The sequence below is a fragment of the Micromonospora sp. NPDC051300 genome (assembly GCF_044455315.1).
Lineage (GTDB): Bacteria > Actinomycetota > Actinomycetes > Mycobacteriales > Micromonosporaceae > Micromonospora > Micromonospora robiginosa.
In genome coordinates, this window is the sequence record NZ_JBITEP010000030.1 from 1 (window position 1) to 54,147 (window position 54,147).

53 protein-coding genes, 3 tRNA genes and 3 pseudogenes (1 of these 59 only partly in view) are annotated in these 54,147 nt (G+C 73.5%); 28 read left to right on the forward strand and 31 right to left on the reverse strand.

Annotated elements, in window-relative coordinates; all coding sequences use genetic code 11:
- Nucleotides 1-87: 87 nt before the first annotated feature.
- From ACIA5A_RS25560 to ACIA5A_RS25590, 7 genes and pseudogenes are all read right to left on the reverse strand, one after another.
- Nucleotides 88-711 carry a DedA family protein gene (locus ACIA5A_RS25560; RefSeq protein WP_396766986.1) on the reverse strand — a complete coding sequence of 208 codons (624 nt, stop codon included), beginning with the start codon at nt 709-711 and terminating at the stop codon, nt 88-90.
- Nucleotides 712-735: 24 nt separating this feature from the next.
- Nucleotides 736-2,108: pseudogene (locus tag ACIA5A_RS25565) on the reverse strand (adenylosuccinate synthetase).
- On the reverse strand, nt 2,105-3,064 hold the full coding sequence (locus tag ACIA5A_RS25570; RefSeq protein WP_396766987.1) for a hypothetical protein: 960 nt from the start codon (nt 3,062-3,064) through the stop codon (nt 2,105-2,107). The pseudogene ACIA5A_RS25565 and the gene ACIA5A_RS25570 overlap by 4 nt, the downstream one beginning before the upstream one ends.
- Before the next feature lie 10 nt (nt 3,065-3,074).
- Entirely contained in the window at nt 3,075-3,761 is a 687-nt protein-coding gene (locus tag ACIA5A_RS25575; protein WP_396766988.1) for a serine/threonine protein kinase, read from the reverse strand.
- A 62-nt stretch (nt 3,762-3,823) separates the two neighbouring features.
- Nucleotides 3,824-4,561, reverse strand: a complete 738-nt coding sequence (locus ACIA5A_RS25580; protein ID WP_396766989.1) for an NUDIX domain-containing protein — start codon at nt 4,559-4,561, stop codon at nt 3,824-3,826.
- A gap of 84 nt (nt 4,562-4,645) precedes the next feature.
- On the reverse strand, nt 4,646-5,704 hold the full coding sequence (locus tag ACIA5A_RS25585) for a MaoC/PaaZ C-terminal domain-containing protein (protein WP_396766990.1): 1,059 nt from the start codon (nt 5,702-5,704) through the stop codon (nt 4,646-4,648).
- On the reverse strand, nt 5,704-7,059 hold the full coding sequence (locus ACIA5A_RS25590; RefSeq protein ID WP_396766991.1) for a 3-oxoacyl-ACP reductase: 1,356 nt from the start codon (nt 7,057-7,059) through the stop codon (nt 5,704-5,706). The genes ACIA5A_RS25585 and ACIA5A_RS25590 overlap by 1 nt, the downstream gene beginning before the upstream one ends.
- A 54-nt stretch (nt 7,060-7,113) precedes the next feature.
- Between ACIA5A_RS25590 and ACIA5A_RS25595 the strand changes: the two genes are divergently transcribed.
- The 6 genes from ACIA5A_RS25595 (at nt 7,114) to purB (ending at nt 13,601) form a co-directional block, all read left to right on the forward strand.
- Nucleotides 7,114-8,406 carry an acetyl-CoA C-acetyltransferase gene (locus tag ACIA5A_RS25595; protein WP_396766992.1) on the forward strand — a complete coding sequence of 431 codons (1,293 nt, stop codon included), beginning with the start codon at nt 7,114-7,116 and terminating at the stop codon, nt 8,404-8,406.
- Nucleotides 8,407-8,506: 100 nt separating this feature from the next.
- Nucleotides 8,507-9,334: a TNT domain-containing protein gene (locus tag ACIA5A_RS25600; RefSeq protein WP_396766993.1), complete on the forward strand. Its 828-nt coding sequence runs from the start codon at nt 8,507-8,509 to the stop codon at nt 9,332-9,334.
- A gap of 18 nt (nt 9,335-9,352) precedes the next feature.
- Nucleotides 9,353-9,598, forward strand: a complete 246-nt coding sequence (locus tag ACIA5A_RS25605; RefSeq protein ID WP_396766994.1) for a hypothetical protein — start codon at nt 9,353-9,355, stop codon at nt 9,596-9,598.
- A gap of 61 nt (nt 9,599-9,659) precedes the next feature.
- Entirely contained in the window at nt 9,660-10,175 is a 516-nt protein-coding gene (locus ACIA5A_RS25610) for a SigE family RNA polymerase sigma factor (RefSeq protein WP_396766995.1), read from the forward strand.
- Nucleotides 10,172-12,088, forward strand: coding sequence for a hypothetical protein (locus ACIA5A_RS25615; RefSeq protein WP_396766996.1), 1,917 nt, complete (start codon nt 10,172-10,174; stop codon nt 12,086-12,088). Before ACIA5A_RS25610 ends, ACIA5A_RS25615 begins: the two co-directional genes overlap by 4 nt.
- A gap of 79 nt (nt 12,089-12,167) precedes the next feature.
- Complete coding sequence (gene purB, locus ACIA5A_RS25620) at nt 12,168-13,601, forward strand: adenylosuccinate lyase (protein WP_396766997.1); 1,434 nt, start codon at nt 12,168-12,170, stop codon at nt 13,599-13,601.
- Between the two features lie 80 nt (nt 13,602-13,681).
- On the opposite strand, the pseudogene ACIA5A_RS25625 reads toward purB, so the two are convergent.
- Nucleotides 13,682-14,275: pseudogene (locus ACIA5A_RS25625) on the reverse strand (YbjQ family protein).
- Nucleotides 14,272-14,955, reverse strand: a complete 684-nt coding sequence (locus ACIA5A_RS25630; protein WP_396766998.1) for a S1 family peptidase — start codon at nt 14,953-14,955, stop codon at nt 14,272-14,274. The pseudogene ACIA5A_RS25625 and the gene ACIA5A_RS25630 overlap by 4 nt, the downstream one beginning before the upstream one ends.
- A gap of 467 nt (nt 14,956-15,422) precedes the next feature.
- On the opposite strand from ACIA5A_RS25630, the gene purS reads away from it, so the two are divergent.
- The 4 genes and pseudogenes from purS to ACIA5A_RS25650 all read left to right on the forward strand — a co-directional run bounded on the left by purS (nt 15,423) and on the right by ACIA5A_RS25650 (nt 20,058).
- Nucleotides 15,423-15,683, forward strand: a complete 261-nt coding sequence (gene purS / locus ACIA5A_RS25635) for a phosphoribosylformylglycinamidine synthase subunit PurS (protein ID WP_396766999.1) — start codon at nt 15,423-15,425, stop codon at nt 15,681-15,683.
- Nucleotides 15,680-16,363, forward strand: a complete 684-nt coding sequence (purQ, locus tag ACIA5A_RS25640; protein WP_396767000.1) for a phosphoribosylformylglycinamidine synthase subunit PurQ — start codon at nt 15,680-15,682, stop codon at nt 16,361-16,363. The genes purS and purQ overlap by 4 nt, the downstream gene beginning before the upstream one ends.
- 64 nt (nt 16,364-16,427) lie before the next feature.
- Nucleotides 16,428-18,947 (forward strand): annotated as a pseudogene (gene purL, locus ACIA5A_RS25645) (phosphoribosylformylglycinamidine synthase subunit PurL); the annotation flags it as partial.
- 313 nt (nt 18,948-19,260) lie between these two features.
- Complete coding sequence (locus ACIA5A_RS25650) at nt 19,261-20,058, forward strand: 2-phosphosulfolactate phosphatase (protein WP_396767001.1); 798 nt, start codon at nt 19,261-19,263, stop codon at nt 20,056-20,058.
- A gap of 94 nt (nt 20,059-20,152) precedes the next feature.
- Here the strand turns inward: ACIA5A_RS25650 and ACIA5A_RS25655 are convergent, their stop codons facing one another.
- Complete coding sequence (locus tag ACIA5A_RS25655; protein ID WP_396767002.1) at nt 20,153-22,465, reverse strand: carboxypeptidase regulatory-like domain-containing protein; 2,313 nt, start codon at nt 22,463-22,465, stop codon at nt 20,153-20,155.
- A 190-nt stretch (nt 22,466-22,655) separates the two neighbouring features.
- Between ACIA5A_RS25655 and ACIA5A_RS25660 the strand changes: the two genes are divergently transcribed.
- From ACIA5A_RS25660 to amcA, 5 genes are all read left to right on the forward strand, one after another.
- Nucleotides 22,656-22,979 carry a sterol carrier family protein gene (locus tag ACIA5A_RS25660; RefSeq protein WP_396767053.1) on the forward strand — a complete coding sequence of 108 codons (324 nt, stop codon included), beginning with the start codon at nt 22,656-22,658 and terminating at the stop codon, nt 22,977-22,979.
- Between the two features lie 167 nt (nt 22,980-23,146).
- Entirely contained in the window at nt 23,147-24,664 is a 1,518-nt protein-coding gene (purF, locus tag ACIA5A_RS25665) for an amidophosphoribosyltransferase (protein WP_396767003.1), read from the forward strand.
- A 56-nt stretch (nt 24,665-24,720) separates the two neighbouring features.
- Entirely contained in the window at nt 24,721-25,875 is a 1,155-nt protein-coding gene (gene purM, locus ACIA5A_RS25670; protein WP_396767004.1) for a phosphoribosylformylglycinamidine cyclo-ligase, read from the forward strand.
- Between the two features lie 124 nt (nt 25,876-25,999).
- Nucleotides 26,000-27,091 carry a cyclophane-forming radical SAM peptide maturase AmcB gene (gene amcB, locus ACIA5A_RS25675; RefSeq protein ID WP_396767054.1) on the forward strand — a complete coding sequence of 364 codons (1,092 nt, stop codon included), beginning with the start codon at nt 26,000-26,002 and terminating at the stop codon, nt 27,089-27,091.
- Nucleotides 27,072-27,284 carry a multiple cyclophane-containing RiPP AmcA gene (gene amcA, locus ACIA5A_RS25680; RefSeq protein WP_396767005.1) on the forward strand — a complete coding sequence of 71 codons (213 nt, stop codon included), beginning with the start codon at nt 27,072-27,074 and terminating at the stop codon, nt 27,282-27,284. The genes amcB and amcA overlap by 20 nt, the downstream gene beginning before the upstream one ends.
- A gap of 146 nt (nt 27,285-27,430) precedes the next feature.
- On the opposite strand, the gene ACIA5A_RS25685 is transcribed toward amcA, so the two are convergent.
- Together ACIA5A_RS25685 and ACIA5A_RS25690 are read right to left on the reverse strand one after the other, a co-directional pair.
- Nucleotides 27,431-27,646: a DUF3073 domain-containing protein gene (locus ACIA5A_RS25685; RefSeq protein WP_107157984.1), complete on the reverse strand. Its 216-nt coding sequence runs from the start codon at nt 27,644-27,646 to the stop codon at nt 27,431-27,433.
- A 298-nt stretch (nt 27,647-27,944) separates the two neighbouring features.
- The gene (locus ACIA5A_RS25690) at nt 27,945-29,027 is read right to left on the reverse strand and encodes a Glu/Leu/Phe/Val dehydrogenase (RefSeq protein ID WP_396767006.1); all 1,083 of its coding nucleotides are present in this window, start codon (nt 29,025-29,027) and stop codon (nt 27,945-27,947) included.
- Between the two features lie 176 nt (nt 29,028-29,203).
- On the opposite strand from ACIA5A_RS25690, the gene ACIA5A_RS25695 reads away from it, so the two are divergent.
- Together ACIA5A_RS25695 and ACIA5A_RS25700 are read left to right on the forward strand one after the other, a co-directional pair.
- Complete coding sequence (locus tag ACIA5A_RS25695; protein WP_396767007.1) at nt 29,204-30,043, forward strand: hypothetical protein; 840 nt, start codon at nt 29,204-29,206, stop codon at nt 30,041-30,043.
- Between the two features lie 256 nt (nt 30,044-30,299).
- Nucleotides 30,300-30,509: a BldC family transcriptional regulator gene (locus ACIA5A_RS25700; protein WP_007073996.1), complete on the forward strand. Its 210-nt coding sequence runs from the start codon at nt 30,300-30,302 to the stop codon at nt 30,507-30,509.
- 56 nt (nt 30,510-30,565) lie between these two features.
- Here ACIA5A_RS25700 and ACIA5A_RS25705 read toward each other — a convergent pair whose 3' ends face one another.
- Complete coding sequence (locus ACIA5A_RS25705; RefSeq protein WP_396767008.1) at nt 30,566-30,964, reverse strand: PPOX class F420-dependent oxidoreductase; 399 nt, start codon at nt 30,962-30,964, stop codon at nt 30,566-30,568.
- A gap of 53 nt (nt 30,965-31,017) precedes the next feature.
- Here ACIA5A_RS25705 and ACIA5A_RS25710 point away from each other — a divergent pair, with 53 nt between their 5' ends.
- The gene (locus tag ACIA5A_RS25710; protein WP_396767009.1) at nt 31,018-31,797 is read left to right on the forward strand and encodes a class I SAM-dependent methyltransferase; all 780 of its coding nucleotides are present in this window, start codon (nt 31,018-31,020) and stop codon (nt 31,795-31,797) included.
- 52 nt (nt 31,798-31,849) lie between these two features.
- Here ACIA5A_RS25710 and ACIA5A_RS25715 read toward each other — a convergent pair whose 3' ends face one another.
- The gene (locus tag ACIA5A_RS25715) at nt 31,850-32,137 is read right to left on the reverse strand and encodes a hypothetical protein (protein WP_091062231.1); all 288 of its coding nucleotides are present in this window, start codon (nt 32,135-32,137) and stop codon (nt 31,850-31,852) included.
- A gap of 164 nt (nt 32,138-32,301) precedes the next feature.
- Here ACIA5A_RS25715 and ACIA5A_RS25720 point away from each other — a divergent pair, with 164 nt between their 5' ends.
- The gene (locus tag ACIA5A_RS25720; protein WP_396767010.1) at nt 32,302-33,159 is read left to right on the forward strand and encodes a 3-hydroxyacyl-CoA dehydrogenase family protein; all 858 of its coding nucleotides are present in this window, start codon (nt 32,302-32,304) and stop codon (nt 33,157-33,159) included.
- Nucleotides 33,156-33,899, forward strand: coding sequence for an enoyl-CoA hydratase/isomerase family protein (locus tag ACIA5A_RS25725; protein ID WP_396767011.1), 744 nt, complete (start codon nt 33,156-33,158; stop codon nt 33,897-33,899). Before ACIA5A_RS25720 ends, ACIA5A_RS25725 begins: the two co-directional genes overlap by 4 nt.
- A gap of 57 nt (nt 33,900-33,956) precedes the next feature.
- On the opposite strand, the gene ACIA5A_RS25730 is transcribed toward ACIA5A_RS25725, so the two are convergent.
- Complete coding sequence (locus tag ACIA5A_RS25730; RefSeq protein WP_396767012.1) at nt 33,957-35,291, reverse strand: ABC transporter substrate-binding protein; 1,335 nt, start codon at nt 35,289-35,291, stop codon at nt 33,957-33,959.
- 166 nt (nt 35,292-35,457) lie between these two features.
- Between ACIA5A_RS25730 and ACIA5A_RS25735 the strand changes: the two genes are divergently transcribed.
- Nucleotides 35,458-35,847: a hypothetical protein gene (locus ACIA5A_RS25735; RefSeq protein ID WP_091062238.1), complete on the forward strand. Its 390-nt coding sequence runs from the start codon at nt 35,458-35,460 to the stop codon at nt 35,845-35,847.
- 34 nt (nt 35,848-35,881) lie between these two features.
- Nucleotides 35,882-36,586, forward strand: a complete 705-nt coding sequence (locus tag ACIA5A_RS25740) for a DUF2786 domain-containing protein (protein ID WP_396767013.1) — start codon at nt 35,882-35,884, stop codon at nt 36,584-36,586.
- 32 nt (nt 36,587-36,618) lie between these two features.
- Here the strand turns inward: ACIA5A_RS25740 and ACIA5A_RS25745 are convergent, their stop codons facing one another.
- Nucleotides 36,619-37,134 carry an SRPBCC family protein gene (locus ACIA5A_RS25745; RefSeq protein ID WP_396767014.1) on the reverse strand — a complete coding sequence of 172 codons (516 nt, stop codon included), beginning with the start codon at nt 37,132-37,134 and terminating at the stop codon, nt 36,619-36,621.
- A gap of 185 nt (nt 37,135-37,319) precedes the next feature.
- On the opposite strand from ACIA5A_RS25745, the gene ACIA5A_RS25750 reads away from it, so the two are divergent.
- Nucleotides 37,320-38,546, forward strand: coding sequence for a hypothetical protein (locus ACIA5A_RS25750; RefSeq protein WP_396767015.1), 1,227 nt, complete (start codon nt 37,320-37,322; stop codon nt 38,544-38,546).
- Nucleotides 38,547-38,723: 177 nt separating this feature from the next.
- On the opposite strand, the gene ACIA5A_RS25755 is transcribed toward ACIA5A_RS25750, so the two are convergent.
- From ACIA5A_RS25755 to ACIA5A_RS25765, 3 genes are read right to left on the reverse strand one after another with little or no spacing between them, the layout of a single operon-like run.
- Nucleotides 38,724-39,122 carry an arsenate reductase ArsC gene (locus ACIA5A_RS25755; protein WP_396767016.1) on the reverse strand — a complete coding sequence of 133 codons (399 nt, stop codon included), beginning with the start codon at nt 39,120-39,122 and terminating at the stop codon, nt 38,724-38,726.
- On the reverse strand, nt 39,119-39,856 hold the full coding sequence (locus ACIA5A_RS25760) for an aquaporin (protein ID WP_396767017.1): 738 nt from the start codon (nt 39,854-39,856) through the stop codon (nt 39,119-39,121). Before ACIA5A_RS25760 ends, ACIA5A_RS25755 begins: the two co-directional genes overlap by 4 nt.
- Nucleotides 39,853-40,206, reverse strand: a complete 354-nt coding sequence (locus ACIA5A_RS25765; RefSeq protein ID WP_396767018.1) for an ArsR/SmtB family transcription factor — start codon at nt 40,204-40,206, stop codon at nt 39,853-39,855. The genes ACIA5A_RS25760 and ACIA5A_RS25765 overlap by 4 nt, the downstream gene beginning before the upstream one ends.
- A gap of 76 nt (nt 40,207-40,282) precedes the next feature.
- Here ACIA5A_RS25765 and ACIA5A_RS25770 point away from each other — a divergent pair, with 76 nt between their 5' ends.
- A complete protein-coding gene (locus ACIA5A_RS25770) occupies nt 40,283-40,690 on the forward strand; it encodes an ArsI/CadI family heavy metal resistance metalloenzyme (RefSeq protein ID WP_181571174.1) in 408 nt (135 codons plus the stop codon).
- A 68-nt stretch (nt 40,691-40,758) separates the two neighbouring features.
- On the opposite strand, the gene ACIA5A_RS25775 is transcribed toward ACIA5A_RS25770, so the two are convergent.
- The 8 genes from ACIA5A_RS25775 to ACIA5A_RS25810 form a co-directional block, all read right to left on the reverse strand.
- A tRNA-Phe gene (locus tag ACIA5A_RS25775) sits at nt 40,759-40,832 on the reverse strand.
- A gap of 77 nt (nt 40,833-40,909) precedes the next feature.
- A tRNA-Asp gene (locus ACIA5A_RS25780) sits at nt 40,910-40,983 on the reverse strand.
- Nucleotides 40,984-41,016: 33 nt separating this feature from the next.
- Nucleotides 41,017-41,089, reverse strand: a tRNA-Glu gene (locus ACIA5A_RS25785).
- A 143-nt stretch (nt 41,090-41,232) separates the two neighbouring features.
- Nucleotides 41,233-42,024, reverse strand: a complete 792-nt coding sequence (locus ACIA5A_RS25790; protein WP_396767019.1) for a polysaccharide deacetylase family protein — start codon at nt 42,022-42,024, stop codon at nt 41,233-41,235.
- A 78-nt stretch (nt 42,025-42,102) separates the two neighbouring features.
- Entirely contained in the window at nt 42,103-43,050 is a 948-nt protein-coding gene (locus ACIA5A_RS25795; RefSeq protein WP_396767020.1) for a MerR family transcriptional regulator, read from the reverse strand.
- On the reverse strand, nt 43,040-43,660 hold the full coding sequence (gene idi / locus ACIA5A_RS25800; RefSeq protein ID WP_396767021.1) for an isopentenyl-diphosphate Delta-isomerase: 621 nt from the start codon (nt 43,658-43,660) through the stop codon (nt 43,040-43,042). The genes ACIA5A_RS25795 and idi overlap by 11 nt, the downstream gene beginning before the upstream one ends.
- Nucleotides 43,657-45,138 carry a phytoene desaturase family protein gene (gene crtI, locus ACIA5A_RS25805; protein WP_396767022.1) on the reverse strand — a complete coding sequence of 494 codons (1,482 nt, stop codon included), beginning with the start codon at nt 45,136-45,138 and terminating at the stop codon, nt 43,657-43,659. The genes idi and crtI overlap by 4 nt, the downstream gene beginning before the upstream one ends.
- A gap of 29 nt (nt 45,139-45,167) precedes the next feature.
- Entirely contained in the window at nt 45,168-46,322 is a 1,155-nt protein-coding gene (locus tag ACIA5A_RS25810) for a polyprenyl synthetase family protein (protein WP_396767023.1), read from the reverse strand.
- A gap of 66 nt (nt 46,323-46,388) precedes the next feature.
- Between ACIA5A_RS25810 and ACIA5A_RS25815 the strand changes: the two genes are divergently transcribed.
- Both ACIA5A_RS25815 and ACIA5A_RS25820 read left to right on the forward strand, forming a co-directional pair.
- Nucleotides 46,389-47,315, forward strand: a complete 927-nt coding sequence (locus tag ACIA5A_RS25815; RefSeq protein ID WP_396767024.1) for a phytoene/squalene synthase family protein — start codon at nt 46,389-46,391, stop codon at nt 47,313-47,315.
- Nucleotides 47,312-48,634 carry a cryptochrome/photolyase family protein gene (locus ACIA5A_RS25820; protein ID WP_396767025.1) on the forward strand — a complete coding sequence of 441 codons (1,323 nt, stop codon included), beginning with the start codon at nt 47,312-47,314 and terminating at the stop codon, nt 48,632-48,634. Before ACIA5A_RS25815 ends, ACIA5A_RS25820 begins: the two co-directional genes overlap by 4 nt.
- Nucleotides 48,635-48,644: 10 nt before the next feature.
- Here ACIA5A_RS25820 and ACIA5A_RS25825 read toward each other — a convergent pair whose 3' ends face one another.
- Nucleotides 48,645-49,745: a serine hydrolase domain-containing protein gene (locus tag ACIA5A_RS25825; protein ID WP_396767026.1), complete on the reverse strand. Its 1,101-nt coding sequence runs from the start codon at nt 49,743-49,745 to the stop codon at nt 48,645-48,647.
- A 92-nt stretch (nt 49,746-49,837) separates the two neighbouring features.
- On the opposite strand from ACIA5A_RS25825, the gene ACIA5A_RS25830 reads away from it, so the two are divergent.
- Nucleotides 49,838-51,322, forward strand: coding sequence for a dihydrolipoyl dehydrogenase family protein (locus ACIA5A_RS25830; protein ID WP_396767027.1), 1,485 nt, complete (start codon nt 49,838-49,840; stop codon nt 51,320-51,322).
- Between the two features lie 4 nt (nt 51,323-51,326).
- Here the strand turns inward: ACIA5A_RS25830 and ACIA5A_RS25835 are convergent, their stop codons facing one another.
- Nucleotides 51,327-52,091 (reverse strand): crotonase/enoyl-CoA hydratase family protein, encoded by a 765-nt coding sequence (locus ACIA5A_RS25835; protein ID WP_396767055.1) that lies wholly within the window; start codon nt 52,089-52,091, stop codon nt 51,327-51,329.
- Nucleotides 52,092-52,133: 42 nt separating this feature from the next.
- Nucleotides 52,134-52,331 carry a type II toxin-antitoxin system VapB family antitoxin gene (locus ACIA5A_RS25840; protein ID WP_396767028.1) on the reverse strand — a complete coding sequence of 66 codons (198 nt, stop codon included), beginning with the start codon at nt 52,329-52,331 and terminating at the stop codon, nt 52,134-52,136.
- A 102-nt stretch (nt 52,332-52,433) separates the two neighbouring features.
- On the opposite strand from ACIA5A_RS25840, the gene ACIA5A_RS25845 reads away from it, so the two are divergent.
- Entirely contained in the window at nt 52,434-53,285 is an 852-nt protein-coding gene (locus ACIA5A_RS25845; RefSeq protein WP_396767029.1) for a Rieske 2Fe-2S domain-containing protein, read from the forward strand.
- A gap of 12 nt (nt 53,286-53,297) precedes the next feature.
- Here the strand turns inward: ACIA5A_RS25845 and ACIA5A_RS25850 are convergent, their stop codons facing one another.
- A protein-coding gene (locus ACIA5A_RS25850; RefSeq protein ID WP_396767030.1) for a LysM peptidoglycan-binding domain-containing protein crosses the window boundary here: on the reverse strand, nt 53,298-54,147 show its 3' portion. Its footprint extends 167 nt past the window's final position; 850 of the gene's 1,017 nt are visible here — the last part of the coding sequence; its start codon lies beyond the right edge, outside the window — the gene reads right to left on this strand; its stop codon occupies nt 53,298-53,300.

Sequence of the window (54,147 nt, forward strand, 5' to 3'; positions counted from 1 at the left end):
ACGGCGGCTGCTCACCCCTCCTCACGTTCAGACGAAACGACCCTCACGTCCAGTCGGTTACGCCCAACATCATTAAGTTAGGACCTCTTAACACCCCCGCCGCGCGGCGGCCCGGGAGCGCGCCCGGCGACGGGCCCAGCGGGCGGCCTCGAACAGCCCGGTGACCGCCAGCGAGATGCCGACACCGGCGAGCAGGCCGGTGACCGGGTTGTGCTCGAAGGCCAGGCCGCCGAAACAGCCGAGCAACCCGCAGTAGATCCCCCAGGTGCCGCAGGCCAGCGCGTCGTACACCAGGAACGAGCGCAGCGGATAGCGGACCGCGCCCATGGTGAGCGTGACCGCGGTCCGGCCGCCGGGGACGTAGCGGGCGGTGGTCAGGATCATCCCGCCCCGCCTGTCGACGGCCCGGCGGGCCCAGTCGGAGCTCGCCCGCCGCCGGCTGTCGGCGGGCAGCCGGGCCAGCCGGTGCGCGCCGCCGCCGCGCCCGATGGCGTACGAGACGTGGTCGCCGATCAGCGCGCCGAGCGCGGCGGTCACGATCACCGCCACCAGGTTCGGTTCGCCGCTCGCCGCGAAGACTCCGGCGGTGATCACCACGGTCTCGCCGGGTATCGCCGGGAAGAACGCGTCGACGGCGGTGACCGCGATGATCACCAGGTACACCCACGGTGAGGTCACCGTCTGGTGCAGCAGGTCGAGCACGTCCCCCATGCCCCCATGCTCGACGCTGGGGTGTTAAGCGGGGGCCCTTCCTATACAAAAAGCGTTAACAAGGGGCCCCTCCTTCTCCTCGGCGGTGGGGCCGCGCGAGGTGAGCAGCACGCGCGCGCCCAGCGCCCCCTCCACCGCCGCCACCCAGTCGCCCGGCACCGACTCCAGCACCGGCCGCGCGAGCATCAGCCGCTCGGTCAACGCCGCCTGCCGCTCCAGGTCACCGGCCGGCCCGGGATCGAGCCGGTCGACGCCACCGACGTAACGACGACACATCCGCAGTCGAGGCCCGGCCAGGTCGAGGTGGGTGAGCGCCAACCCGTCCACCCCGCCGGCCACCTCCAGCGCGTACCGGTGGGCCACCGCGTCGAAGTGCCCGAACCGGAAACCGCCCTGCCAGGGATTGGTGGGGTTGCGCGGGTCGGTGAACGGCAGCGTCGGGTCCTCGGTGACCAGCGGCCCGGGGCCGTGCCGGGTGGTGGTCACCCGCAGCACCCCGAGCCGCTGGGCGGTGCCGGCCATCCCGGCCTCGGCGAGCAGCGTCTCGGCGTTGGCGAACGTCGTGGTGCTCCAGGTGGTGTACGGGTGGAAGCCGTGCCACTCGTCCAGCAGCACCCCCTGGGCGCCCTCGAAGACGCAGGTGCCCGCGCGCAGCGCGCCGGCCAGCCAGCTCCGGTCGACGATCGTCACCCGGTCGGCGAACGCCGCGTACGCCGGCAGGCAGTCGGCGACCGGCGGCGCGTCCAGCGGCCCGAGTTCCGCGGTGAGCCGGTCGCGCAGCGCGGCGAGCCGGCGGCGCAGCACCGCCGGCTCGCGGCAGTCGGCCACCCGGGGCGCCTCGTCGGGGGGGGGGGGGGGCGGGCCCCCCCGCCCCCCCCCCCCCCCCCCCCCGCCGCGCCGGGCCGCGCCCCCCGCCCGGGCGCGGCCGCCGCCCCCCCGGGGCCCCGGGGGGGGGGGTGCCCCGCGGCCGCCCCCCCGCCCCCCCCCACCCCCAGCCCGCAGGAGCCGTGCCGGTCGGCTCCCCGGGCGGTCTCCCGGGCCCGGTTGGCGGCCCGGTGGTAGGGAGTGGCCAGCAGCGCCTCCCCGTCCACGGTCAACCGGTCGAGCGCGTCGGGCACCCCGACCGACGCGAGGTGGTCGGCCTCGGCGGCCAGCGCCAGCGGGTCCACCACCACGTGCCGTGCCAGGTGGGTCCGCACGCCGGGGCGGAACGTGCCGGCCCCGAACTGGGCGAACGTGTGCGCCCGCCCGTCGCGCAGGACGACGTTGTGCGCCGCCTGCGCGCCCCCGTTGAAACGCACCACCGTGTGCACCGGGCGGGTGGCGCAGAGCGCGTCGACGACAGTGCCCTTGCCCGCGTCGCCGTAGCCGAGGTCGACCACCATCACGTGGTTCACAGCCGGGTGACCCCGCTCCCGCCGTCGGTGGGGGTGAACGGCAGCGCCGCCACCGCCCGCCGGCCGCCGCCGAGTGAGGCGAGCGCCCGGGAGACGGTACGGGTGGCGGTCGAGCCGGCCCGGTCCAGGTCGTCCAGGCCGGCGTCGAGGTCGATGGCCTGTTCGCCGAGGCCGACGGTGAGCGCGATGGTCTCGCAGACCGCGTCCAGGTCGTCCAGCTCGACCGCATTCTGCCCGAGCAGGCCGCGCCAGAAGTCGAGCACCTTGCGGTTGCCGGCGTAGTGGCTGCCGGCGGGGAGCAGGTGGTAGGTGTCCCAGCGGGCGGTCACCTCGTCCACGACCTGCCGGATCGGCAGGTCCTCGGCGGGGCCGCCGCCGATCCACCGGGTCACCTCGCGGGCCTTCAACCGGGGGTACGCCAGCTCGTCGCCGATGACGAACAGGTAGCCGCGCCGGCCCCGCTTCTCCCAACTGTCGGTGACCGTGTGCCGCGCCATGAAGTGCAACGCCAGCTCGTACGACTCCATCATCTGCCCGCCCCCGCCGCCTTCGAGCACGATCCGGCCGAGGTCGTCGTCCATCCGGTTGTCGGACTCGAACTGCCCGATCTGCAGCGGCACCCGGTCGCAGGTGGCGTCGCCGATCGCGCCGAACATGACCTGCGGGTCGCGGGCGTACCCCTGGCGCTGTAGCAGGCCGAGCAGTTGCGGCAGCTTGCGCTGGAGCACCCGGGGCACGTGGCCCATGGAGCCGGTGACGTCGAAGAGCACCGCGATCGGCGTGGACTGCGGGTGTTCGGCGGAGTCGCGGCTCTCCCGCGTCGCGTCGCGCGGGTCGAGCGCGGGGTGCACGGTGCGGGCCCCGCTGTCGCTGTAGGAGAACGCGCTCCTGCCGCTTCGGCGCCGGTAGCGGTCGGCGGCGTCGTACACGTCGGTGGACCAGATTCCGCTGCCCATGGCAGCCTCCCTAGGGGTTGAGGGTGAAGGGTCGGAAGGTGCGCGGCCCGTAGAGCCGTTCCAGCACCTCGTCGAGTTCGCGCAGCAGCCGCCAGGCGTCGTCGGGCCGGGCGGACAGTGCGGGTTGCCGGCAGCCGTCGGCGAAGGCGCGCAGCTCGCGGGGCGCACGGTCGGCCATCAGCCAGGTCATGCAGCTCGCGGCCAGCGCGATGTCGGTGCCCGGGCCGCAGGGCCGCCTGGCGGTGACCTCCGGCGGATACCAGTCGGCCAGCTCGGTGACGAGCGCCGGCGCCAGTCCGCCCGGTTCGGTCGAGAAGCACCAGTCGACGAGCACCAGGCCGTGTGCGTCCGGCTCGATCAACACGTTGCGGGGCAGGACCGCGCCGTGCACCACGCCGGCCCGGTGGGCCAGGCCGAGCGCGACCAGCAGCCGCCGCCACATCCAGGCCGCGTCGCGCGGGTCGACCCCGCCCGGGTACGCGCGGCGCACGTCGTCCAGGCTGTGCAGCCCGGGTACGGTCTCCAGCACGTTGACCAGCAGTTGCGCGCCGGTGGACGGGTCGCGCGCCGGGTAGGAGTCGACGAGCCGGGGCACGTACGCCAGGTGGCGCGGATCCCCCCGCTCCGCGATCCGCCGGAGAGCCCGCGCCTCGCGTGCCATCAGGTCGTTGTCGCTCGGGTGCCGCGGTGCCTTCATCTGTCGGTGAGAAGGGGCACCCTCTCTACCGGAGGCGTTAACAGGGGGCCCTTCCTTAACCCTCATCGGAGGGTCCGGAGCAGGGCGGGGTGGAGGAGACGGGCGGTGCCGGGGCGGTAGAGCTTGGCGCGTGGGCCGCCCCGGGCGCCGCCGCGTTCGGTGCTGGCGCCGGTGCCCTCCACGAAGCCCGGCACGGAGAGCACCTTGCGGTGGAAGTTGCCGGCGTGCAGCGGTTCGCCCCAGACCGTCTCGTAGACCGCCCGCAGCTCGGTGACGGTGAACTCGGGGGCGAGGAACCGGGTGGCCAGCGGCGTGTACTCCAGTTTGGAGCGGGCCCGCTCCAGGCCGTCCTCGATGATCCGGCCGTGGTCGAAGGCGAGCTGCCGGTTGGGCAGCGCGGTGACCGGCAGCCAGGTCGCGTCGGCGGCGTCGGTGTCGGCGACCGGGTCGGGCAGGTCGGGGGCGAACGCCAGGTGCGCGATCGACACCACCCGCATGCGTGGGTCCCGGTCGGGGTCGCCGTAGCTGCCGAGCTGTTCCAGGTGCACGCGGTCCAGCCGCTCGCCGCCGAGCCCGGTCTCCTCGGCCAGCTCGCGCCGGGCGCCGGCCAGCAGGTCCTCGTCCGGCCGGACGAAGCCGCCGGGCAGCGCCCAGTGCCCCTCGTAGGGCGGCGCGCCGCGTCGGATCAGCAGCAGGTGCAGCGCGCCCTCGCGGATGGTCAGCGCCACCACGTCGACGGTGACGGCGACCGCCGGGTAGTCCCGGGGGTCGTACCCGGCGAGGAAGTCCTGCTCGTTCACGGCGCTCACTCTCTCAAGTTGAGAACAACTCAATCTGAGAACAACCTAGCGCACGAAAGCGGGGACGCCAAGCCCCCACTTTCCTCAGCGGACGGTGCCGACCAGATGCGGCCGGCCGTCCCGGTCGCCGTGCAGCGCGAAGTCCCAGCCGTCGCCAGAGGTCGTGGCGCTGAAGGCCACCGTGGACGGCAAGGCCACCGGCAACTTGAACGTCACGTCCACGGTGTACGCGTCCGGCAGCCGGCTCTCCAGCGCGGCCAGGCAGCGCGCCTTGCTCCACATGCCGTGTGCGATCGGGCGGGGGAAGCCGAACAGCCGCGCGCCCAGCCTGGACGTGTGGATCGGGTTGTGGTCGCCGGAGACGCGCGCGTAGTCCGTACCGACGCGCGGCGTCACCCGCCACCGTGCGGAGGCGGCCGGCGGCGCGGGCCGGTCACCCGGGTCGCGCCGCGGACCGCCGCCGGCCGCGCGCTCCTTCCCGAGGTACGTCGACACGCCCCACCACACCTCCTCGCCGCCGACCGAGCCGACAAGCACCACGTCGAGCTGTCGGCCCCGCTCGTGCGGGCGCAGGTTCTCCGCGTAGGTGCGGAAGTCGACGCTCTCGCCGACCCGCACCGCCCGGCGCACGGTGATCCGGTTGGCTACGTGCACCACGCCGGTGAGCGGGACGGGGAAGTCGGCGGCGGTCATCAGCCGCAGCGACAGCGGGAACCCGAGCACGTGCAGGTAGGTCGCCGGCAGCCGGTCGGCCAGCCGGAACCCGCACACCCGGTCGTAGTCGGCCAGGTGCCCCGGGTCGACGCGGACCCCGGAGACGCCCAGCTCCACGGCCGGCAACTCCCGCCCCCGTCGCCGCCCGCCGCCCGGCAGCGCCCCGAGCAGCGCCCGCCGGTACAGCCCTCCCGCCGCCGGCAGCCCGTCCACCTCCACCAACTCCCGCCCGCCCGACCCCTCACCGCGTCGATCATGAGGTTGGCGGTCTTGTGGATCTCCAGAAGTGCCGTCAACTTCATGATCGATCGGGTGGGGTGGGGCCAGCGCCGCCCGGGCCGAGGTGAGGTCCTGGGTGCGGCCCTCGATCAGGTCGTGCAACGACAGCTCCTCGGCCGGCTCCTCCGGCCGCTGCTTGCGCCGCGCCATCACGCCCCCAGCAGGCTCTGGCCGCAGACCCGGACCATGTTGCCGCTGACCGCGCCGGACGCCGGCCAGGAGAGCCAGCCGATCGTCTCGGCCACGTCCACCGGCAGGCCGCCCTGGGCCATGCTGTTCATCCGCCGGCCCGCCTCGCGCAGCGTCAACGGGATGCGCGCGGTCAGCCGGGTCTCGATGAAGCCGGGCGCGACCGCGTTCAGGCTGATCCCGCGCTCGCGCAGCACCGGCGACAGCGAGTCGACCAGCCCGATCACGCCGGCCTTGCTCGTCGCGTAGTTGGTCTGCCCCCGGTTGCCGGCGATCCCGGCGATCGAGGAGACCGACACGATCCGCCCGCCGGCCGGGATCAGGTCGCGCTCCAGCAGTACGTCGTTGATGCGCTCCTGGCTGGACAGGTTGACGTCGATCACCGAGTCCCACCGGTCGGCGTCCATCCGGCCGAGCGTCTTGTCCCGGGTGATGCCGGCGTTGTGCACCACCACGTCGACCCGGCCGTGCCGGGACGCCAGGTGCTCGGCCAGCCGGGTCGGCGCGTCCGGCGCGGTCAGGTCGAGCTGCACCGCGCTGCCGCCGATCTCGTTGGCCACCGCGGCCAGCTCGTCCCCGGCCGCCGGGATGTCCAGCGCCACCACCTGCGCGCCGTCCCGGGCCAGCACCTTGGCCAGCGCCGCGCCGATGCCCCGGGCCGCGCCGGTCACCAGCACCACCTGGCCGTCCAGCGGGCGGTCCCAGTCGGCCGGCGCGACGGCGGTGCCGGCGCCGACCCGGACGACCTGGCCCGAGACGTACGCGGAGCGGCCGGAGAGCAGGAAGCGCAAGGTGGACTCCAGGCTCACCGGGGTGCCGGCGTCCCCGTCACGGGTGACGTACACCAGTTGGGCGGTGACGCCCCGGCCGAACTCCTTGCCGATGCTGCGGGTCAGCCCCTCCAGGGCGCGCTGGGCGGTCGCCTCGCGGGGCGAGCCGCACTCGGCCGGCGGCGTGCCCAGCACGATCACCCGGCCGCTGGGCAGCAGCGAGCGGGCCTGCGGGTGGAAGAAGTCGTAGAGCTGGCGCAGCCCGGTCGAGTCGGTGACGCCGCTGGCGTCGTACACCAGGGCCGCGAAGCGGCTGTCGCCGGTCGCGGCGGCCGGGTCGACGAGCTCGACCCCGGCGGCGGTCAGGATCTTGCCGGCCGGCTCGGCCAGCCGGCCGCCGGACGACGCGCCGAGCAGGACCGGCCCGGGAACGAGCGGGTCGCCCGGCGTGTGCCGGCGCAGTCGGGGCGGGTCGGGCAGGCCGAGGCGCTTGACCAGCGCGCGACCGGCCCCCGTCTGGACGAAGCTCGCGTACCTGTCGGTCATAGGCGTAGCCTACTGGCGAGTAGGGTTCGGGCAACAGCTACCAGGAGGCTGATCGTGCAGAGTGTCCGGCGGGTCGCGGTCATCGGCGGCAACCGCATCCCCTTCGCCCGGTCCAACTCGCGCTACGCGCACGCGTCCAACGCGGACATGCTCGGCGCGGCGCTCGACGGTCTGGTCGCCCGCTTCGGGCTGGCCGGCGAGCGGGTCGGCGAGGTGGTGGCCGGCGCCGTGCTCAAGCACTCGCGCGACTTCAACCTCACCCGCGAGGTGGTGCTCGGCTCCCGGCTCGACCCGCACACCCCGGCGTACGACATCCAGCAGGCCTGCGGCACCGGGCTGGAGGCCGCCATCCTGGTCGCCAACAAGATCGCCCTCGGGCAGATCGAGGTGGGCATCGCCGGTGGCGTGGACACCACCTCGGACGCGCCGCTGGCCGTCAACGAGGACATGCGCCGCACGTTGATCCAGCTCAACTCCGCCCGGACCCTCGGCGCGCGACTCAAGGTGGCGACGAAGCTGCGCCCGCTCCAGCCGTTCAAGCCGGAGATCCCGCGCAACGCCGAGCCGCGCACCGGGCTGTCGATGGGCGACCACGCGGCGGTGACCGCGCTGCGCTGGGACGTCGACCGGGCGGCCCAGGACGAGTTGGCGCTCCGCTCGCACCAGCGCCTCGCGGCCGCGTACGACAAGGGGTTCTTCGACGACCTGATGACCCCCTACCTCGGTCTCACCCGCGACCAGAACCTCCGGCCGGACACCTCGCCGGAGAAGCTCGGCTCGCTCAAGCCGGTCTTCGGCACCAGGGGTCCGGACGCCGAGCGGGCCACCATGACCGCCGGCAACTCCTCGCCGCTCACCGACGGCGCGTCGACGGTGCTGCTCGCCTCCGAGGAGTGGGCCCGGGCGCACAGCCTGCCGGTGCTGGCCTGGTTCTCCTGGTCCGAGACGGCAGCCGTCGACTTCGTGCACGGCGACGAGGGGCTGCTGATGGCGCCCGCCTACGCGGTGCCGCGGATGCTGGCCCGGGCCGGGCTCAAGCTCCAGGACTTCGACTTCTACGAGATCCACGAGGCGTTCGCCTCGCAGGTGCTGGCGACGTTGGCGGCCTGGGAGTCGCCCGAGTTCTGCGCCGAGCGGCTCGGCCTGGACGCGCCGCTCGGGTCGATCGACCGGGACAAGCTCAACGTCAACGGCTCGTCGCTGGCCGCCGGGCACCCGTTCGCGGCCACCGGCGGCCGGATCGTCGCCACGCTGGCCAAGCTGCTCGACGCCAAGGGGAGCGGTCGCGGCCTGATCTCCATCTGCGCGGCCGGCGGGCAGGGCGTGACCGCGATCCTGGAGCGCTGACGCCACAGTCGCCCGATGGGTGGCAAAGAGGACCAAACCTCACATTAGCCGTGAATGAACCTCACGATGGGGGCAACTCCTCCTTATCGGGAGGTTGAACGTGAAAACTCGTCGTTGGTTGTTGGCCGCCCTCTCCGGCGCGGCCCTGACGCTGGCACCCGGGCCGGCGCTGTCCGCCTTCGGGCCCTCGGCGGCGCTGGCCCAGACCACCACGGTGGTCGACGAACGGGCTGCCGGGGTCACCACACCGGCCGTCCCGCAACCCGGCCCGGTCAGCCCCGGCCTCTGCACGCCCGGGCTGCCGCCGACCGCCCCGCAGACCACCCAGTTCTACGACAACAACCGGCTGCTGGGGCCGCTCAACCTGCCCACCGCCTCGCCGGTCGGGCCGCTGCTCGCCGGCTACCAGCGGCTCGGCGCGCAGACCGAGACCGAATGGCTGAAGAACTGGACCAGCGGACCGACCACCCTGCTCTTCCCGCCGGAGGACGGCTTCGTGCTGGACCCGCACGGCGCGCCGATCAAGGCCCGGCAGGTCCTGCTGCCCGGCTACCGGATCGACCGCTTCGGCAACCCGACCGGCGCGTTCCTGGCACCGCTCGGCACCCCGTTCAGCTCGCGCTCGCTGGCGCCGCAGAGCCTGAACACCCCGCCGACGCCGCCGGCCACCACGCCGCTCGCGCCGCTGGCCAACTACCACACGTACTGCGTGGTCAAGCCGTTCCCGGTGGACTCCGGGCCGATCGCGCCCTGGTTCGCCCAGCCCGGCATGGGCACCCAGTTCGAGCTGAACCAGGCCTACTTCCCGCAGGCGTCGGACCCGGTGAACGTGCAGTGGCTGCTCGACCACGGTTTCCTCGTCGAGGAATACCTGGACGGCCTCTGCACCGACCCGACCGGGTGGGCGCAGTCGTCGCAGATCTGCTGAACCGATCGGAGGTCGGGCGTGGACCGGTACGAGTTGCGCACCGCGCTACTGGCCGCGGGGGTGTCACCCGACGCCTTCCAGTTGGCGGACGCGCACGAGCACCAACCGGTCCCGCCCGACTTCTGGTTCCTCCGGCGCGGCGCCGGCGGCTGGGAGATCGGGCCCTACGAACGAGGCCGGTACAAGCTGTGGCGGTGGTACGCCACCGAGGCGGAGGCGACCGCAGCCCTGTTCCACATCCTGGCCGAGCACTCGACGTCGTGAGCAACCCGGACGCGAGCCTGCTCCGTCACCTGGACATGAGGCGAACGAGAGGCCCCGGCACGTGACCCGGGCCGAGGAAGACGAGTACCGGCAGTTCGTCGCCGTCCGGCTGGAGTCGCTGCGCCGCACCGCGTACCTGCTCTGCCGTGACTGGCACACCGCCGACGACCTGGTCTCCATCACCATCGGCAAGCTCTACCGGCACTGGCGCCGGGTACGCGCGGCGGAGAACGTCGACGCGTACGTGCGGGGGATGCTCACCAACGCGTGGCTGGACGAGCGGCGGCGGCCCTGGCGGCGCGAGCAGAGCACCGACGAGGTGCCGGAGACGGCCGACCTGGTCCTGCCCGAGCCCACCCTGGCCGAGCGCGACATGCTGCTCGCGCTCCTCGGCCAACTGCCGCCCCGGCGGCGGGCCGTGCTGGTGCTCCGCTACTACTGCGACCTGTCCGTGGACGAGACCGCCCACATCCTCGGCATCAGCGCCGGCACGGTGAAGAGCCAGGCGGCCCGGGGCCTGGAGGCGTTGCGCCTGCTACTGACCGGTATCCCGTCGACCCGGGGGGAGCTGTCATGACGTACCGGCAGTTGTTCGACGACCTGATCGGTGAGCCGCCGGTCTCCACGGTGGACGTGGAGCGGGTGATCGGCGGGCAGCGCCGGGCCCGCCGGTTGCGGATCGGCGCGGGCGCCACGGCGGTCGCCGCGGTGGTGGCCGCGGTGCTGGTCGGCACCACCTCGCTCATCGGCAAGCCGCACGCCCAGCCGGCCAAGCCGGCGCCAGCCGTCACGACGACCCCAGGTACGGACCAGGACCTGGACCGGATCGACGCCGCTGTGGTGGCGGCGCTGACCCGCGCGGAGCCGCGTCTCGCCTGGGCGGTGAAGGGCGGACCGGTGATCGACACGCCGAACTGGGCCTCCGATCTGCTCGACCGGAACGGCACTCCGGACTACCAGGGCGGCGGCACCTTCCGGGTTGCCGGTGCGGATCTGAGCGCGGAGCTCCAGATCATCCGGGACGGTGCGCGGATCTGGGCGGAGGACACGAAGAGCGGCTGCTACCGGACCGCCATCGAATGCGGCGAGCGGACCGGGCCGGACGGGGACAAGATCAGGTACAGCAGCTCGGTCCGGGAGCAAGAGGTGCCACCGCAACTCCGAGACCGGATCGAGAGCCATTCGGAGATCGTCAGGGCGACGGCGCTGCGCCGGGACGGCGTGCTGGTAGAGCTGTCGATCCAGACTCTGAGCGCCGAGGCCCGGATGCCGCTCACCGCCGAACAGGTGATCCCGGTGGTGCTGGATCGCGCCGTCGCGCCCGCGCCGATTCCCTCCCCGTCGCCGACGCGCGCCTCCACCGTCACGACCGTCGCCGGTACGCCCGAGGACGCGAAGCGCCTCGATGAGGCGCTGACCGCCGCGCTGCGCCGGCAAGCGGACGGCTTCACCTGGATGACCGGGTGGGGTGGTGCGGACAGTCCGAACCCGGTCGGCTCCGAACCCAATGGCCGGTTGGTCCTGGACACTCCGGTGTTCACGTACGCCACCTTCCGGTTCGGTGCCCGGGCCGGGCAGATCACCCTTCGCCTGGTGCGTGACGGCGAGGCCGCCTGGGCGGCCGCCCCGCCCTGTCCCACCGCCGGTCTCGCTGCCCGCCATTGCACGGTGAGCGACACGCCGGACGGCCAGCGGGTGCGAGCCCGACGCCTGCTCACCGGTTTCGGCCCGCGCGCCGATGGGGCCCGTCCGACCCTGAGCAACAATTACGTGGTCGAGTCGCTGCGCCCAGACGGCACGCTGGTCCGCCTGTACCTGGTCCAGGACAAGCCGGCGCTCACGCTGGCCCAGGCGACCGAGGTGGCTCGGGATCCGGCGCTCGTCCTCGCCCCACGGCCGCCGGCGGGGACCGCCACGGCCCGGCTCAACGGTCCACCCGTTTGGGATTTCGACGGCGCGGTGCAGGACGGCGCGTCGGCAGCCCTCGACGCCGTCTCCCCGGAGGGGACGATCTATCTGCTGCTCTCTGGCGGGGGCGGCGGCGGAAAGGGCGCCGGTCACCTCTCGTTCAGCTTCCTGGTGGAGCGAGCCGGGTTGACCGGCGACGGGGAGATCATCGTGGAGCGCCGCGCGGCGATGCAGGTGAACTGCGCCACGGTGCGCGCCCTCCCGCCCGCCCTACACGCCAATCACGCGCACGACGGTGAGTGCACCGAGTCGACCCGAGACGGCAACCGGGTCGTCTCGATCGTCTCCCGGTCGGCCGGGACGGTGGTCTACGACGTGTTCGTCCAGCGGCCCGACCGGGGCATGGTCGAGGTGGTGCTCGACAACCGGCCCAACACCGGAGCCAAAACCGACATGCCGACGGACGGGAACCTCGGGTCCCGGTGGCCGAAGGGCGTCCGGGGCGGCGCCACCCCGCCGCTCACCGTCGACCAGGTCACGGCGTTGGCCGCCCACCCGGACCTGCTCAACCTGCTGCCCTGAATCGGCGGGTCGGGCATCCCGCGCCGGGGGTGTCCGACCCGCGCGGGCCGACGATGGTCCCGCCCGGCCGTACGGGAGAATGGGCGCCGTGACGACGATCCCGAACGTGCTCGCCAACCGGTACGCCTCGCCCAAGCTGGTCGCCCTCTGGTCACCGGAGGAGAAGGTCCGGATGGAGCGCCGGCTCTGGCTGGCCGTGCTCCGGGCCCAGCGTGACCTCGGCGTGCCGGTGCCGGACGGGGTGGTCGAGGCGTACGAGCGGGTGGTCGATGACGTCGACCTGGCCTCGATCGCGGCCCGGGAGCGGGTCACCCGGCACGACGTGAAGGCGCGGATCGAGGAGTTCAGCGCGCTCGCCGGGCACGAGCACGTGCACAAGGGGATGACCTCCCGGGACCTGACCGAGAACGTGGAGCAGCTCCAGGTCCGGGCGTCGCTGGAGCTGATCCGGGACCGGGTGGTCGCCACGCTGGCCCGGCTGGCCTGGCACGCGGGCGAGTACTCGCCGCTGGTGATGACCGGCCGGTCGCACAACGTGGCGGCGCAGGCCACCACGCTGGGCAAGCGCTTCGCGTCGGCGGCCGAGGAGCTGCTGATCGCGTACGAGCGGCTGGAGGACCTGATCGGCCGCTACCCGCTGCGCGGGATCAAGGGTCCGGTGGGCACCGCGGCCGACCAGCTCGACCTCTTCGACGGCGACGCCGGGAAGGTCGCCGAGCTGGAGCGCCGGGTGGCCGAGCACCTCGGTTTCGCCCGGGTGCTGGACAGCGTTGGCCAGGTCTATCCGCGCTCGCTCGACTTCGACGTGCTCGCCGCGCTCGCCCAGGTGGCCGCCGCGCCGTCGTCGCTGGCCACCACGATCCGCCTGATGGTCGGTCAGGAGCTGGTCACCGAGGGCTTCAAGCCGGGTCAGGTCGGGTCCAGCGCGATGCCGCACAAGATGAACACCCGTTCCTCGGAGCGGGTGAACGGCTTCGCGGTGATCATCCGGGGTTACCTGTCGATGGTCGGCGAGCTGGCCGGCGACCAGTGGAACGAGGGCGACGTCTCCTGCTCGGTGGTGCGTCGGGTGGCGCTGCCGGACGCGTTCTTCGCCGCCGACGGCCTGTTCCAGACGTTTCTCACCGTGCTTGACGAGTTCGGCCCGTACCCGGCGGTGATCAACCGGGAGCTGGAGCGCTTCCTGCCGTTCCTGGCCACCACGAAGATCCTGGTCGCCGCCGTGCGCCGGGGGGTCGGCCGGGAGGTGGCGCACGAGGTGATCAAGGAGCACGCGGTAGCCGTGGCGCTTGCCATGCGGGAGAAGGGCGCGGCCGAGAACGACCTGTTCGACCGCCTCGCCGCCGACGGCCGCCTGAACCTGACCCGCGCCGAGATCGACGCCCTGGTGGCCGACCGCAGCACCTTCACCGGCGCCGCCGACGACCAGGTGACCCGGGTCAACGTGCGCATCACCAGGATCGTCCAGTCCCACCCCGAGGCCGCCACCTACTCCCCACCCCCCATCCTCTGACCCTTCTCGTCGATCATGAAGTTGACGGCATGTTCGATCTCCATCGGTGCCGCCAACTTCATGGTCAACAGCGAGGGCGGTCAGGGGCCGGTGGGGGTCTCGGCGGCCGAACTCAGGTTGGGGGCGCTGGCCGGTTCGGCGATGCCGCCGGGAGCGCTGGCGATCTCCGGGTCGTGGGCGGTCTCGGCGGCGATCATCGGCTGGTCCGGGGGCATCACGTCGGGCGTCTTCGGCGCGACGATCACCGCGGTGCCGTAGGCGCAGATCTCCATCCACATCTCGCCGCAGTCGCGGCTGTCGAAGCGCATGCCGATCACCGCGTTCGCGCCGAGCCGCTGCGCCTCCTCGCCCAGGCGGGCGACCGAGTCGGTACGCCACCGGGTGAGGTTGTCCGGCGCCATCGGGTCGTAGGCGCCACCGCGCAGGTTCTTGACCCCCTCGCGGTACGGGTTGCGGGTCCTCGCCATCGAGGAGACCACTTCGCCGAGGATCTGGCGGATCTCGTAGCCGGGCAGTTGATCCGTCGTCACGACCAGCACGATTCCGATGCTGTCAGTCACCGGCGGAGCGGGTTCGGGTGCCGTGTGCACCTGATCGGATGCTGCGAAACGGCGCGGCGCGGACGGCCGGGCGACTCCCGACCCATCCGCGCCGCACCCGGTGGAAAGCGTCAGACACCGGCCACCGAGGTGATCCAGGACCGGTTGTACGCGACACTGCCGTAGTTCTGGATGCTGGAGCCGTCGGCGGTGGAGGCCACACCGACCTGCCGGCCGTTGTAGAACTCGGGGCCGCCCGAGTCGCCGCGCCAGGCGTTGCCGCTGATCCGGGTGCTCCGGATGGCCTGCCCGCCGTACGCGTCGGTGGCGCTGGTGCTGGTCACCCGGACGTCGGCGGTCTTGAGCTGGGGCGACGCGCCACAGCCGCTGTAGCAGGTCATGCCCCAGCCGTAGATCGAGTTGGTGGAGCCGACCGGCGGGTTGCTGCTGGCCAGCGACACGGTGGAGGTGCTGACCGTGCTGGAGAGCCGCAGCAGGGCCAGGTCGTTGCGCGTGTACGAGGCGCTCACGCTGCGGGTGACCCCGCCCGAGGCGTAGTAGACGCTGCCGACCCGGACCGACATGGTGCCGCTGACGCAGTGCCGGGCGGTGAGCACCCACTGGGACGCGATCACGCTGCCGGAGCAGGTGAACGAGCCGTTGCTGAAGACGGCCGCGGCCCAGGGCGCGGACGAGACGGTGTTCCCGCCGATGATCGGCTGCGGGCCGGCCGGTGCGGCGCCGGCGCCGGATGCGGTGGCCAGCACGCCGGCCAGCGTGGTGGTCAGCACGGCGAGCAGGGGACGGAGGCGCATGGTCGGGGCTCCTTCTGCGCGGACACCCGGGGTCGCCGGGTGGATCTTGGCCTGCCGGACGGGGTGGGCCGGCGGCGGACATCGATCAATGACATCGACATCTGACGATGCATGCTACGGGTGCGCCGGGTCGCGTCACAAGATGGGAATCGAGGTGCATCGATCATGTGAGGTGCGCCGCGCGGCGTGGCGGGGCGCTGTCGGAAACCGGTCCCGGACCCCGCCCGGCAGGGCAAAATGCCTGGTGAGACCCGTTGCGGGCGATAGGTGGCCGGCCTGTCGCGCAACGTTTACGTATCGACGCCGCAACGAACTCGCAACGGTCCCCGGCGTGCGCCGCAGCGGTCGCCGATCATCGCCCGAACTGGACCGGCCGGTGCGGGCGGGACGGCATCTGCCAGGTAGGCTGGCTGCGCTCGGCCGTTTGTGGGCCGGCACCCAACTGCGTACACAGTCAGGAGTGCCCAGTGCCTCGCGTCGTCGTCGACGTCATGCTCAAGCCCGAGATCCTCGATCCGCAGGGCCAGGCCGTCGCAAACGCGCTGCCCCGGCTCGGCGTCAGCGACGTCGCCTCGGTCCGGATCGGCAGGCGGATCGAGATCGAGTTCACCGGCGAACCGGACCTTGACCGGGCCCGCGAGATCGCCGACAAGCTGCTCGCCAACCCGGTCATCGAGGACTTCACCGTCCGGGTGGTCACCGACGAGACCGCGGGCGCGCACTCGTGACCGCCCGGGTCGGTGTGGTGACCTTCCCCGGCTCGCTCGACGACGGGGACGCGGCCCGCGCGGTGCGCATCGCCGGCGCCGAGCCGGTCCGGCTCTGGCACGGCGACCCGGACCTGCACGGGGTGGACGCCGTCGTCCTGCCCGGTGGCTTCTCCTACGGCGACTACCTGCGCTGCGGCGCCATCGCCCGGTTCGCCCCGGTGATGGAGACGGTCGTCGAGGCCGCCCGCGGCGGCCTGCCCGTGCTGGGCATCTGCAACGGTTTCCAGATCCTCTGCGAGGCCCACCTGTTGCCAGGGGCGCTCACCCGCAACCAGCACCTGCACTTCCGCAACCGCGACCAGGTCCTGCGGATCGAGGCCACCGGCACCGCCTGGACCAACGCGTTCCAGCCGGGCCAGGAGGTGCTGATCCCGGTCAAGAACGGCGAGGGCTGCTACGTCGCCGACCCGGCCACGCTGGACCGGCTGGAGGCCGAGGGTCGCGTCGTCGCCCGCTATCTGGGCGGCAACCCCAACGGGTCGCAGCGTGACATCGCCGCGATCACCAACGAGGCCGGCAACGTCGTCGGCATCATGCCGCACCCCGAGCACGCGGTGGAGGCGCTCACCGGCCCCTCCCTGGACGGCCTCGGCTTCTTCACCTCGGTGCTCAAGCACCTGGTGGGAGCGCCGGCGTGATCATGGCCGGGACCATCGGTCGGCTCACCCGCCGCGCCGGCGGCGAGCGCAGCAAGGAGACGTCATGACCACCCATCCGGAGCAGAGCCTGCTCCAGTCGCAGGGCGTGGTGCCGCAGAACGGCCCGACCGACGACTGGGCGCCGGGCGTGGACACCGTGCAGCGCGCCGGCGGCACGCCGGAGGAGCTTCAGCCGTACGCCGAGCTGGGTCTCCGCGACGACGAGTACGACCGGATCCGGCACATCCTCGGCCGCCGACCCACCCAGGCCGAGCTGGCCATGTATTCGATCATGTGGAGCGAGCACTGCTCCTACAAGTCGAGCAAGGTGCACCTGCGCCAGTTCGGCGAGAAGGCGCCGCCGAGCGACCGGCTGCTCGCCGGCATCGGGGAGAACGCCGGCGTGGTCCGGGTCTCCGACGAGCTGGCCGTGACCTTCAAGGTCGAGTCGCACAACCACCCGAGCTTCGTCGAGCCGTACCAGGGCGCGGCGACCGGCGTCGGCGGCATCGTCCGCGACATCCTCGCCATGGGCGCCCGTCCGGTGGCCGTGATGGACCCGCTGCGCTTCGGCGCGGCCGACCACCCGGACACCGCGCGCGTGCTGCCCGGCGTGGTGGCCGGCGTCGGCGGCTACGGCAACTGCCTCGGCCTGCCCAACATCGGCGGCGAGGTCGTCTTCGACCCCTGTTACCAGGGCAACCCGCTGGTCAACGCGCTCTGCCTCGGCGTGCTGCCGGTCGACCGGCTGCAGAAGAAGGACGCCACCGGCCCCGGCAACGTCGTGGTGCTGATGGGTGCCAAGACCGGCCGCGACGGCATCGGCGGCGTGTCCGTGCTGGCCAGCGCCACCTTCGACGAGGGCAGCGAGCAGCGCCGCCCGTCGGTGCAGGTGGGCGACCCGTTCATGGAGAAGCTGCTCATCGAGGCGTGCCTGGAGCTGTACGACGCCGAGCTTGTCGTCGGCATCCAGGACCTCGGCGGCGCCGGTCTGACCTGCGCGCTGACCGAGACCGCCGCCTCCGCCGGCACCGGCATGCGGGTCTGGCTGGAGCGGGTCCCGCTGCGTGAGCCGTCGATGGAGCCGCACGAGATCCTGGCCAGCGAGTCCCAGGAGCGGATGCTGCTGGTCGTCACGCCGGAGAAGCTGGAGGCGGTGCTCAAGACCGCCGAGAAGTGGGGCGTCTGGGCCACCGCCATCGGCGAGGTCACCGCACCGTCGCCGGACGGCCGTCCGGGCCGGCTGGTCGTCACCTGGCGCGACCAGCTCGTGGTCGACGTGCCCCCGGGCTCACTGGTGGACGACGGCCCGGTCTACGCCCGCCCGATGCGGGAGCCGGCCGACCTGATCCTGCTCCAGGCCGACCGGGCCGAGACGCTGCCCCGGCCGAGCACCCCGGACGCGCTCCGGGAGACCGTGCTCCGCATGATCGCCTCGCCGAACCTGGCCGACAAGACCTGGGTGACCGAGCAGTACGACAGGTACGTGCTGGGCAACACCGTGCTCGCCCAGCCGGAGGACTCCGGCGTGATCCGGATCGACGAGCGGACCGGCCTCGGCGTCGCGCTCTCCGTCGACGGCAACGGCCGGTACGCCCGCCTCGACCCCTACCAGGGGACGAAGCTGGCGCTGGCCGAGGCGTACCGAAACGTGGCCGTGACCGGCGCGAAGCCGATCGCGGTGACCAACTGCCTCAACTTCGGCTCGCCGGAGGACCCGGGCGTCATGTGGCAGTTCGCCGAGGCCGTGCGCGGCCTGGCCGACGGCTGCCTGGAGCTGGGCATCCCGGTCACCGGCGGCAACGTCAGCTTCTACAACCAGACCGGCGCCGCGGCCATCCACCCGACCCCGGTGGTCGGCGTGCTGGGTGTGCTCGACGACGTCGCCCAGCGGGTGCCGATGGGCTTCGAGCCGCGGGCGGCCGGCGACCACGACCAGCTCTTCCTGCTGGGCGAGACGCACGTCGAGCTGTCCGGCTCCGAGTGGGCGTGGGTGACCCACGAGCACCTCGGCGGTATCCCGCCGCAGGTCGACCTGGCCCGCGAGCGGCAGCTCGGCGAGCTGCTGGCCGAGGCGGCCCGGGTCGGGCATGTCAGCTCGGCGCACGACCTCTCCGACGGCGGCCTGGCGCAGAGCCTGGTCGAGTCCGCGCTGCGTCGTGGCGTCGGCGCGCAGATCGCGCTCCCGGAGCACTTCGCCGAGGGCTCGATGCCGTTCGTCTTCCTGTTCAGCGAGTCGGCCGGCCGGGTGCTGGTGTCGGTGCCGCGCGGGCACGAGAAGGCGTTCACCGCCCTGTGCGGCGAGCACGGCGTGCCGTGGGAGTTCATCGGCGTCACCGACCCGACCGGCGGCGCGCTGGAGGTGCGCGGCCAGTTCCGGATCGCACTGGACGAGCTGCGCGAGGCGCACGGCGCGACCCTTCCGCGCCTCTTCGGCCCGGCCGAGGCGCCGCAGGTGGAGGTGGCGGCGACGCGTACCGGCACCAGCACCGTGCTCCCGGCCACCGCCGAGCAGCCGGTCGGCGTGGAACCGGCCCAGGTCGCCGCCGAGCCGATCGCCGAGACCGGCGTGAAGGCCGAAGTGCCGGGCGACCAGGCCCGGCCGAACGCCGAGGCCGCTCCGGCCCGCTCCACCGCGACGCCGGAGGACGTGTCCGCCGGGTCGACCCGGGCGACCCGGGCCGGACGCGCGGACGCGGCTCCGGGCACCGCCGGGACCGAGGCCGGGTCCACCGGCCCGGCTCCGGGCACGGCCGGGACCGAGGCCGAGTTCACCGCCCCGGCCCCGAGCACGCCGAACGGACCGGGCCCGGCGCGGGCCGGAGAGACGCCCACCGGCGGCCCGAGCGACCCGGCCGAGGCGGCGACCGCCCCGGACGACACCCGGACGGCCTCCGATGAGCCCGACCCGCGCCCCGCGCCGGATCAGCGCTGAGGCTCTGGCCTTGGCCGTCTACGCCCAACCCGGCGCCGGCGCCCGCTTCGACTGGGGGCTGACCGGGGCGGCGGAACTCGGCCGGGTCTGTGCCGCCCTGGTGGTGGTGGACGTGCTGTCGTTCACCACCGCCGTCGAGGTCGCGGTCAGCCGAGGCTCACGGGTGCACCCGTTCCCGTGGGGTGAGCAGGCCGCCGAGTACGCCCGCCGGGTGGGCGCCGTCGCCGCCGTGGGCCGCCGGCAGACGACCCCGGAGCATCCGTGGTCGCTCTCCCCGGCGGCGCTGCGGACCGCCCCGGTGGTCGCCGACCTGGTGCTGCCGTCGCCCAACGGCTCGGCGATCAGCGCCGCGGCGAGCGCCACCGGCATCCCGGTGGTCGCGGCCTGCCTGCGCAACGCGCGCGCCGTCGGGCGTTGGCTCCGCCACCAGGGGTACGGCACGACCGACGCCCCGGTGGGTGTGGTGGCCGCCGGCGAGCGGTGGCCCGACGGGTCGCTGCGCCCCTGCGTCGAGGACCAGCTCGGGGCGGCCTGCGTGCTGGACGCGCTGGCCGGGGTGCCCGGCGGTCTCTCGGTGGAGGCGGCCATGGCGTTGGCCGCGCTGGCCAGCACGCCGGACGTGCCGGCGGCGGTCCGGGGCTGCGTGTCCGGCCGGGAACTGGCCGAGGGCGGCTTCGCCGGGGACGTTGCGATCGCCGTCGAGGTCGGTGTCTCCGACGTGGTGCCGGTGCTCCGCCAGGGCTACTTCACCGCAGCCTGACCGCGGCCCCGCTCTCCCCGCCGGGGCGGAACCGTGACCTGACGACGATGGCCGCCCGCGGTCGCGGACGGCCATCGTGGTGGTGAAGGTGCGCTCAGTCGTCCAGCCAGTCGAGACGTCGGCCACTCCGGTCGGGCTGGCCGTCCGGGCGGGTCCGACCGGCGGCCTGCGCCGGGTCGTTGTGGTAGCCGCCCTGGTTGTCGTAGCCACCGCCGCGCTGCTGCGGCGGCTCCTGGCCGTAGCCGCCCTGCTCGCCGTAGCCGCCGCCCGGCGGCGACTGGCCGTAGCCGTCACCGTAGCCGCCGCGCTGGTCGTAGCCGCCCTGTTGGCCGCCGTCGTAGCCGCCCTGCTGGCCGTAGCCGCCCTGCTGGCCGGCGTCGTAGCCGCCCGACTGCCGGCCGTCGTAGCCGCCCGACTGCCGGCCGTCGTAGCCGCCCGACTGCCGGCCGTCGTAGCCGCCCGACTGCCGGCCGTCGTAGCCGCCGGCCGGGTTGGCGTCGTAGCCGCCGGTGGGCGCGTCGCCGTAGCCGCCCTGCTGCCGGGTGCCCTCGTATCCGCCGGCGGCGTTGTCGTAGCCACCCGCCGGGGCGTCGCCGTAGCCGCCGGTCGGCCGGTTGCCGCCGTAGCCGGGGGCGTCGCCGTATCCGCCGGCCGGGGCGTCGCCGTAGGCCGCACCCCGGGGGGCGTCGTAGCCGCCCGTCGCGTTCGCGTCGTAACCGCCGGTGGGCGCGTCGCCGTAGCCGCCCTGCTGCCGGCCGCCGTCGTAGCCACCGGGTGCGTTGTCGTAGCCGCCCGGCGCGGCGCCGTAGCCGTAACCGTCGCCCTGCTCCGCGCCCCGGCCGTACGGGCCGGAGGCGGCCTGGTCGTAGCCCTGCCCCTGCTCGGGCTGGTAGGTGCTGGTCGGGTACGGGTCGGCCGCCGGCGCGTACTGGGTGCCGTCACCGGTGTAGCGGCCGGTGGGCTCGTCGAAACGCTCGTTGCCGTAGCCGCCGCCCTGCGCCTGCGGGTAGCCGGCCGCTCCCGCTGCCCCTGTCGCGTAGTCCGGGCTGCCGTAGCCGGCGCCGGAGGACGGGCCGTTGCCGTAGCCGCTGCCCGAGGAGGGCGCGTTGCCGTAGCTGTTGTTGCCGCCGTAGCCACCCTGCCCGGGCGCGTCGTCGCCGTAGCCGTATCCGGCCCCCGCTCCGACGCCGTACCCGGCACCGGGCGGTGCGCCGTACGGGTCCGGCGGGACGTCGTCCACGACCGGGCGTTGCAGCATGGTCGGCGCCTCGCTGAGCGCGGCGCCACCGACCATGGTCGGCGCCGGGCCGGCGCCCATGCCGTTGACCACCCGGGTCTGGTCGTCCGCGCCCCGGTAGGCGCCCCGGGCCGCGGGGATCGCGCCGGCTGCGGCGGCCCCACCCGGGCCACCCGGTCCGACCGGACCGCCCGGGCCGTCGCCGTCACCGTCGTCGTTCTTGCGGCGCATGTAGAGCAGCACGATGGTGCCCACACCGACGGCGACGAAGAGGCCGCCGAGCAGGATGAGCAGCCACGAGCCGAAGCCGCCGGAGTCGTCGCTCGCGGCCGCCGGTGGGGCGGCCGGGGCGTCGGAGGTGGCCGCGTCGGTCGCCTCGTCCTCGGTCACTTCCTCGGACGGCGGGGCGGACTCGCTGGCCGACGGCGTCGCGCTCGGGCTCGCCGACGCCTTCACCGCGATGCTGAGCCGGATTCCGGTGGCGGACTGACCCGCGGCCGCGTTGATCGACTTGGCGGTGGGGCTGGCGCCGTCCGCGGAGGCGCCCAGGTCGATCCGCCCCGGTGCGATCGGGTTGTCGGCGGAGCCGCTGAAGCTGAAGTTGCCGCTGCCGTTCGTGTTCGTCCGGCGCTCCTTGCTGGCGCTGTCACGCAGCATGACCAGCGCGCCGGAGATCGGCTCGCCGTCGGAGTTGACCACCTTGCCGGAGACCGTCTTCACGGTCTGCGGCTGCTGCGGCGCGGCTGGTCCGCGAACCGTCATGGCGCGCGAATCGCCACCCTGTTCATTACCCGCTCGTGCGGATACGCGAACTTGTCCCGACTTGGTCGCACCCTGCGGCAAGTTATCAGCGACGAGCGTGACATTGAAGGTGGCAGTCTGCCCAGCTTCGATGGCCTGGGCCGGCACCCGGCATCCGCCCTGGCACGTCAGCCCGCCGAAGGTGTCGACAGTGACGCTGAAAACGCTGGTGGACTCATTGTTGTTCTTGACGGTGAAGGCCATGCCTGTCTGCTGACCGCTCGACAAAGAGTCAGTCGACAAGGTGGTGATCTGCACATCAGGGTTCGCCGCGAGGGCGGGTGTGGCGGGGACGGTGAGCAGCGCGCCGAAGACCAGCGCCACGACCACACCGGCCCGATGCGTCCAGGCACGTCGGTGTGTTGACACGTCCACCGCCTTCCGGGTCTGATCTCCCCGCCGGCCGGTCCGGCCGGGTCGATCACTCACGGTACGAATTACGCCGTCGGCAACTATGCCTTGTCTGACCGGATCATCTCTACCCAGGGCCGGCGTCGGGCGGCCTTCTGCCGGGTCGTATCGTCCCGTCGTGTCCTCTCCGCACGCTTATTCCGACTCGGTGCTCGCCGCGCTCACGGCGCTGGACGAGGGGCGTACGGCCGAACGGCCGGTGTTGCGGGAGGCGGTCCGGACGCTCTTGGCCGCCCTCGCGGAGCGCGCCCCCGGCCGATCGGTGGAGGTGCGGGTCCCACCCTACGGCGCGGTGCAGTGCGTGGCCGGGCCGCGACACACCCGCGGCACCCCGCCGAACGTGGTGGAGATGGACCCGGCCACCTGGCTGGCGGTCGCCACGGGACGCCTCGGCTGGGCGGAGGCGGTCACCGAGGGTCGCGTGCGGGTCTCGGGGAACCGGGCCGACCTCTCCGCGTACCTCCCGATTTAGTCGGTCGGCGGAGCCGGTCCGGGTCACGCTCGGCGGACATGTCGTGACTGTCGGTGGCGACGTCTGTTCGCGTACACTGGTGCCCGACGACGGTCCCGGCCCACGGTGCGGAGCTGCCCCCCGACTCCGCCAGGCCAGTCCAGACCCCCAGCACGAGGGAGCGGCAGGTGCCCCGAGGCGATGGCCGGCTGAGCCACGACCTTGACCCCCAACGACCCGGCCCCCAGGACGCGTGCGGCGTCTTCGGTGTCTGGGCGCCCGGGGAAGAGGTAGCCAATCTGACCTACTTCGGGCTCTACGCCCTGCAGCACCGGGGTCAGGAGGCCGCCGGCATCGCGGTCAGCGACGGCTCCGGCGTGGTGGTCTACAAGGATCTCGGCCTGGTCGCCCAGGTGTTCGACGAGCCGACGCTTGCCAGCCTGCGCGGGCACGTCGCGATCGGGCACGCGCGCTACTCGACCACCGGCGGTTCGACCTGGGAGAACGCCCAGCCGACGATCCGGGCCACCAGCGCCGGCACCACGATCGCGCTGGCCCACAACGGCAACCTGGTCAACACCGCCGACCTCCAGCGCGAGGTGTCCGCCCGGGGCATGGACTCCGACGGGTCGAGCAACGACACGTCGCTGGTGACGATGCTGCTGGCCAGCCGGCCCGACCTGTCGGTCGAGGCGGCCGCGCTCGAGGTGCTGCCGCAGCTGCGTGGCGCGTTCAGCTTTGTCTTCATGGACGAGTCGACGCTCTACGCCGCCCGCGACCCGCACGGCGTGCGCCCGCTGGTCCTCGGCCGGCTGGAACGCGGCTGGGTGGTGGCGAGCGAGACCGCCGCGCTGGACATCGTCGGCGCGAGCGTGGTCCGTGAGGTGGAGCCGGGCGAGCTGATCGCGATCGACGAGGGCGGGCTGCGGTCCAGCCGGTTCGCCGCGCCGGAGCCCAAGGGCTGCCTCTTCGAATACGTCTACATCGCCCGGCCGGACGCCACCATCGCCGGGCGTAACGTGCACGCCGCCCGGGTGGAGATCGGCCGCCGGCTCGCCAAGGAGCACCCGGTCGAGGCCGACCTGGTGATCCCGGTGCCCGAGTCGGGCACGCCGGCGGCCATCGGCTACGCCGAGGAGTCCGGCGTCACCTACGGCCAGGGCCTGATGAAGAACCCGTACGTCGGGCGCACGTTCATCCAGCCCTCGCAGACGCTGCGCGCGCTCGGCGTCCGGCTGAAGCTGAACCCGCTGCGGCAGAACGTCCGCGGCAAGCGGCTGGTGGTGGTGGACGACTCGATCGTCCGCGGCACCACCCAGCGGGCCATCGTCCGGCTGCTGCGGGAGGCGGGCGCGCTGGAGGTCCACGTGCGGATCTCCTCGCCGCCGGTCAGTTGGCCCTGTTTCTACGGCATCGACTTCGCCACCCGGGCCGAACTGCTGGCCAACGGGCTGGACAACGAGGGCATCCGGCGGTCCATCGGCGCCGACACGCTGGGCTACGTATCCCTGCCCGGTCTCATCGCGGCGACCGAGCAGCCGAAGACCCGGCTCTGCCGGGCGTGCTTCGATGGGGAGTACCCGATCGAACTGCCGGCCGGAAACCTGATCGGCAAGCACGTGCTCGAGGGAGTGGGCCGCCGGGTCGTCGCCGAGGCGGCCGAGCCCACCAGCCCGCTCGTCGCCACACCGACCCATCACCCGTAGCACCACCGACGCGGGTCCGGCCGCTCCGGCCCCGCGGAACCACAAAGGGGAGAACCGTGACGCACGTGTCCGAGCGCAGCGGCGCAGGATCCAGCCCGACGGGCGCCGGCGGCGACCGCCAGCCCTGGTCGGCGGGGTCCGGCCGCACGCAGCGCAAACGCTCGGTCTCGTACGCCGACGCCGGGGTGTCGATCGAGGCGGGCGACCGCGCGGTCGAGCTGCTCAAGTCCAAGGTCAGGGAGACCCGCCGCCCGGAGGTCATGGGTGACCTGGGCGGCTTCGCCGGCCTGTTCCGGCTGGACACCAAGAAATACAAGAGCCCGATCCTGGCCTCCTCCACCGACGGCGTGGGCACCAAGCTGGTGATCGCCCAGCAGCTCGACATCCACGACACGGTCGGCATCGACCTGGTCGCCATGGTCGTCGACGACCTGGTCGCGTGCGGCGCCGAGCCGCTGTTCCTGCTCGACTACATCGCCACCGGCGAGGTCGTGCCGGACAAGGTCGCCGAGATCGGCGCCGGCATCGCCGACGGCTGCCGGTACGCCGGCTGCGCGCTGCTGGGCGGCGAGACCGCCGAGCACCCCGGCGTGCTGCGCCCGGACGAGTACGACATCTCGGCCACCGGCGTCGGCGTGGTGGAGGAGAGCGAGATCCTCCGCCCGGAGCGGGTCGAGGTGGGCGACGTGGTGATCGCCATGCGCTCCTCCGGCCTGCACTCCAACGGCTACTCGCTGGTCCGGCACGTGCTGCTCGGCGCCGGCCGGATGCGGCTGGACGTGGTGCTCGACGACTTCGGTCGCCAGCGCACGCTGGGCGAGGAGCTGCTCACCCCGACCAAGATCTACGCACAGGACTGCCTCAAGCTGATCGCCGAGGCCGAGGTGCGGGCGCTGGCCCACGTGACCGGCGGCGGCATTCCCGGCAACCTGGTCCGGGTCCTGCCCGAGCACGTCGACGCGGTGGTCAACCGGTCCACCTGGAAGCCGCAGCCGATCTTCGACCTGATCCAGTCCAAGGGCCGGATCGAGGACCCGGAGATGGAGTCGACGTTCAACATGGGCGTCGGCATGTTCGCCATCGTCTCCGCCGAGGACGCCGACCGCGCGCTGGCCACCCTGACCGGCCGGGGCGTCGACGCCTGGCAGGCCGGCGAGATCATCGAGGGTTCCGGCAACGTGCAGATGGTCGGCCAGCACACCCGCGGCTGATCACCCTGCGTTGATCATCCGAGCACCTGATCGGGGGTTCACCCGAGTGGCCGCCTCCGCCTAGCCTGAAGGTTCGGTTTCTTCAGGCGGGGGAGGGTCGATGGCTGCGCGTACGCCTGGCGGAATGCGGGGCATCGCCACCGTCCCCTCGTACGTGGTGATGCAGCCGACCACGCTGTGCAACCTCGACTGCGCCTACTGCTACCTGCCGCTGCGCGCGGCGGACCGGCGGATGCCGGTGGCGGTGGCCGAGGCGGTGGCGGCGTCGGTGAACCCCTGGGCGGCCGAGGGCCGGTGCTCGGTGGTCTGGCACGGCGGTGAGCCGCTCGCCGCCGGCCGGGAGCACCTGGCCGCGCTGCTGGCCCCGTTCGGGCCGGAGGTCGAGCACCACGTGCAGACCAACGCGACGCTTGTCGACGACGCCTGGTGCGCGTTCTTCGCCGAGCACCGGGTGCGGGTCAGCGTGAGCGTGGACGGCCCCCGGGCGCGCAACGCCGAGCGGGTCACCCGGGGCGGCCGGCCGGCGTACGACCGGATCGTGGCCGGCGTGGCGGCGCTGCGCCGGCACGGGCTGCCGTTCTCGGCCCTCGCGGTCGTCTCCCGGCCGGAGCCGGGGTTGGCGGCCGAGCTGTACGACTACTTCCTCGACCTGGGCTGTGAGGTGCTGGGCGTCAACATCGAGGAGACCGAGGGGGTCAACACCCGGACGAACGCGCGGGACGAGGCGGCGGTGACCGGGTTCTGGTCCGAACTGGTCGCGGCGTGGCGCCGGGATCCCCGGATCCACCTGCGAGAGGTGGAGTGGTCGCTGCGGTACGCCGGCGCGGTGCTGGCCGGTGCCGGCGACGAGGTGCTGCCCCGGCGGCTCGACCCGATCCCGACGGTCGGCCACGACGGTTCGGTGGTGGTGCTCTCGCCCGAGCTGGCCGGCTTCACCGACCCCCGCTACGGCGACTTCGGCAGTGGGAACGTGCTGGCCACCCCGCTGCGGGAGATCCTCGCCGACGCCGGGCGCACGCCCTGGGTGGGCGAGTTCCTCGCCGGCGTGGAGGCGTGTCGGGCGTCCTGCGCCTACTTCGGCTTCTGTGGCGGCGGCCATGCCGCGAACCGCTACTTCGAGCAGGGGCGGTTCGACGGTACGGAGACCGAGCACTGCCGCAACAGCAAGATCCGCCTATTGGAGGGAGTGTTGGCGCATGCCCGAGATCATCAGTGAGACCGACCGGGACGTGGTCACCGACCGGGTGCGGGATGCCGCCGCGGGGCTGTCCGCGCTGCTCCACGAGGCCGAGGCGGCGCGCCTGCTGCGGGCGGAGGTGTCGGGGTCGGACGGGGCCCACGCGGTGTGCGCGTGGAACCACTTCGAGAACATCCCGACGTTCTACAACTGGAACAACCGGCCGCGCTGAGGGACGTTTCCGCGATCAAGGACCTGCCGTCGCCGCCGGGGAGGCGCCCGGTGCGGCAGGTCCCTGATCGTCGGTCGTACGCCGTCCCCGGGTGAGCACATGCGTGAGCACGCGGGGGCTACCGCGTGCTCAGATGTGACCGGAGGTCAGCGGGTCGGACGGGCCCAGGGGTCCGGATCGTCGTCCGCGTGGTCCTCGTCATCGTCGTCGACATACTCTTTGTAGTCGTCGTCGAAGTTGTGCTCAGACTTTCCACTACCCGCCAACTCACGCTGCAAGGCGGTTAGGTCGGTGTTCGGGGAGTGGTACTTCAACTCCCGGGCCACCTTCGTCTGCTTGGCCTTAGCACGGCCGCGCCCCATGGCTCGACCCCCTCGCACAGAATGCGGGGCAGCCCGAAGGCGGGCCCCGATGACGTCAGGCATCTCTCGTGGCTCTTACGGTACATGGGGATGCCACCGTTCGGCACCTCGGGTCGCCGTCGACCGGCCTTGCGCGTCGTAGTGTTGCGACCGTCACACAGTGTACCGGGTAAGGAGCGTCCACGGGGACCGGCCGTGACAGAAAGCAAACTGGCAGGAAGCGACCAATAACCAGCTTAACGCCCTGATCGCGCCCGCGCGGCCCGGGGGCGGAGCGACGACCCGCCCCCGGAAGCCGTCAGCGCAGGTGGATGGCGCGCAGCCGGCCGACGTCAGCCATCCGCCGCTCGGCGAGCCGGTCCGCCGCGACCGCCGGGGGCACACCCTCGTCGTCGGCGAGGCGCAGGATCTCCCGGGTGGTGTCGAAGATCCGGGTGGCGCGCAGCTTGGCCCGCTCGAAGTTGAAGCCCTCGATCTCGTCCGCCACCTGGATCACGCCGCCGGCGTTCACCACGTAGTCCGGGGTGTAGAGGATGCCCCGGTCGGCGAGGACCTTCTCGATGCCGGCGTGGGCGAGCTGGTTGTTCGCCGCGCCGGTGACCACCTTGGCCCGCAGCACCGGGACGGTGTCGTCGTTCAGCGCGCCGCCCAGCGCGCACGGGGCGTACACGTCGATGTCGGACGCGACGAGCGCCGCGGTGTCGTGGACCAGGGTGACCTGCGGGTGGGTGGCGCGCACCCACTCCTGGGCGCGCGGGTTGACGTCGGTCGCCACCACCTCGGCCCCGTCCTCGATCAGGTGCGTGGTCAGGTACTTGCCGACCTTGCCCAGGCCGGCCACCCCGACCCGCCGGCCGGCGAGCGTGGGGCTGCCCCACACGTGCTCGGCGGCGGCCCGCATGCCCTGGAACACACCCCAGGCGGTGAGGATCGACGAGTCGCCGGCGCCGCCGTGCTCCACGCTGCGGCCGGTCACGTAGCGGGTCTCCCGGGCGATCACGTCCATGTCGGCGACGTAGGTGCCGACGTCGCAGGCGGTGTAGTAGCGGCCGTTGAGCGACTCCACGAAGCGACCGTAGGCGCGCAGCAGGGCCTCGCTCTTGAGCTGCTCCGGGTCGCCCCAGATGACCGCCTTGCCACCACCGAGGTCCAGGTTGGCCAGGGCGTTCTTGTAGGCCATGCCACGGGAGAGGTCGAGCACGTCGGCGAGGGCGTCGGCCTCGCTCGCGTACGGGTAGAACCGGGTGCCGCCGAGGGCGGGGCCCAGCGCGGTGGAGTAGATCCCGATGATCGCCTTCAGGCCGGACTGCTTGTCCTGGCAGAACACGACCTGTTCGTGACCCGTGGCTCCCGGGTCGTCGGTGCTGGCGAATACGCCCATGGCTGACTCCTGTGTCGGTGTGCGCCCTTGTGGGGCGCGGAACCTTCGGTGGCACGCCGGCGGGATGCTGCCGGTGTCGTTGAGCCTAATATCGGCCGGAACCGTACTGTCGCCCACGTCACGCCGCCGGTGTGACGGCGGCGACGGACGGTCCCGTCTCGTGGGAGGATCGCGCCGTGCCGTCGCTCTTCGCTTCATACCTGCGCGTGTACGAGCCGCTGACCGCCTTCGACCGGGACCGGCAGTCGTACTGGCGCCGGTACGTCAGCGAGGGACGGGCGATCGCCCCGCTGGAGGGGCCGGGCCGGCAACGGACCTCGGTGATCGAGGCGTTGGGCGCGGGCTGGACCCGGCTGCCCGACCTGCCCGACGAGGCGTACGTCCTGGAGGCCGACGACACGCTGCTGGTCTGCCCGTGGAACCTGCGGATCCGGGTCGCCGAGGCGGCGCTGAGCGCCCGCGACGGCGTGCCGTCGGTGCTGGCCGACGCGTTCGTGCCGCCGGTCCTGGCCGGGCAGGCGAAGGCCGTGGTGGAGGACTGGCGCAGCGGGGCGCGGGTGCTGGAGCACGGGGTGCCGCGGGTGCACGAGCAGGTCGCCACCTGGGGCGTGCCGCTGCGCTGGTTCGTGCTCTTCGAGGCCGGGGAGCGGCACCTGGTCACCGACCCGGAGCGGCGGGCGCTGCGCTACCGCACCGAGATCTCCAAGGCGCGCCGGCGCTCGTCGCGGGCGTTGTCGGTGCTGCGCAAGTCGGTGGGCGAGGCGCCGATCACCGAGGCGGTCGAGGAGGCCGCCCGCTGGCTGGAGGAGTTCCACCCGCGGTCGGTGGTGGAGCTGGACTACGGCGGGCTGGTGCGGTTGCTGCCGGACGAGACGCTGACCGAGGACGACTCGACCGAGCTGGTCGCGACCGGGCTGGCCGGGCTGGCGCGGGGCGAGGCCGAGGAGGCGTCGGCGGCGTACGACAAGCTGGTCGCCCGCTGGCGCGCGGTGCAACTTCTGGAGCGCTGCAACTGACGCCCGGTTTGCCCCTCTTCGACCTACCGGATACGAGAGTGTCTCGTAGTTGACGCATCACGAACCGTGATCATGAGTCCGAATAAGGTAGTTTCTGCGGCATAAAAGTCGTAAAAATCGGGCATGGTTCATCCGTCCGTCTAGGGACCTTCAGCCGTTCGGCCCATGTCGGACATCGGGGACTAGCCGGACCATGGGAGACGCGTCGGCCGGCGGGACCCCGGCCGATGTCTATACATGTGGAGGAGTGACCCCGATGGCATCGCGAACGCACGAACCAGAGCCGCTACTCACACCGGCCGAGGTGGCGTCGATGTTCCGAGTCGACCCGAAGACGGTGACCCGGTGGGCCAAGGCTGGCAAGCTCAGCGCCATCCGGACCCTGGGCGGCCACCGCCGTTACCGCGAGTCGGAGGTACGGGCCCTGCTGCAGGGGCAGATCCCCCAGCAGCGTCAGGGGGACTGACGACACGGAGTTTCCAGCTCTTCGATCAGGGGCGGTCGGCCGACGGGCCACCGCCCCTAATCGTGTCCGGGGGCGGTCGGATCCAGCACGATCCGCAGCCCCACCGTGCCGCTGTCCCCCCGGCGCAGCCGGCTGCCCAGCAGGCTGAGCCGGCCGATCAGCCGATACTTCCGCTTCAGCAGCTCCCGCACCCGGCGGGTGCTCTCCGGATCGTCGATCGTGGCGTGGCCCGGCACCGCCGCCCCGTGCGGCCGGCCGCGCACGTCGCACGGCGCCACCGTGACCCGGCCGTCGCGCCGGATCCGCTTCACCTTGCCGGAGTCGGACACCGTCCACACCGCCAGCGCGTCGCCGTCGCGCACCGCCCACACCGGCGTCGGCACCGCCCGGCCGTCCTTGCGGAACGTGGTGAGCAGGACGTACTTCTCCGCCGCGAGGCGATCCAGGTCGGTCACGCCGCCCAGGATACGGCCGCGACCGCGCCCGCGAGCCCGGATAGCGTGCTCCCATGACCAGCGAGCCCACGATCGGCGACGTGTTCGGCGAGATGATCCGCGACGCGTACGCGGTGGCCACCGGTGTCGGGCCCCGGCCGATGGCCGGTGGGCGACTGCCCCGCCCGGTCATCGAGATCATCGAGCGGGACGACGGGCTGGTCAACGGCGCGCCCGCCGGTCACTACCTGGACCCGCCCGAGCGGTGGCAGCCGCACGACCACCGGGCGGTGGACCGGGTCCACGGCCACGTGCTCGACGTCGGCGTCGGCGCCGGCCGGATCGCGTTGCGCCTCCAGGAGCGCGGGGTGCCGGTCACCGGCCTGGACACCTCGCTCGGGGCGCTGCTCGTCAGCCGTCACCGGGGCGTACGCGAGCTGGTGCACGCCACCGTCGACGAGCACGTCGCCGACGGCCGGCGCTACGACACGTTCCTGCTGCTCGGCAACAACCTCGGCCTGTTCGAGGGGCGGGAACGCGCCCCGGCTCTGCTGGCCGCGCTCGCCGCGCTGGCCCGGCCCGGCGCGCGGGTGATCGCGCACGGCACCGACCCGTACGGCACCACCGACCCGGTGCACACCGCCTACCACGAGGCGAACCGGCGGCGGGGCCGGCTGGGCGGGCAACTGCGGCTGCGGCTGCGCTACCGGCTGCTCGGCACCGAGTGGTTCGACTACCTGGTGTGCTCGCCCGAGGAATTCGCCGAGCTGGTCCACGGCTCGCCGTGGCGACTGGCCGACGTGGACAGCACCGACCACCCGTACTACCTCGCCACGCTCGAGCTGAGGCGTTAGGAAGGGGCCCCTCCTATCGCGTAGGCGATAAGAAGGGACCCCTCCTTACCTCTCAGACCTGGACGGTGGGCGCGGTCTCCTCGGGGGGCAGGCCGCCGTCGCCGTCGACCACCTCGTCCGGCGTGCCGTCCTCGTCGATGTCGACCATGGTGATGTCCACCTTGCCGTCGCCGTCGGTGTCGAACTGGAACAGGTCGGCCTTGCCGTCGCCGTCGGTGTCCACCACCCACACGTCGGTCTTGCCGTCGTTGTTGGTGTCCGCCCGAAGCAGGTCCACCCGCTCGTCACCGCGCGTCTCGACCGTCTCGGTGCCCTGCGCGCTCTCCGGTGCCTGGCTCATCTCGTTCCTTCCTTCGGCGTTGACGGCGGTCTTTACCCCGTCCGGCCGGCCCCCACGCATGCCTGGCGGTCCCGCCCTGCATAGGGTCGCATCCAGGATCGAGCGAGCGGCCGGCCCGGCGCGGCGGAGACCCCGCGCGCCACCGCCGCGACGAGGGGACAGCGATGAGTGGTCGTTTTGTGGTCGTCGGGGCCGGCACCATGGGCCTCGGCATCGCGTACGTGGCGGCCGGCGCCGGGTACGCGGTCGAGCTGGTCGAGGTCGACCCCGAGCGGGGCGCCGACGCCGTCCGGCGCCTCGGCGAGCTGTGGGACCGCGCCGTGGGGCGGGGCAAGCTGACCGCGGAGGCGGCCACCGCCAACCGGGTCCGGGTGACTCTGCGGACCGGCCTGGCCGAGGTGGCCGAGGGGCCGGACGTGATCGTGGAGGCGGTGCCCGAGCGGCTCGACCTCAAGCGGGCCGTGCTCCGGGAGGCCGAGGGCCGCCGTCCGGCGCTGCTCGGCAGCAACACGTCGAGCATCCCGATCGCCGAGCTGGCCGACGGGCTGGCGCGTCCGGCGGACTTCCTCGGGCTGCACTTCTTCAACCCGGTCTGGGCGATGGCGCTGCTCGAGGTCGTGGTCGGCCCGGCCACCGCGCCGGCCACCACCGAGGCGGCCGTCGCGCTCGCCACCCGGCTGGGCAAGGACCCCGTCGTGGTACGCGACATGCCCGGCTTCGCCACCTCCCGCCTCGGTGTCACGCTCGGCCTGGAGGCGATCCGGATGGTTGCCGACGGTGTCGCCGCACCGGCCGACATCGACAAGGCGATGGTGCTGGGCTACCGGCACCCGGTCGGCCCGCTGGAGCTGACCGACCTGGTCGGGCTGGACGTCCGGCTCGACATCGCGCGCACCCTCCAGGCCGCGTACGGGGACCGGTTCGCGCCACCGCCGCTGCTTGCGGAGATGGTGGCCGCCGGGAGGCTGGGCAAGAAGTCCGGGCAGGGCTTCTACACCTGGGAAGGCGGCTCGAAGAAGTGAGCGGGCTGCGGATCGAGGAACTGCCGGACCGGCTCGTGGTCACGCTGGACCGGCCGGAGAAGCGCAACGCGATCGACGCCGACCTGGTCGGCGAGCTGCACGCGGTCTGCGCCGAGCTGGAGGCGCGGCCCCGGCTGATGCTGCTCACCGGCGGTACGGAGGGCATCTTCGCCGGCGGCGCCGACATCGCCCAGTTGCGCGAGCGTGGCCGACTGGACGCGCTGGCCGCCATCAACCAGGGCGTCTTCGCCCGGATCCGGGCGCTGCCGCTGCCCACCGTGGCGGCGGTCGACGGCCCGGCGCTGGGCGGCGGCGCCGAGCTGGCGTACGCCTGCGATCTCCGGGTGTGCACGGACCGGGCGGTCTTCGGCCAGCCCGAGGTGCGGTTGGGCATCCTGGCCGGCGCCGGCGCGACCTATCGGCTGCCGGCGTTGGTCGGCGAGGCCCGGGCCAAGGAACTGCTCTTCACCGGCCGCCGGGTGGACGCGGACGAGGCGCTGCGGATCGGCCTGGTCAACCGGGTGGTGGCCGAGCCGGCGGAGCTGCTGCCCACCGCCCACGGCCTGCTCGACGAGATGGCCAAGGGCTCGTCGCTGGCGCTGCGGCTGACCAAGCTGGCGGTCGACGCGCCGCCGGCCGCGCATCCGCAGCTCGACCTGCTGAGCCAGGCCGTGCTCTTCGAGGACGAGGAGAAGCACCGGCGGATGACCGAGTTCCTCGAGCGGCGCCGGCCGCGCTGAGCCGACACGGTGAGGGCCGCACCGGATCGTCCGGTGCGGCCCTCGATGCCTGACGGCTCAGTCCCTGATCTGCACCCCGGCGTCGGCCAGCGCGGTGATCGCCCCCGCCGACTCGCCGAAGCCGATCACCAGCACCGCCTCCGGACCGAAGCCCTTGATGTCCTGGGCGATGCCGGAGAAGTTCACGGGCGTCTTCGGGTCGGCCGGCGGCGCGTAGGTGACTAGCTTGAGCCGGTCCGCGCCGACCCCCGCCTTCTCCAGCTCGGCCCGGACGTTCTCCTGCAGGCCCTCGCCGTACGAGTCCTTGCGGGCCAGCAGCACGATCTTGCGCGGCCCGTCCCGCAGGATCACGTCCGCCAGGGCGCGGCCCTGGAGGCTGTCCGGCGGCGCGGTGCGGAAGTAGAGCCCCTGGTCGTCCACGGCGCTCAGCCCGGCGTCGGTGTTCGACGGGGAGAAGAGGATCCGCCCGGCGGCCACCACGTCCGGCAGCACGGCCCGGGAGATGCCTGACGCGCCAGCGCCGATGATGATCGAGACGCCCTGGCCGACGTGCGCGGCCACCGTCGCCTTGGCCACCGCCGGGTTGGTGCCATCGTCGCCCTCGATCCACTTCACCGGCTCGCCGAGCACCCCGCCGGCGGCGTTGACCTCGTTGATCGCGAGCGTGACCGCGGCGGCCATCGGCGGGTAGGCCAACGCCAGGTCACCGGTCTTCGGCAGCAGGCCGCCCATCACCAGCGGCGCGTCCTTCACCTTGCCCCGGGCCTTGCGGCCGCGCGGCGGGGTCTTGCTGCTCGCACCCGAATCCTCGCCGGCTCCGACGAACTCCGTCTTGCCGTCGTCGAGCTGCTGGTTGTCGAAGTGCAACGTGCCGTAGCTCGCGGTGGCCGGCTCACCGGTGTCGGTGAAGCCGGCCCGGGTCAGCGACACGCCCCGGTACTCCAGGTCCTGACCGGCCCGGGCGAGCTGGAGGCAGGTCGCCACCTCCTCGCAGCGCTGGCCGCCGGTGGTCACCCCGACGATCTGCTGGGCGATCTCGCGCGGCGCGGTCGTCCCGGCGAGCTGGGTGGCCAGCGCGCTGATCACCACGGCGTCGTACGACTCGGCGGCGTAGAGGAAGTCGTTCAACTTCGGATTGACGTTGCGTAGCCGTTCCTTGAAGCTCTCCGGCAGCGGCGTGAGCGGGGTGGTGCCCTTCATGCCGTTGACGAGAGTCGCCCGGTCCTTGAGCTCCGCGGCGAAGGAGTTTTGCATGTTGCCGTCGGTGCCGTAGAGGCGGACCTGGGTGGTGCCCGCGTCCTTCGGCTCGTCGCTCCCGCAGGCGCTGGTAGCGAGCAGGAGCGCCGCGCAGGCCGTGGACAGGGCCGCGCGCGACGTGCGATTTCCAAGCATGGTCGTCCTTCCTCCGGCGAAGGTCCGCTGCGCACATTAGCGTGCCCGCGCGGCACGCGGGACTGTGGACCTCGCTCCGTCGGGACGCCGACTGCGGGTATCACTGTGGGTGATCGTCAGCCCGGTTACCGGTCACCGCTTGACCCTCGCGGCTACTCTTCCGCAGGTGACCGACGACGCAGAGCAGACGCTCGACGACGCGACCGCCGTGCTCCGGTCGGCACTGGCCGGCGACGGCGCCGGCGTCGTCGGCGCCTTCGACGCGGTCGTGGACCGCTCGGGGCTCGCCGGGGCGTACGGCGTGGCCTGGTGCCTGGCCGCCACCATGCTCGGTGACGACGCGCCCGCCGGCGCCGCCGCGCTCGACTTCCCCGGCATCGACCAGGCCGACTACGACACCCGCTGGGTGGCCCGCTTCGTCAGCGCGTACGCCAACGACGACGCCGACACCGGCGAGGCGCTGTTCGGCGCGGCGGCCGCCGACGGGCTGCTGCCCGACTGCCTGCTCACCCTCGCCGGTTCGACCATCGCCACCCTGCGCAGCCGGGAGGGCTGAGCCCGCGCCCGAGGCGTTGTGATACCCCTGACGGATGTCCGAGGCGATGCTCAGCAAGGTGCGCAAGCTGCTCGCCCAGGCCGAGGACCCGGCCTGCACCCCCGCCGAGTCGGCCACCTTCATGGCCAAGGCAACCGAGCTGATCGCCCGCTACGGCGTCGACCGGGCGCTGCTCGCCGCCCGCGAGCCGGCCGCCGACCCGGTCGGCGACCGGGTGGTCGAGGTGATCGCCCCGTACGCCCGGGACAAGGCCGGACTGCTCGCCGCCGTCGCCGACCCGTTGCGCTGCCGCTGCGTACGCCGCCGGGAGGGCAACGGCTTCGCGATGCACCTGTTCGGCTTCGCCAGCGACCTGGAACGCGTCGAGCTGCTGTTCACCTCGCTGCTGGTGCAGGCCGCGCACGGGCTGGCCGGGGCGGCCGTACCGGTCGGGCACCATCCCGCCGCGTTCCGGCGTACCTGGCTGGCCGGCTTCGCCCAGGTGGTCGCCGAGCGGCTGCGCGCGGCCGAGGCCGGCGCGGTCGCCGAGTCCGGCGTGCCGTCGGTGGCGCTGGTGCTGGCCGACCGCTCCGACCGCGTCCAGCGCCGGCTCGCCGAGGTGTACCCGCGACTGCGTACCGCCCCGCGCCGTCGACTCGCCGGCGGAGGCTTCGGCCTCGGCGCCGCCGCCGGGCGTCGTGCCGACCTGGGCGACACCGGGCTGACCGGCGGAGGCGCGAGCCGGGGCATCTCCGGCTGACCCGGCGCGGCCGGTCCTGCTCAGGTGTTCGGTCAGTCGGCGGTGCGCTCGACCGTCGCCAGGTAGCGGCAGAGCAGCTCGTGCCAGCCGGCGGTGAGCGCCTCGCGGTAGCCCTCGGCCGCCGTGCCGTGCCTGTCGAAGTATCGGTGCTCGACGTCCACCCGCGTCGATCCGGGGCCCTCCGGGTGGAAGAGCACCTCCACCTCGCTGGCCCGGGCCGGATCCGGCACCGGCACCCGATCCGGACCGATCTGCCAGGTGAAGACCAGACGCCGGGGCGGATCCCAGGTCAGCACGCGGCCCCAGTCGTTGCGGAAGCCGTACGGGCCGATCTCGTAGAGCATGCCGCCGGCCCGCGGCTCGATGCCGAGCCCGGCCAGCGCCTCCGGGCCGGACCAGGTGTATTCACGGACCCACCAGTCGGCAAGCGCGCCGGTGAAGACCGCGTACGCCCGCTCGCCGGGCGCGGGGACGAGGAGGCTGCTGCGGAGGGAGAATCGGTCGGATTCCTGTCGGACCTCATCCTGATCGGCCATCTCCTGTCCCATAAGCCCGGACCATACCGGCTGATGTCTCGCTGTGCAGCTTCGGTTTCGCCCGCTTCCGGACAGCGGGAATCCCGGTTTCCGACAGCTCGGCGGCCGGCGGCGGCCGGTGCCGGAAACCGGCGGATGCCGTACCGGAAAGCGGGTAACCGCCGCGGACGCGGACCGGCCGACGGGGGAGCGGGAGCATGAGCGACAGCGAGTCCAGCGACGACCAGGTCACCGCGCGGGACGCCGCCGAACGGGAGCCGGACGTCCTGCTCGACGTGCCGGAACTGTCGGTCGACGAGATCCGGCTGACGGTCGACGGGTTGGACGCGGACCTCTCGCTGCGCGCCCGGCTGGCGAACCTGCTCCAACTCGACGCCGGCGTGCGGGTGCACCTGGAGGGCGTCGAGCTGGACATCAGCGGCGTCCAGGTCGAAGCGCTGCTGAAGGTACGCCTGGAGAAGCTGGTCCAGATCCTCGACCGGGCGCTGACCACCATCGACCGCAACCCCGAACAGATCGACGCGCTGGCCCGCTCGGTCGGGGTCACTGTCGACGACGTGCACCGGGCGGCCGGTCGGGTCGCCGGATCGGTGGCCGAGCCGGTGGTGGACCGCACCGGACGGCAGGCGGTCGAGGTCGGTGAGGCGGTCGGCCGGACCGGATCGGCAGTGGCCGGCCGGGCCGAGCACCTCCCACCCACCCGGGCGGGGGCACGCGAGCCGTCCCAGGCGGAGCCGGTCGGGGCGGAATCGTCGACCGAGGCCGGCCGGCGTCCCCGACCGGGTTCGGTCGCCGACGCCGGTTCCGGCGGCGGTAGGTCGGTGTCGGGCGGCGGCCCGGGTAGGGGCGGCAGGTCCGGTGCGGGCAGTGATCCCGGTCCGGGCAGTGGTGGATCGGCGTCGACCGGCGGGCCCGGCTCGGGCGGCGGGGGTTCGGCGTCGGGCGGCGCTGGCGGGGCCGCCGACGGTGCCGGGTCGGGTCGCGATGTCGGGCCGGGTGGTGGTGGTTCGGACTCGGCCGGTGAAGGCGGCGACGCCGGGTCGGGCCGGATTCCGGGTTCGAGCGGTGCTTCCACCTCGGGCGGGGACGGCGGACCGGACAACGCGTCCAGGTCCGGCGGCGGTGCCGGGTCTGGCGGCGGTGCCGGGTCTGGCGGCGGTGGCGAGTCTGGCGGCGGTGCCGAGTCTGGTGGCGGTGCCCGGGCTGGCGGTGAGACCGGGGCTGGCGGCGAAACGGGGCCTGGCCGCGAAGCCGGGTCGGGTGAGCGGGCCGGGTCCGGGTCCGGCGGCGGCTCAGCCGAGTCCTCCGGGGCGGCCCAGTTGGCCGGGCAGGCCGGACAGACCCTGCGGCAGGCCGGCCGGAGCGTCTGGGAGGCGATCCAGAACGGCATGAGCCAGCACCGTCAACAGCGCCCAGGCCGGTGACCACCCCCTCCGTTCACCCGCCCCGCCCACGAGATCTTGGAAGGAAACGGCCCTCACGAGGGCCGTTTCCTTCCAAGATCTGACCCACGTGGGTCCACCCCTGCGTCGATCATGAAGTTGGCGGCACTTTCGGAGATCCACTAGGCGGCTAACTTCATGATCGACGCGTGGAGGGGGTTAGGCGGGGAGGGTGGTGAGGAGGGTTGCTACGCGTTGGTGGATCTCGTCTCGGACGGTTCGGACCACGTCTATGGGCTGGCCGGCGGGGTCGGTGAGCTTCCAGTCCTCGTACCGTTTTCCGGGGAAGACCGGGCAGGCGTCGCCGCAGCCCATGGTGATGATGACGTCGCTGGCCTCGGCCGTGTCCCAGGTGAGCCGCGCGGGCACCTGGTCGGTGAGGTCGATGCCGACCTCGCGCATGGCCGCCACCGCGACCGGGTTGATCTTCTCGGCGGGTTCGCTGCCGGCCGAGCGGACCTCGACGCGGTCGCCGGCGAGATGACGGAGCCACGCGGCGGCCATCTGGGAGCGGCCGGCGTTGTGGACGCAGACGAACAGGACGCTGGGCTTGCTCATCGAGGTGTGGTCTCCCGGGTGAGGTGCGGCACCACCACGTCGTCGGCCGTGTCGGCGGCGTGCGGGTACCAGGCGGCGAGGACGGCGACGGCGAGCAGGCCGCCGACGAGTTGGGCGGCGACGAAGCCGGGCACCGAGGTCGGGGCGATGCCGGCGAACGTGTCGGTGAACGCCCGGCCGACGGTGACGGCGGGGTTGGCGAACGACGTCGACGAGGTGAACCAGTAGGCGGCCCCGATCCAGGCGCCGACGGCGGCCGGCGCGGCGGAGGTGCGGCCGGAGCGGGCGAGCGCGAAGACCAGGACGACCAGGCCGGCGGTGGCGACCACCTCGGCCGACCACAGGTGGCCGCCGTCGCGCCCGGTGCGCGACCAGCTCACGGCCGGCAGGTCGAACATCAGGTGGGCGAGGACCGCGCCGGCGATCGCGCCGGAGACCTGGGCGACGACGTACGCGGCCAGGTCCCGCGCGCCGAGCCCGGTGCCGGCGCGGCGGCCGAGCCACCAGTCGACGGCGGAGACGACCGGGTTGAAGTGGGCGCCGGAGACCGGGCCGAAGATCAGGATCAGGGTGCCAAGCGCGAGCGCGGTGGCGATCGCGTTCTCCAGGAGTTGGAGGCCGACGTCGGTCGGGGAGAGCGTGGTGGCGGCGATGCCGGAGCCGACCACGGCGGCGACGAGCAGCGCGGTGCCGGAGAACTCGGCGGTGGCCCTCCTGGGCAGGGCGAGGGTCACGAGTCGCCGACCGTCAGCAGGTCGCCGAGCCGGCGGAGCGCCTCGGGTCGGGCGCGGTACCAGACCCAGGTGCCGCGCCGCTCCGAGTCGACCAGGCCGGCCTCGCGCAGCACCCTGAGGTGGTGGGAGACGGTCGGGCCGGACAGGTCGAACGCCGGGGTGAGGTCGCACACGCAGATCTCCGGCACCGAGGCGATCATCGACATGATCCGCAGCCGGACCGGGTCGCCGAGGGCCTTGAACATCGGCGCCACCGCGACGGCCTGGTCCGCGTCGAGCGGGCGGGCGGCGATCGGCGGGCAGCAGGCGACCGCCCGAAGGTCCACCACCGGCAGCGTTTGTTTCGACATCGCTCTAGGTTGACAGATCTCGAAACAGGGTGCAACGTGGGTCCTGCTTCGAAAAGCATCTAGACAGGGAGACGGCATGTCCCGCGTTCAACTCGCCCTCCGCGTGTCCGACCTCGAAGGCTCCGTGGCCTTCTACGCCAAACTGTTCGGCGTCGAGCCGGCCAAGCGCCGCCCCGGCTACGCCAACTTCGCGGTGGAGAACCCGCCGCTGAAGCTTGTACTCCTGGAAGGTGAGGCCGGCCGGCCCACGGTGATGGACCACCTCGGAGTCGAGGTGGCGAGCACCGACGAGGTCACCGCCGCCACCGGGCGCCTCACCGACGCCGGCCTGATCACGCTGGAGGAGAACGACACCGAGTGCTGCTACGCGCTCCAGGACAAGGTCTGGGTGCGCGGGCCGGGCGACGAGCCGTGGGAGGTCTACACGGTGAAGGCCGACTCGCCGCAGCGGGAGAAGGCGGCGGAAGGCGCCTGCTGCTCCTGACCGGATACAGCAAGATCCCCACCGGCGGTTGGCTGGTGGGGATCTCTGTAGCCCGGCGAAAGGCTATGTGGCCAGGGGCGGGGTCGAACCGCCGACCTTCCGATTTTCAGTCGGACGCTCGTACCAACTGAGCTACCTGGCCGTGGTGCTCGGCACATGCTACCGCACGGGCCGATACGCAGAACGCCGCGCATGGTGTGTGCGCGGCGTCAGCGCTTGCGGTCCTGACGGGACTTGAACCCGCGACCTCCGCCTTGACAGGGCGGCGAGCACTCCAACTGCTCCACAGGACCTGGCTGGTGTTGCAACCGGCGTGAGCCGGATCGTGCCCCCAACGGGATTCGAACCCGTGCTACCGCCTTGAAAGGGCGACGTCCTGGGCCGCTAGACGATGAGGGCGGCCCCGCCATCATTGCACACTCGCAACTTCAAGCGGACTTGCTCCCATCCGGCCCCGCCGGAGGCATGAGAAGCATATGTCATGCCTCCTCGGACGACCAAACCGGTATGGCAGCAAGCACATCGCGGAGTGAAACCGCAGGTCAGCGCAGCCGGACGATGCCGTACCGCCGCTTCAGGTCCGGGATCAGGCGGCGGCACGCGGCCATCGTCTGGGTCCGGTCGCCGCCTGCGTCGTGCATCAGGATGACCGACCCGTGGTGGCTGGCCGCCTCCACCCGCTTGATGATCTTCTTGGCGGGCGGGTGGTCCCAGTCCTGCGGGTCCACGCTCCAGTGCAGCGGGCGCAGGCCCAGTTGCCGGGCGACGGTGAGTTCCTCGGCGGTCCACCGGCCGCCGGGCTGGCGGAACCAGGTGATCGGCGCGTTCGGCGCGGCGGCGTGGATGGCCCGGTTCGTCCGTTCCAGGTCGGCCCGGATGTCGGCGAGCGGGCGCCGGCCGAGGTCCACGTCGTGCCGCCAACTGTGGTTGCAGAGTTGGTGGCCTTCCCGGACGATCTGGGCGACCAGCTCCGGATGGCGCTTGGCCTGCCTGCCGACCAGGCAGAACGTCGCGGTGACGTGCGCGGCCCGGAGCTGGGCCAGGATCTGCGGCGTGTAGCGCGGATCCGGCCCGTCGTCGAAGGTGAGCGCCACCCCCGGGCTCCCGCTGCGCCGGTGCAGGCCGGCCGGAAGCGTCTTGGGCAGCGGGCGCAGCTTGGGCTTCGGCGGTGGGGTGGTGCGGGTCGGCTTCGGCTTCGGGCTGGGGGACGGCTTCGGCGCGGCCGAGACCGACGGCTGTGCGGCGGCCTTCTCGGGCGTCTTGCCCGGGCCGCCGCAGCCGCTGATGAGGAGCACCAGCCCGAGGGCGAACACCAGCACGGTGCGTGGACGCATCTGTCGCTCCCGGAGGGGGTCGGGTCAGACGGACTTTCCGACCGTAGTGGACGGCACCCCCCGAGCGGGAGAGGGGCCTCAGCCCGCGGCCGACTGATCCAGTGAGTCCCGTACCGCCACGGCGAGCGACAGCGCCTCGGCCAGGTCGACCGGTCGGACCACCCCGGCCGGCAACGAGTCGGCCCGCCAGCCGGGCCCGGCGGCCAGGGCCAGCAGCGGCCGGCGCGGAACGGCCAGCAGCGCCGCGAGCTGCTGCGGGTCGGCGGTGGCGCGGGTGTGCGACCAGAGCACCACGGCCGCCGGCCCGGTCCGGTTGACCGCCTCGACGAGGGCGGCCACCGGCACCCGCGCGCCGAGCATGCGGTAGCTCACCCCGGCCTCGGCCAGCGCGGCGGCCAGCGCCTCCAGCGGCAGCGAGTGCTGCTCCTCGTCGGCGCAGGAGAGCAGGATCCGGGGCGGCCCGGCGCTGGGGTGCGCCCGGGCCACCGAGGCGAACGCCTCGGACACGCACCGCGACATGAGGTGCTCCACCTCGATCAGCCCGGCGGTGGCGGCGTGCCGCTCCCCGATGCCGGCGAGCACCGGCCGGAGCAGCCCCTCCCAGGTCGCCACCACCCCGTCGGCGGCCAGCGCGTCGGCGACGGTGCGCCCGATCGCCACCGAGTCGAGCCGCATGGCGGCCCGGGCCAGGCCACGGGCGACCGGGCCGGCCCGGCCGACCGGGATGGTGGTGCCACCGCCGTCCCGGCCCGCGGAGACGCCGGCCTTCAGGCCGAGCCGCTCCGGGGTCAGCACGGCCGGGGCCTGCCGGGCCCAGCGGGCCGCCTCGGCGGGCGCGATCCCCTCCGCGGTGAGCCGCCGCATGATCTCCAGGCGGGCGAGGTCGGTCGGCGTGTAGCGCCGGTGGTGACCCGGCACGTGTTCGCTGGGGCCGAGACCGTAACGCTGGTGCCAGGTTCGCAGCGTGGTGACCGCCACGCCCAGTCGGCGCGCGACGGCCCCCGCGCTCAGCGCCTCATCGGCCACCCGACCGCTCCGGTGCCTCGGCGGCCGGCGAGCCGGCCCGGGACGGCCCGACCGGAGCGCCCGATCGGGGCGGGTCGGCGGGATGCAGCAACCGGTTCACCACGCCACCCAGCCAGGGGGCGTACGCGCGGGGGTCGGCGTCGAGGTCGGCCGAGACCGTGGTCGGGTCGACCCAGCGCAGCTCGGCCACCTCGTCCGGGTCGGGCCGGGTGGGCAGGTCGGCCGGGACGTCGGCGCGCAGCACGTGGTCGTACTCGAACTCGACCCGCCCGGTGGCCGGGTCCTCGGCGTAGTAGAGGTAGACCCCCGTCTCGGTGAGCTCGACCGGGCCCACGCCGAGTTCCTCGGCGAGCCGGCGGTTCGCGGCCTCGGCCAGCGACTGGCCGGGCAGCGGGTGCCCGCAGCAGGAGTTGGCCCAGCGCAGCGGGAACCGGGTCTTCACCGCGGCTCGCCGTTGGAGCAGGACCCGTCCGTCGGGGTCGACCAGGAGCACCGAGAAGGCCCGGTGCAGCCGCCCGGGCGGCTGGTGCGCGGTGGCCACGGTGGTCTCGCCCACCGCCCGGCCGTCGTCGTCCACCAGCTCGACCAGATGGTCCTCCCGCGCCGTCATGAGGGACGCCCGGTGATCCGGGAGGCGGCCAGCTTGCCGCTGATCAGCACCATCGGCACGCCCACGCCGGGCTGGGTGCCGGAGCCGACGAAGACCACGTTGCCCAGCGTCCGGTGCAGGTTCGACGGGCGGAACGGGCCGGTCTGGAAGAGGCTGTGCGCGGCCGCGAACGGGGTGCCGGCGGCCATGCCCTGCGCCGCCCAGTCGGCCGGGGTGATCGCGCGCAGCACCTCGATGCCGTCACCGAAACCGAGGTAGCCACGCTCCTCCAGCGTGCGGACGAGCTGGTCGGAGTAGCGCTCGGTGAGGTCGCCGGCCCAGTCGAACGGCGCCCGGTCGAGGTTGGGCACCGGTGCCAGCACGTAGTAGGTGTGCTTACCGGCCGGCGCCACCGACGGGTCGGTGCGGCTCGGGTTCGTCACCAGCAGCGACGGGTCGGTCATCAGCTCGCCTCGCCGGATCACCTCGTCGAACGTGCCCTTCCAGGCCCGTCCGAAGTGGATGTTGTGGTGGGCGATCTTGCCATAGCCCTGCGTCGAACCGACGTGCAGCACCACACAGGACGGCGAGTAGGTGAGCTTCCGCTGCCGGCTCTCCGGCAGCAGCTCCTGGTAGGCGACCGGCAGGTCGGGGTTGAGCACCACCACGTCGGCGGGGACGAACTCGCCGTCGGCGGTGATCACGCCGGTGGCCCGTCCGTGCGCGGTCTCCACCCGGGTCACCGTGGTGCCGTAGCGGATCTGCACGCCGTGCTTCTCCGCCGCGCCGGCCATGCCGCGGGAGACCGCGTGGATGCCGCCGCGCGGGAAGCTCACCCCGGCCACCGAGTCGAGGTACGCGATGACGGTGTAGATGGCCAGCGCGTCGTGCGGCGACAGGCCCGCGTACATCGCCTGGAAGGAGAAGATCCGCTGGGTACGCGGGTCGCGGAAGAACTGGTTGATCTTCGTCTGGAGTCGCCGGAAGGCGCCGTTGGCGAACAGCTTCAGCAGGTTGCCGGTGAGCAGGTCGGTCGGCGCGTCCAGGTTGCGCTCGATGAAGTCGGCCCGCTCCCACTCCCACAGGTTGCGGGCGTAGTCGACGAAGCGCAGGTAGCCGTCCGCCTCGCGGGGCCCGCAGACCCGGGCGATCTCGGCGGCCATCCGGGTGGTGTCGGTGATGACGTCGAGCGTCGACCCGTCCGGGTAGTAGGCCCGGTAGGCGGGGTCGATCGGGGTCAGGTCGAGCCAGTCGGTCAGCTCCTCGCCCACCGCGCCCAGCGCCTCGGCGATCAGGTCGGGCATGGTGAGCACGGTCGGGCCGGTGTCGAACTCGTACCCGTCGACGCTCAGTCGGCCGGCCCGCCCACCCGGCACCGCCTCGCGTTCCAGCACGGTCACCTGCCGGCCGCTGCCCGCCAGGTGCAGCGCGCAGGCCAGCCCACCCAGCCCCGCGCCGACCACGACCACCCGGTCGGTCCGTCCGTTGACGGTACGCATTCCGGCTCCCTTGTTCACGAGGTTGCTCATCAGGCCCGCCGCGCGGTGGCGGCGGTGGCGAGGCCGGTCAGCGCGGTGCGCGCCGTCTCGTCGATCGGTGCGGTGTCGAGCGCGCCCAGCGCCTCGGTCACCCGTTCGGAGATCATCCGTTCCACCTGACCGGCGGCGCCGGTCTCCCGCACCAGGTCGGCCAGCCGGGCCAGCTCGCCCGCGTCGGTGACCGAGCCGGCCCGCTCCAGCGCGCGGCGCTGGGCCGGATCGGCGAGCTGCCGGGCCAGCATCAGCAGCGCGGTCGGCTTGCCGGTGCGCAGGTCGTCCCCGGCCGGCTTGCCGGTGGTCACCGGGTCGCCGTAGACGCCGAGCAGGTCGTCGCGGAGCTGGAACGCCTCGCCGACGGCCAGGCCGTAGCGGGTGTACGCGGCGATCAGCGGGCCGTCCGGGTCGACGCCGCCCAGGCAGGCGCCGAAGAGCAGCGGTCGCTGGACGGTGTAGCTGGCGGTCTTGTAGCGGGCCACCCGCAGTGCCCGGTCGACCGACCAGTTGGCCGCGTCGTTCTCGCCGAGCACGTCCAGGAACTGCCCGGCGACCGTCTCCACCCGCATCTGGTCGTAGCAGCGGCGCACGTCGAGCAGCCGGTCGGCGGGCAGGGCGGTGTGCGCCATCAGCCGGTCGGCCCAGACCATGCAGAGGTCGCCGATGAGCACGGCGACCGCCTCGCCGAAGCGGTCGGGATCGCCGACGTGCCCGGCCGCCCGGTGGCGCGCGGCGGCGGCGCGGTGCGCGGTGGGCCGCCCGCGCCGGGTGTCGGAGGCGTCCATGACGTCGTCGTGCACCAGCGCGAACGTGTGCAGCAGTTCCAGCGCGGCGAGGGCGGGCAGCACCGAGGGCAGCGGCCCGTCGCCGCCGACCACGCCCCGCCAGCCCCAGTAGGCGAACGTGGAGCGCATCCGCTTGCCGCCGGCCAGCACCGAGTCACGGGCCGTCGCGGCGAAACCACCCATGGCTGCGTCGATCTCGGTGAGTGAGTCGACCTCGGCGGCCAGGAACGCGGCCAGCGTGTCGTCGACGCCGGTGATCAGGTCTTTCGTGAACGCGGCCAGCACGCCGTTGACCGGATCGTCCGTCGCTCCCGGCTGTGCCGGCGCGACGCGGAGCGCATTACCCGCAACTGCGTCGTTGGCCATGTGAGGGAGCGTACCCTAGGGTTACGAGTTGCGTCGATTGCTGCGTCGAAAACCCGAGGAGGGCCGGTGGACACGGATCTCACCGCTGCCTATGACCGTTGCCGCGAGCTGCACCGGCGTCACGGCCGTACCTACTATCTCGCCACCCGGCTGCTTCCCGCCTGGAAACGGCGACACGTGCACGCCCTCTACGGATTCACCAGGTACGCGGACGAGATCGTCGACCGCACCGAGGACCTGCCGCCCGCCGAGCGCGCCGCCCGGCTGCGCGGGTGGTCCGACCGGTTCGTCGCCGGCCTGCACGGTGCGTCGGTCGACGACCCGCTGCTGCCCGCCGTGCTGCACACCATCGCCGTGTTCGACCTCGACCGCGACGACTTCGCGTCGTTCCTGCGCAGCATGGCGATGGACCTCACGGTCATGTCGTACCCGACGTACGACGACCTCCTCGACTACATGGAGGGCTCGGCCGCCGTCATCGGCACCATGATGCTGCCGATCCTGGGCAGCACCGATCCGGCCGCCGCCCGCGAGCCGGCCCGCCAGCTCGGGTTCGCGTTCCAGCTCACCAACTTCATCCGGGACGTCGCCGAGGACCTCGACCGGGGCCGCACCTACCTGCCCGACGAGGACCTGGCCAAGTTCGGCGTCAGCCGCGACGACCTGCTCGCCGCCCAGGCCGCCGGGCGCACCACGCCGGCCATCCGCGAGCTGATCGAGTACGAGGTGACCCGCGCCCAGGCGCACTACCTCGCCGCCGCCCCCGGCATCCCGCTGCTCAACCCCGCCTCGCAGGCGTGCATGCGGACCGCGTACGCGCTCTACGGCGGGATCCTCGACGAGGTGGCCGGGCAGGGCTTCGACGTCTTCGTCCGGCGGGCCCTGGTGCCGCAGCGGCGACGGATGTCGGTGGCCGCGCGGGCGCTGCTCACCCCGACCGGCACGCCGGTCCAGGTGCCCGGTCCGGCGCTCACCCCGGCCCTGGCCGGATGACCGAGCGTACGGCGGTCGTGCTGTTCACCCGCGACCTGCGGGTGCACGACCACCCGGCACTGGCCGCGGCCGCCTCCGCGTTCGACCGGGTGCTGCCGCTCTACGTGCTCGACCCGACGCTGCAGAAACTCTCCCCGAACCGCACCCGGTTCCTGCACCAGAGCCTGGCCGACCTGCGCGAGGCGCTCCGCAGGCGCGGCGGCGACCTGGTCGTCCGGCGCGGCGACCCGGTGGCCGAGACGGTGAAGCTGGCCCGCAAAGTGGGCGCCGAGGGCGTCGGGCTCTCCGCCGACGTCAGCCGCCACGCCCACCGCCGGGAACGCCGCCTGCGCGCCGAGTGCGAGCGGCACCGGATGGCCCTGCGGCTCTTCCCCGGGCTGACCATCGTCGAGCCGGGCGCGCTGCGGCCGACCGGCGGCGACCACTACCGGGTGTTCAGCCCCTACTTCCGTGCCTGGCAGGGCGTGCAGCTCCGGGACGAGCTGGCCGCGCCGAAGCGGATCCGGCTGCCCGACGGCGTCGACCCGGGCCGGCTGCCGGAACCGCCGAAGGGCGACAGCCCGGACGCCGCCGAGGGCGGGGAGAAGGCCGCCCAGCGTCGGCTCAAGGCCTGGCTGCCCATGCTCGACCGGTACGACGACATCCACGACGACATGGCCGGCGACGACACCTCGCGGCTCAGCCCGTACCTCCGGTGGGGTTGCCTCTCCCCGCTGGCGGTGGCGAACCGGGCCGGCGACCGCGACGGGCCGTTCGTCCGGCAGCTCTGCTGGCGCGACTTCTACCACCAGGTCGTCGCCGGTTTCCCCGACCTGAGCACGACTGCCTACCGGCGGGGCGCCCGGGAGGACTGGCGCGACGACCCGCACGCTCTCGAGGCATGGACCGAGGGACGCACCGGCATGCCGATCGTGGACGCCGGCATGCGTCAACTGCGGGCCGAGGGCTGGATGCACAACCGGGCCCGGCTGATCACCGCCGGCTACCTGACCAAGCACCTCGGGCTGGACTGGCGGCCCGGACTGGAGGTGTTCTTCCGCCGGCTGCTGGACGGCGACCGGGTCAACAACTCGGGCAACTGGCAGTGGGTGGCCGGCACCGGCAACGACAGCCGGCCCTACCGCGGCTTCAACCCGGTGCGCCAGGCCGAACGCTACGACCCGGACGGCGCGTACGTGCGGCGGTGGGTGCCCGAGCTGGAGTCGGTGGCGGGCAAGGCGGTGCACCAGCCGTGGCGGCTGCCCGACGAGACGCGTCGCACGCTCGACTACCCGCCGCCGCTGGACGTGCCCGGCAGCGACCCGGTCTGGATGCGTTGACCGCACCCGGTCAGAGGCAGGCGTGCAGCGCCTCGACCAGCTCGTCCACCCGGTCGTGTCCGGCCAGCCGGGCCGTCACGTACGCGAAGGTGTAACCGCGCCCCGGGTCGGCCCAGGCGCTGCTGCCGCCGATCCCGCCCATGCCCCAACTGCCGTCCGGCTCCCACTGCATGCCCAGCGTCCAGTGCGCCGTCCGGTCCAGCACCAGATCCGGACCGGCGTACTGCACCCGGGTCGCCTCGGTGACCAACTCCGGGCTGAACAGACGCACGCCGTCCAGGGTCCCGCCGGCGAGCAGACCCGCATAGAGCCGGGCCAGCGCCGACGCGGTGGCGTGCAGGTTCACCGCCGGGATCTCGGCGGCCCGCCACGGATCGCCGTTCACCACCGCCACGTCCCGCCCGCCCGGCGGGTTGTCCAGCGCCCGCGCCCGCAACGAGCCGGGCTCGCCCCGCGTGCGGTCCGGCCAGGCCGGATCGGCGTACGACAGGTCGGCGCACCGCCGCCGGTCCGCCGGCCCGAGCCCGAACGCCAGGTCCAGGCGCCACGGACCGGCGATCTCCTCGGCCAGGAAACGCCCCACCGAGCGCCCGTCCACCCGCCGGACCAGCTCGCCCACCAGGTGCCCGTACGTCCAGGCGTGCTCGCCCGCGACGGTGCCCGGCGGCCACTCCGGCTCGGCCGCGGCCAGGTCGGCGCAGAGCAGCGCCCAGTCGGTGATCGCCTCGGCGGGCCGGGGCACCGGGAAGGCGGGCAGCCCGGCGGTGTGGGCGAGCACCTGCCGCACGGTGGCCGGCGCCCGGAACCCCGGCCAGTACGCGGCCACCGGCGCGTCCAGGTCGACCCGTCCCCGGTCGACGAGCAGCAGCAGGCAGAGCGCCACCACCGGCTTGCCCACCGAGTAGACGTCGACGAGCGTGTCCGGTCGCCACGGCCGGTCCGCCCCGACGGCCGGCACGACCGCGCCCGGCGGGACCGCCGCCATGGTGCCGCCCACCAGTTCCACCACCGGCATGCCGTCGAGCCGGACGGACAGCGCCGCGCCGGTCTCCCGGCCGGCGGCGAACAAGTCGTGGAAGGCGTCCCGGACCGGGGCGAAGCGCGCGTGCATCCGGTCACGGTAGGCCGTCGCACTCATTACCGGCGGAGGAATTCCGGCCGGGTCCGGTGGCCCGGCCTCCGGCGGTGCGGAATGCTTGCGGGATGGCGGAGCCGGAAGTAGTGGACGTGGTCGTGGTCGGGCTGGGCGTCGGCGGCGAGGAGGTGGCCGAGCGGCTCGCCGAGGCCGGCCTCCAGGTGGTCGGCATCGAACGGGACCTGGTCGGCGGCGAGTGCCCCTACTGGGGATGCGTGCCGAGCAAGATGATGATCCGGGCGGCGAACGCGCTGGCCGAGGCGCACCGGGTGAACGAGCTGGCCGGCTCCGCCGAGGTGCGGCCCGACTGGGCGCCGGTGGCGAAGCGCATCCGCGAGGAGGCCACCGACACCTGGGACGACAAGGTCGCGGTGGACCGCTTCACCGGCAAGGGCGGCCGGTTCGTGCGCGGCAGCGGCCGGCTCGACGGCCCGAACCGGGTCCGCGTCGGCGACCAGGTCTTCGAGGCCCGCTTCGGGGTGGTCCTCGGCACCGGCACCCGCCCCTCGATCCCGCCCATCGACGGGCTCGCCGACACGCCCTACTGGACCAACCACCAGGCCATCGAGGTCGAGGAGCTGCCCGCGACGCTGCTGGTGCTCGGCGGCGGCGCGATCGGGCTGGAACTGGCCCAGGTCTTCGCCCGTTTCGGCGTCCGGGTCACCGTGGTCGAGGCGGCCGACCGGGTGCTCGCCGTCGAGGAGCCGGAGGCGTCCGCGCTCGCCGCCGAGGCGCTGCGCGCCGACGGGGTGGAGATCCGCACCGGGGTCAAGGTCGGCCGGGTCAGCCACGACGGCGCCGCGTTCACCGTGCACGCCGACGGCGCCGCGTTCACCGGCGAGAAGCTGCTGGTGGTGACCGGCCGCCGGGCGCACCTGGAGGAGCTGGGCCTGGACACGGTCGGGGTGGACGCCGGCCAGCGCTACCTGGCGGTGAACGACCGGATGCACGTCACCGACGGCATCTGGGCGGTCGGTGACCTCACCGGCGAGGGCGCGTTCACCCACATCGCCATGTACCAGGCCGGGATCGTGGTGGCCGACGTGCTCGACCACATGCGGCGCACCAAGGGCGGCCCGGACGCCAGCGGCACCGCGAGCGTGGTCGGCGGCGCGGCCGGGGTGGTCAGCGCGGTCGGCGGCGCGATGAGCGCGGGCGGCTCGACCGTCGCGCCGGGCAGCGTCCCGGTCGCCGACTACCGGGCGCTGCCCCGGGTCACGTTCACCGACCCCGAGGTAGGCGCGGTCGGCCTGACCGAGCAGCAGGCCCGCGACCGGGGCATCAACGTCCAGGTCGGCCACACCGACCTGACCTCGTCGACCCGCGGCTGGATCCACAAGACCGGCAACGCCGGCTTCATCAAGCTGATCGCCGACGCCGACCAGGGCGTGCTGGTGGGCGCCACCTCGGCCGGCCCGGCCGGTGGCGAGGTGCTGTCCGCGCTGGTGGTGGCCGTGCACGCCGCGGTGCCGATCAGCCAGCTCCGGCACATGATCTACGCGTACCCGACGTTCCACCGGGCCGTCGAGGACGCGCTGCGCAACCTGAAGTGACGCCTCAGCCGGCCGGCGCGCCGTGCCGGCCGGCGCCGGCGGCGAACCGGCCGGCGCCGCGCACCCCGTCCACGGCCAGCGACTCCATGCCGTAGGCCAGCTCCACGGCGAGCGCCTCCGGCTCGGGCCGGCCGGCACCGGCCAGCACGGCCGCGCGGTCGTTACGCAGGCAGGTCTGCGGGTGCCGGGCGATCTCGGCCGCCAGCCGCTCGGCCTCCGCCCGGCCCGCACCCGGCGCGACCAGCCGATTCACCAACCCCATCCGGTACGCCTCGTCGGCGGGCACCGCCCGCCCGGTGAGGATCAGGTCCATCGCCCGGCTCTCCCCGATCAGCCGGGGCAGCCGGACCGTCCCGCCGTCGATCAGCGGCACCCCCCACCGCCGGCAGAACACCCCGAGCGTCGCGTCCGACTCGGCGACCCGCAGGTCGCACCAGAGCGCCAGCTCCAGGCCGCCGGCCACCGCGTACCCGGAGATCGCGGCGATCACCGGCTTGGACAGCGCCATCCGGGTGGGGCCCATCGGACCGTCGCCCTCGGCCTCGACCCGGTTGCCGCGCGGGGTGCCGATCGCCTTCAGGTCGGCACCGGAGCAGAACGTGCCGCCCGCGCCCCAGAGCACCGCGACCGCCGCGTCCGGGTCGGCGTCGAACGCGCGGAACGCGTCGGCCAGCGCGCGCGCGGTCGGACCGTCCACCGCGTTGCGGGCCTCCGGCCGGTCCAGGATCACCGTGGTCACGGCACCGGCGTGCTCGACGCGTACCCCCATGGGCCTCAGCATGCCCGCGACGGCGCCCGACGCGCCAGCGGCTCAGGCTCGCTCGCCGCTTCCGCCGTTCTCATCGGCCGGCACGTGTCCGGCGCGCTCGGCCAACTCCCGGGCGCTGCGCAGTCTCGCGGCACCCTCGCGGAGTGCGGCATTGACCGTGTCGTCCGTCGTCGTGGTGCCGAAGACGCGGGTCGCCTCGGCCAGCGCCGCGTCGTCGACGTCCAGCAGAATCAGCGTCATCGGTGGATCCCTCCCGTCGGTTCAACGCTCGGTGCGGGCTCTCGACGCGGGGTTTTGCGGGGCGTCCGGTTTGGGGGCTCTGCTGCCGGGAAGTCGGAAGAGGTGCGCCGACTACTGACGAAGCTCGAACAGGCATCCGGTCTCGACCGGGTGGGTGACCGGCTGCAACGTGCCGTCGAGGGCACGCTCGGCTCGCAGCGGGTGCGGGACGCGCTGCACGGCGTCTGGCTGGGCCATCCGCTGCACCCCGCGATGGTGCAGGTCCCGGTCGGCGCGTGGATCTCCGCCGCCGTGGTGGACCTGCTCCCCGGGCAGCGCCGGGCCGCCACCGCCCTGGTTGGGCTCGGCACGGTGAGCGCGCTGCCGGCGGCGGTCGCCGGGTGGAACGACTGGGCGGCCCTCTCCCGCGACCAGCGCCGGGTCGGTCTGGTGCACGCCGGGGCCAACGTCGTCGGCCTGACGCTCTACGCCGGCTCGCTCGCGGCCCGGCTCAACGGGCGGCACGGGCTCGGCCGGGCGCTCGCCTACCTCGGGCTCTCCGCCGCGAGCGGCGGGGCCTACCTGGGCGGGCACCTCGCCTACAAGCAGGGGGCGCAGGTCAGCCAGAGCATCTCCGACCTGCACCTGATCGGCGACGGCTGGCACCCGCTGGGCGAGCTGAGCAGCCTGCCGCAGCGGGAGCTGGTCACCCGGAAGATCGACGACGTGTCGGTCGTCCTCTACCGGGACGGCGACGACGTCACCGTGATGCCGGAGCGCTGCCCCCACCAGAGCGGGCCGCTCGGCGAGGGCGAGGTGCGGCAGATCGACGGCCACGCCTGCGTGGTGTGCCCGTGGCACGGCAGCGCGTTCCGTCTCGACGGTGGCCAGGTGGTGCACGGCCCGGCCGCCAACGACCAGGCCGTGCTCCCCACCCGGGTGGTCTCCGGCCGGGTCGAGGCCCGCCTGCCCTGACCCCGGCCGGCCTCAGTCGCGGCGGTGCCGGCCGTTGCCCGGCACCCGGGCCGCCACCGGCCGTCGCCGCAGACCGAGGACGGCGCCGATCTGCGCGCCCACGATGCTCGCCACCGCCAGCACCGCCGAGATGGCCAGCGGGCGGTTGATGCCCTCCTCGGCGGTGGCCCGCGACGCGCCGGCCGCCATGGCCGGCTGCTGACCGTCCGGCGCCTCCACGGTCGGCGTGGCGTCCCGGGCCGGTGAGTCCGGCGCGGGCTTCGGCTTGGGCTTCGCCGCCGACGGCGCGGGCTTCGGCTTGGGCTTCGCCGGCGCCGGTTTCGCCGCCGTGACCACCAGCCGGCCCGCCGCGTGCCGCCGGGCGCCGTCGTCCACCGCGCCGCCGGGCAGCTCGATCAACTGGCCGGGCCGGATCCGGTCCGGGTCGTGCAGGCGGTTCAGCCGGGCCAGTTCCCGGTAGCGGTCGAAGTCGTCCAGGTAGCGGTCGGCCACCTCGCCCAGGTAGTCGCCCTTCGCCACCCGGTACACCGCCGGGCCGGCGGCGTCGGGCGCGGGCGTGGCGCCCCGCGGCGCGGTGTACGCGGTGGTGACCGCCGGCGCGGCCAGTGCCGGCTGCGGGGCGGTCAACGCGGCGGCGCTGGCCGCGGCCGGGCTCGCCGCCAGGATCAACGCCACCGAACCGACGAGCGCGGCGGCGGCCCGCTGCTGGCGGTGCATCCCGGGCAGCTTCGGCGCGGGCCGGCGCAACGCCGACGCGAGCAGCTCCACCACCACCGAGAACGCGAACGTGGCCCAGCCGAACCACCCGACCACCGCCAGCGCCCGCAGGAAGAGCTGCCCGTCGTCGCGGCTGGTCAACGCC

Bases quoted from the DNA above. Each gene is read 5' to 3' on its own strand.
- ACIA5A_RS25740 (WP_396767013.1), top strand. From the start codon at position 35,882: ATGTCCGAGGCGATGCTCAGCAAGGTGCGCAAGCTGCTCGCCCAGGCC.
- ACIA5A_RS25765 (WP_396767018.1), bottom strand. From the start codon at position 40,206: ATGTCGAAACAAACGCTGCCGGTGGTGGACCTTCGGGCGGTCGCCTGC.
- ACIA5A_RS25745 (WP_396767014.1), bottom strand. From the start codon at position 37,134: ATGGGACAGGAGATGGCCGATCAGGATGAGGTCCGACAGGAATCCGAC.
- ACIA5A_RS25810 (WP_396767023.1), bottom strand. From the start codon at position 46,322: ATGGCCAACGACGCAGTTGCGGGTAATGCGCTCCGCGTCGCGCCGGCA.
- ACIA5A_RS25770 (WP_181571174.1), top strand. From the start codon at position 40,283: ATGTCCCGCGTTCAACTCGCCCTCCGCGTGTCCGACCTCGAAGGCTCC.
- ACIA5A_RS25585 (WP_396766990.1), bottom strand. From the start codon at position 5,704: ATGGCGCGGCGCAAGCAGCGGCCGGAGGAGCCGGCCGAGGAGCTGTCG.
- ACIA5A_RS25730 (WP_396767012.1), bottom strand. From the start codon at position 35,291: ATGCTTGGAAATCGCACGTCGCGCGCGGCCCTGTCCACGGCCTGCGCG.
- ACIA5A_RS25820 (WP_396767025.1), top strand. From the start codon at position 47,312: ATGACCGAGCGTACGGCGGTCGTGCTGTTCACCCGCGACCTGCGGGTG.
- ACIA5A_RS25840 (WP_396767028.1), bottom strand. From the start codon at position 52,331: ATGACGCTGATTCTGCTGGACGTCGACGACGCGGCGCTGGCCGAGGCG.
- amcB (WP_396767054.1), top strand. From the start codon at position 26,000: ATGCGGGGCATCGCCACCGTCCCCTCGTACGTGGTGATGCAGCCGACC.
- ACIA5A_RS25825 (WP_396767026.1), bottom strand. From the start codon at position 49,745: ATGCACGCGCGCTTCGCCCCGGTCCGGGACGCCTTCCACGACTTGTTC.
- ACIA5A_RS25710 (WP_396767009.1), top strand. From the start codon at position 31,018: ATGACCAGCGAGCCCACGATCGGCGACGTGTTCGGCGAGATGATCCGC.
- ACIA5A_RS25720 (WP_396767010.1), top strand. From the start codon at position 32,302: ATGAGTGGTCGTTTTGTGGTCGTCGGGGCCGGCACCATGGGCCTCGGC.
- ACIA5A_RS25570 (WP_396766987.1), bottom strand. From the start codon at position 3,064: ATGGGCAGCGGAATCTGGTCCACCGACGTGTACGACGCCGCCGACCGC.
- ACIA5A_RS25790 (WP_396767019.1), bottom strand. From the start codon at position 42,024: ATGCGTCCACGCACCGTGCTGGTGTTCGCCCTCGGGCTGGTGCTCCTC.
- ACIA5A_RS25615 (WP_396766996.1), top strand. From the start codon at position 10,172: ATGACGTACCGGCAGTTGTTCGACGACCTGATCGGTGAGCCGCCGGTC.
- ACIA5A_RS25575 (WP_396766988.1), bottom strand. From the start codon at position 3,761: ATGAAGGCACCGCGGCACCCGAGCGACAACGACCTGATGGCACGCGAG.
- ACIA5A_RS25560 (WP_396766986.1), bottom strand. From the start codon at position 711: ATGGGGGACGTGCTCGACCTGCTGCACCAGACGGTGACCTCACCGTGG.
- ACIA5A_RS25755 (WP_396767016.1), bottom strand. From the start codon at position 39,122: ATGAGCAAGCCCAGCGTCCTGTTCGTCTGCGTCCACAACGCCGGCCGC.
- ACIA5A_RS25590 (WP_396766991.1), bottom strand. From the start codon at position 7,059: ATGACCGACAGGTACGCGAGCTTCGTCCAGACGGGGGCCGGTCGCGCG.
- ACIA5A_RS25835 (WP_396767055.1), bottom strand. From the start codon at position 52,091: ATGGGGGTACGCGTCGAGCACGCCGGTGCCGTGACCACGGTGATCCTG.
- ACIA5A_RS25630 (WP_396766998.1), bottom strand. From the start codon at position 14,955: ATGCGCCTCCGTCCCCTGCTCGCCGTGCTGACCACCACGCTGGCCGGC.
- ACIA5A_RS25690 (WP_396767006.1), bottom strand. From the start codon at position 29,027: ATGGGCGTATTCGCCAGCACCGACGACCCGGGAGCCACGGGTCACGAA.
- ACIA5A_RS25650 (WP_396767001.1), top strand. From the start codon at position 19,261: ATGAGCCCGACCCGCGCCCCGCGCCGGATCAGCGCTGAGGCTCTGGCC.
- ACIA5A_RS25830 (WP_396767027.1), top strand. From the start codon at position 49,838: ATGGCGGAGCCGGAAGTAGTGGACGTGGTCGTGGTCGGGCTGGGCGTC.
- ACIA5A_RS25685 (WP_107157984.1), bottom strand. From the start codon at position 27,646: ATGGGGCGCGGCCGTGCTAAGGCCAAGCAGACGAAGGTGGCCCGGGAG.
- ACIA5A_RS25715 (WP_091062231.1), bottom strand. From the start codon at position 32,137: ATGAGCCAGGCACCGGAGAGCGCGCAGGGCACCGAGACGGTCGAGACG.
- crtI (WP_396767022.1), bottom strand. From the start codon at position 45,138: ATGCGTACCGTCAACGGACGGACCGACCGGGTGGTCGTGGTCGGCGCG.
- amcA (WP_396767005.1), top strand. From the start codon at position 27,072: ATGCCCGAGATCATCAGTGAGACCGACCGGGACGTGGTCACCGACCGG.
- ACIA5A_RS25750 (WP_396767015.1), top strand. From the start codon at position 37,320: ATGAGCGACAGCGAGTCCAGCGACGACCAGGTCACCGCGCGGGACGCC.
- purB (WP_396766997.1), top strand. From the start codon at position 12,168: ATGGGCGCCGTGACGACGATCCCGAACGTGCTCGCCAACCGGTACGCC.
- ACIA5A_RS25700 (WP_007073996.1), top strand. From the start codon at position 30,300: ATGGCATCGCGAACGCACGAACCAGAGCCGCTACTCACACCGGCCGAG.
- idi (WP_396767021.1), bottom strand. From the start codon at position 43,660: ATGACGGCGCGGGAGGACCATCTGGTCGAGCTGGTGGACGACGACGGC.